The 56,777-nt window shown below is 60.3% G+C and carries 58 protein-coding genes, 1 pseudogene and 1 riboswitch (1 of these 60 running past the window's edge); of the genes and pseudogenes, 25 read left to right on the forward strand and 34 right to left on the reverse strand.

The window, feature by feature from the left end; genetic code table 11:
* The 7 genes and pseudogenes from VJ651_RS12375 to VJ651_RS12405 form a co-directional block, all read right to left on the reverse strand.
* On the reverse strand, positions 1-1,025 hold a 1,025-nt coding region (locus tag VJ651_RS12375), incomplete at its 3' end, for a thiamine pyrophosphate-binding protein (RefSeq protein WP_324107748.1).
* A 273-nt stretch (positions 1,026-1,298) separates the two neighbouring features.
* A complete protein-coding gene (locus tag VJ651_RS12380; protein ID WP_324107749.1) occupies positions 1,299-2,033 on the reverse strand; it encodes a diguanylate cyclase in 735 nt (244 codons plus the stop codon).
* 1 nt (position 2,034) lies between these two features.
* Positions 2,035-3,051: pseudogene (locus tag VJ651_RS12385) on the reverse strand (cytochrome-c peroxidase).
* A gap of 59 nt (positions 3,052-3,110) precedes the next feature.
* On the reverse strand, positions 3,111-4,343 hold the full coding sequence (locus VJ651_RS12390) for a multifunctional CCA addition/repair protein (protein ID WP_324107822.1): 1,233 nt from the start codon (positions 4,341-4,343) through the stop codon (positions 3,111-3,113).
* A 10-nt stretch (positions 4,344-4,353) separates the two neighbouring features.
* Complete coding sequence (locus VJ651_RS12395; protein ID WP_324107750.1) at positions 4,354-5,067, reverse strand: glutathione S-transferase family protein; 714 nt, start codon at positions 5,065-5,067, stop codon at positions 4,354-4,356.
* A 145-nt stretch (positions 5,068-5,212) separates the two neighbouring features.
* Positions 5,213-6,178, reverse strand: a complete 966-nt coding sequence (locus tag VJ651_RS12400) for a complex I NDUFA9 subunit family protein (RefSeq protein WP_324107751.1) — start codon at positions 6,176-6,178, stop codon at positions 5,213-5,215.
* Between the two features lie 109 nt (positions 6,179-6,287).
* The gene (locus tag VJ651_RS12405; RefSeq protein ID WP_324107752.1) at positions 6,288-8,237 is read right to left on the reverse strand and encodes a lytic transglycosylase domain-containing protein; all 1,950 of its coding nucleotides are present in this window, start codon (positions 8,235-8,237) and stop codon (positions 6,288-6,290) included.
* A gap of 74 nt (positions 8,238-8,311) precedes the next feature.
* Here VJ651_RS12405 and VJ651_RS12410 point away from each other — a divergent pair, with 74 nt between their 5' ends.
* Entirely contained in the window at positions 8,312-8,854 is a 543-nt protein-coding gene (locus VJ651_RS12410; RefSeq protein ID WP_324107753.1) for a 5-formyltetrahydrofolate cyclo-ligase, read from the forward strand.
* A 30-nt stretch (positions 8,855-8,884) separates the two neighbouring features.
* Here VJ651_RS12410 and VJ651_RS12415 read toward each other — a convergent pair whose 3' ends face one another.
* The 6 genes from VJ651_RS12415 to metK all read right to left on the reverse strand — a co-directional run bounded on the left by VJ651_RS12415 (position 8,885) and on the right by metK (position 15,714).
* Complete coding sequence (locus tag VJ651_RS12415) at positions 8,885-10,375, reverse strand: methyl-accepting chemotaxis protein (protein WP_324107754.1); 1,491 nt, start codon at positions 10,373-10,375, stop codon at positions 8,885-8,887.
* A 337-nt stretch (positions 10,376-10,712) separates the two neighbouring features.
* A complete protein-coding gene (gene metF / locus VJ651_RS12420; protein WP_324107755.1) occupies positions 10,713-11,567 on the reverse strand; it encodes a methylenetetrahydrofolate reductase [NAD(P)H] in 855 nt (284 codons plus the stop codon).
* A 1-nt stretch (position 11,568) separates the two neighbouring features.
* Positions 11,569-11,907 (reverse strand): phage holin family protein, encoded by a 339-nt coding sequence (locus VJ651_RS12425; protein WP_324107756.1) that lies wholly within the window; start codon positions 11,905-11,907, stop codon positions 11,569-11,571.
* 125 nt (positions 11,908-12,032) lie between these two features.
* Positions 12,033-13,451, reverse strand: a complete 1,419-nt coding sequence (gene ahcY, locus VJ651_RS12430) for an adenosylhomocysteinase (RefSeq protein ID WP_136413446.1) — start codon at positions 13,449-13,451, stop codon at positions 12,033-12,035.
* A gap of 33 nt (positions 13,452-13,484) precedes the next feature.
* Positions 13,485-13,561, reverse strand: a riboswitch (S-adenosyl-L-homocysteine riboswitch).
* Between the two features lie 14 nt (positions 13,562-13,575).
* The gene (locus tag VJ651_RS12435) at positions 13,576-14,502 is read right to left on the reverse strand and encodes a M14 family zinc carboxypeptidase (protein WP_324107757.1); all 927 of its coding nucleotides are present in this window, start codon (positions 14,500-14,502) and stop codon (positions 13,576-13,578) included.
* A 42-nt stretch (positions 14,503-14,544) separates the two neighbouring features.
* Positions 14,545-15,714 (reverse strand): methionine adenosyltransferase, encoded by a 1,170-nt coding sequence (metK, locus tag VJ651_RS12440; protein ID WP_324107758.1) that lies wholly within the window; start codon positions 15,712-15,714, stop codon positions 14,545-14,547.
* 197 nt (positions 15,715-15,911) lie between these two features.
* Between metK and VJ651_RS12445 the strand changes: the two genes are divergently transcribed.
* From VJ651_RS12445 to dapF, 3 genes are read left to right on the forward strand one after another with little or no spacing between them, the layout of a single operon-like run.
* Positions 15,912-16,766, forward strand: a complete 855-nt coding sequence (locus tag VJ651_RS12445) for a lysophospholipid acyltransferase family protein (RefSeq protein ID WP_324107759.1) — start codon at positions 15,912-15,914, stop codon at positions 16,764-16,766.
* Positions 16,763-17,629, forward strand: a complete 867-nt coding sequence (locus VJ651_RS12450; RefSeq protein ID WP_324107760.1) for a lipid A biosynthesis acyltransferase — start codon at positions 16,763-16,765, stop codon at positions 17,627-17,629. Before VJ651_RS12445 ends, VJ651_RS12450 begins: the two co-directional genes overlap by 4 nt.
* A 16-nt stretch (positions 17,630-17,645) precedes the next feature.
* Positions 17,646-18,497, forward strand: a complete 852-nt coding sequence (gene dapF, locus VJ651_RS12455; protein WP_324107761.1) for a diaminopimelate epimerase — start codon at positions 17,646-17,648, stop codon at positions 18,495-18,497.
* A 41-nt stretch (positions 18,498-18,538) separates the two neighbouring features.
* On the opposite strand, the gene VJ651_RS12460 is transcribed toward dapF, so the two are convergent.
* Entirely contained in the window at positions 18,539-20,050 is a 1,512-nt protein-coding gene (locus tag VJ651_RS12460; RefSeq protein ID WP_324107762.1) for a hypothetical protein, read from the reverse strand.
* Positions 20,051-20,383: 333 nt separating this feature from the next.
* Here VJ651_RS12460 and VJ651_RS12465 point away from each other — a divergent pair, with 333 nt between their 5' ends.
* The 6 genes from VJ651_RS12465 to VJ651_RS12490 all read left to right on the forward strand — a co-directional run bounded on the left by VJ651_RS12465 (position 20,384) and on the right by VJ651_RS12490 (position 26,142).
* Entirely contained in the window at positions 20,384-21,388 is a 1,005-nt protein-coding gene (locus tag VJ651_RS12465) for a porin (RefSeq protein WP_324107763.1), read from the forward strand.
* Between the two features lie 148 nt (positions 21,389-21,536).
* Positions 21,537-22,205 carry a DUF484 family protein gene (locus VJ651_RS12470; RefSeq protein ID WP_324107764.1) on the forward strand — a complete coding sequence of 223 codons (669 nt, stop codon included), beginning with the start codon at positions 21,537-21,539 and terminating at the stop codon, positions 22,203-22,205.
* A 17-nt stretch (positions 22,206-22,222) separates the two neighbouring features.
* The gene (gene xerC / locus VJ651_RS12475) at positions 22,223-23,185 is read left to right on the forward strand and encodes a tyrosine recombinase XerC (RefSeq protein WP_324107765.1); all 963 of its coding nucleotides are present in this window, start codon (positions 22,223-22,225) and stop codon (positions 23,183-23,185) included.
* A gap of 89 nt (positions 23,186-23,274) precedes the next feature.
* Positions 23,275-24,477 (forward strand): class I SAM-dependent rRNA methyltransferase, encoded by a 1,203-nt coding sequence (locus tag VJ651_RS12480; protein ID WP_324107766.1) that lies wholly within the window; start codon positions 23,275-23,277, stop codon positions 24,475-24,477.
* A 92-nt stretch (positions 24,478-24,569) separates the two neighbouring features.
* The gene (locus VJ651_RS12485; RefSeq protein WP_414691342.1) at positions 24,570-25,085 is read left to right on the forward strand and encodes a Fur family transcriptional regulator; all 516 of its coding nucleotides are present in this window, start codon (positions 24,570-24,572) and stop codon (positions 25,083-25,085) included.
* A 16-nt stretch (positions 25,086-25,101) separates the two neighbouring features.
* A complete protein-coding gene (locus VJ651_RS12490) occupies positions 25,102-26,142 on the forward strand; it encodes a GTP-binding protein (protein WP_324107767.1) in 1,041 nt (346 codons plus the stop codon).
* A gap of 19 nt (positions 26,143-26,161) precedes the next feature.
* Here VJ651_RS12490 and VJ651_RS12495 read toward each other — a convergent pair whose 3' ends face one another.
* Entirely contained in the window at positions 26,162-26,725 is a 564-nt protein-coding gene (locus tag VJ651_RS12495; RefSeq protein ID WP_324107768.1) for a hypothetical protein, read from the reverse strand.
* A gap of 58 nt (positions 26,726-26,783) precedes the next feature.
* On the opposite strand from VJ651_RS12495, the gene dksA reads away from it, so the two are divergent.
* From dksA to VJ651_RS12520, 5 genes are all read left to right on the forward strand, one after another.
* On the forward strand, positions 26,784-27,272 hold the full coding sequence (dksA, locus tag VJ651_RS12500) for an RNA polymerase-binding protein DksA (RefSeq protein WP_247869483.1): 489 nt from the start codon (positions 26,784-26,786) through the stop codon (positions 27,270-27,272).
* A gap of 453 nt (positions 27,273-27,725) precedes the next feature.
* Complete coding sequence (locus VJ651_RS12505; RefSeq protein ID WP_324107769.1) at positions 27,726-29,168, forward strand: hypothetical protein; 1,443 nt, start codon at positions 27,726-27,728, stop codon at positions 29,166-29,168.
* 194 nt (positions 29,169-29,362) lie between these two features.
* The gene (hslV, locus tag VJ651_RS12510) at positions 29,363-29,899 is read left to right on the forward strand and encodes an ATP-dependent protease subunit HslV (protein ID WP_136413480.1); all 537 of its coding nucleotides are present in this window, start codon (positions 29,363-29,365) and stop codon (positions 29,897-29,899) included.
* 27 nt (positions 29,900-29,926) lie between these two features.
* Positions 29,927-31,270 (forward strand): ATP-dependent protease ATPase subunit HslU, encoded by a 1,344-nt coding sequence (gene hslU / locus VJ651_RS12515; protein ID WP_324107770.1) that lies wholly within the window; start codon positions 29,927-29,929, stop codon positions 31,268-31,270.
* Between the two features lie 45 nt (positions 31,271-31,315).
* Positions 31,316-31,513 (forward strand): hypothetical protein, encoded by a 198-nt coding sequence (locus VJ651_RS12520; protein WP_324107771.1) that lies wholly within the window; start codon positions 31,316-31,318, stop codon positions 31,511-31,513.
* A gap of 27 nt (positions 31,514-31,540) precedes the next feature.
* On the opposite strand, the gene VJ651_RS12525 is transcribed toward VJ651_RS12520, so the two are convergent.
* From VJ651_RS12525 to gspG, 12 genes are all read right to left on the reverse strand, one after another.
* Positions 31,541-32,377 (reverse strand): type II secretion system protein N, encoded by an 837-nt coding sequence (locus VJ651_RS12525; RefSeq protein WP_324107772.1) that lies wholly within the window; start codon positions 32,375-32,377, stop codon positions 31,541-31,543.
* A 23-nt stretch (positions 32,378-32,400) separates the two neighbouring features.
* Positions 32,401-33,621, reverse strand: a complete 1,221-nt coding sequence (gspF, locus tag VJ651_RS12530; protein WP_324107773.1) for a type II secretion system inner membrane protein GspF — start codon at positions 33,619-33,621, stop codon at positions 32,401-32,403.
* 3 nt (positions 33,622-33,624) lie between these two features.
* Positions 33,625-35,064, reverse strand: coding sequence for a type II secretion system ATPase GspE (gene gspE, locus VJ651_RS12535; RefSeq protein WP_324107774.1), 1,440 nt, complete (start codon positions 35,062-35,064; stop codon positions 33,625-33,627).
* Entirely contained in the window at positions 35,061-37,205 is a 2,145-nt protein-coding gene (gene gspD, locus VJ651_RS12540) for a type II secretion system secretin GspD (RefSeq protein WP_324107775.1), read from the reverse strand. The genes gspE and gspD overlap by 4 nt, the downstream gene beginning before the upstream one ends.
* 65 nt (positions 37,206-37,270) lie before the next feature.
* A complete protein-coding gene (locus VJ651_RS12545) occupies positions 37,271-38,044 on the reverse strand; it encodes a type II secretion system protein N (protein ID WP_324107776.1) in 774 nt (257 codons plus the stop codon).
* A gap of 28 nt (positions 38,045-38,072) precedes the next feature.
* Positions 38,073-38,609, reverse strand: a complete 537-nt coding sequence (gspM, locus tag VJ651_RS12550) for a type II secretion system protein GspM (protein ID WP_324107777.1) — start codon at positions 38,607-38,609, stop codon at positions 38,073-38,075.
* On the reverse strand, positions 38,606-39,856 hold the full coding sequence (gene gspL / locus VJ651_RS12555) for a type II secretion system protein GspL (RefSeq protein WP_324107778.1): 1,251 nt from the start codon (positions 39,854-39,856) through the stop codon (positions 38,606-38,608). The genes gspM and gspL overlap by 4 nt, the downstream gene beginning before the upstream one ends.
* Positions 39,857-39,871: 15 nt before the next feature.
* Positions 39,872-40,837, reverse strand: coding sequence for a type II secretion system minor pseudopilin GspK (gene gspK / locus VJ651_RS12560; RefSeq protein WP_324107824.1), 966 nt, complete (start codon positions 40,835-40,837; stop codon positions 39,872-39,874).
* A complete protein-coding gene (locus VJ651_RS12565; RefSeq protein WP_324107779.1) occupies positions 40,834-41,490 on the reverse strand; it encodes a PulJ/GspJ family protein in 657 nt (218 codons plus the stop codon). Before VJ651_RS12565 ends, gspK begins: the two co-directional genes overlap by 4 nt.
* Before the next feature lie 2 nt (positions 41,491-41,492).
* Positions 41,493-41,870, reverse strand: coding sequence for a type II secretion system minor pseudopilin GspI (gene gspI, locus VJ651_RS12570; protein WP_324107780.1), 378 nt, complete (start codon positions 41,868-41,870; stop codon positions 41,493-41,495).
* Positions 41,871-41,874: 4 nt separating this feature from the next.
* Positions 41,875-42,336, reverse strand: coding sequence for a type II secretion system minor pseudopilin GspH (gspH, locus tag VJ651_RS12575; protein ID WP_324107781.1), 462 nt, complete (start codon positions 42,334-42,336; stop codon positions 41,875-41,877).
* 38 nt (positions 42,337-42,374) lie between these two features.
* Entirely contained in the window at positions 42,375-42,839 is a 465-nt protein-coding gene (gspG, locus tag VJ651_RS12580) for a type II secretion system major pseudopilin GspG (protein WP_324107782.1), read from the reverse strand.
* Positions 42,840-43,213: 374 nt separating this feature from the next.
* Between gspG and VJ651_RS12585 the strand changes: the two genes are divergently transcribed.
* The 3 genes from VJ651_RS12585 to VJ651_RS12595 are packed head-to-tail and all read left to right on the forward strand — an operon-like array spanning position 43,214 to position 44,601.
* Positions 43,214-43,795: a DJ-1/PfpI family protein gene (locus VJ651_RS12585; RefSeq protein ID WP_324107825.1), complete on the forward strand. Its 582-nt coding sequence runs from the start codon at positions 43,214-43,216 to the stop codon at positions 43,793-43,795.
* A 41-nt stretch (positions 43,796-43,836) separates the two neighbouring features.
* Positions 43,837-44,211, forward strand: a complete 375-nt coding sequence (locus tag VJ651_RS12590) for a ribbon-helix-helix domain-containing protein (RefSeq protein ID WP_324107783.1) — start codon at positions 43,837-43,839, stop codon at positions 44,209-44,211.
* Between the two features lie 27 nt (positions 44,212-44,238).
* Positions 44,239-44,601: a cupin domain-containing protein gene (locus VJ651_RS12595; RefSeq protein WP_324107784.1), complete on the forward strand. Its 363-nt coding sequence runs from the start codon at positions 44,239-44,241 to the stop codon at positions 44,599-44,601.
* A gap of 3 nt (positions 44,602-44,604) precedes the next feature.
* Here the strand turns inward: VJ651_RS12595 and VJ651_RS12600 are convergent, their stop codons facing one another.
* The 5 genes from VJ651_RS12600 to VJ651_RS12620 form a co-directional block, all read right to left on the reverse strand.
* Entirely contained in the window at positions 44,605-45,606 is a 1,002-nt protein-coding gene (locus tag VJ651_RS12600; protein WP_324107826.1) for an NAD(P)H-dependent glycerol-3-phosphate dehydrogenase, read from the reverse strand.
* A 42-nt stretch (positions 45,607-45,648) separates the two neighbouring features.
* The gene (locus VJ651_RS12605) at positions 45,649-46,095 is read right to left on the reverse strand and encodes an SH3 domain-containing protein (RefSeq protein WP_324107785.1); all 447 of its coding nucleotides are present in this window, start codon (positions 46,093-46,095) and stop codon (positions 45,649-45,651) included.
* Between the two features lie 36 nt (positions 46,096-46,131).
* Positions 46,132-46,632 carry a protein-export chaperone SecB gene (gene secB, locus VJ651_RS12610; protein ID WP_136413516.1) on the reverse strand — a complete coding sequence of 167 codons (501 nt, stop codon included), beginning with the start codon at positions 46,630-46,632 and terminating at the stop codon, positions 46,132-46,134.
* A gap of 75 nt (positions 46,633-46,707) precedes the next feature.
* Complete coding sequence (grxC, locus tag VJ651_RS12615) at positions 46,708-46,971, reverse strand: glutaredoxin 3 (protein ID WP_136413518.1); 264 nt, start codon at positions 46,969-46,971, stop codon at positions 46,708-46,710.
* Between the two features lie 24 nt (positions 46,972-46,995).
* Positions 46,996-47,397, reverse strand: coding sequence for a rhodanese-like domain-containing protein (locus VJ651_RS12620; protein ID WP_324107786.1), 402 nt, complete (start codon positions 47,395-47,397; stop codon positions 46,996-46,998).
* Positions 47,398-47,518: 121 nt separating this feature from the next.
* On the opposite strand from VJ651_RS12620, the gene gpmA reads away from it, so the two are divergent.
* From gpmA to VJ651_RS12645, 5 genes are all read left to right on the forward strand, one after another.
* The gene (gpmA, locus tag VJ651_RS12625) at positions 47,519-48,265 is read left to right on the forward strand and encodes a 2,3-diphosphoglycerate-dependent phosphoglycerate mutase (RefSeq protein WP_324107787.1); all 747 of its coding nucleotides are present in this window, start codon (positions 47,519-47,521) and stop codon (positions 48,263-48,265) included.
* 48 nt (positions 48,266-48,313) lie between these two features.
* Positions 48,314-49,708 carry a murein hydrolase activator EnvC family protein gene (locus tag VJ651_RS12630; RefSeq protein ID WP_414691343.1) on the forward strand — a complete coding sequence of 465 codons (1,395 nt, stop codon included), beginning with the start codon at positions 48,314-48,316 and terminating at the stop codon, positions 49,706-49,708.
* A gap of 48 nt (positions 49,709-49,756) precedes the next feature.
* Positions 49,757-51,232, forward strand: a complete 1,476-nt coding sequence (locus VJ651_RS12635) for a S41 family peptidase (RefSeq protein WP_324107788.1) — start codon at positions 49,757-49,759, stop codon at positions 51,230-51,232.
* A 148-nt stretch (positions 51,233-51,380) separates the two neighbouring features.
* Positions 51,381-52,682, forward strand: a complete 1,302-nt coding sequence (locus VJ651_RS12640) for a divalent metal cation transporter (protein WP_324107789.1) — start codon at positions 51,381-51,383, stop codon at positions 52,680-52,682.
* 98 nt (positions 52,683-52,780) lie between these two features.
* On the forward strand, positions 52,781-53,542 hold the full coding sequence (locus tag VJ651_RS12645) for a molybdopterin-synthase adenylyltransferase MoeB (RefSeq protein ID WP_324107828.1): 762 nt from the start codon (positions 52,781-52,783) through the stop codon (positions 53,540-53,542).
* On the opposite strand, the gene VJ651_RS12650 is transcribed toward VJ651_RS12645, so the two are convergent.
* On the reverse strand, positions 53,529-53,927 hold the full coding sequence (locus VJ651_RS12650; protein ID WP_324107790.1) for a hypothetical protein: 399 nt from the start codon (positions 53,925-53,927) through the stop codon (positions 53,529-53,531). The genes VJ651_RS12645 and VJ651_RS12650 overlap by 14 nt on opposite strands.
* Before the next feature lie 187 nt (positions 53,928-54,114).
* Here VJ651_RS12650 and VJ651_RS12655 point away from each other — a divergent pair, with 187 nt between their 5' ends.
* Positions 54,115-55,005 (forward strand): DMT family transporter, encoded by an 891-nt coding sequence (locus VJ651_RS12655; RefSeq protein WP_324107791.1) that lies wholly within the window; start codon positions 54,115-54,117, stop codon positions 55,003-55,005.
* 3 nt (positions 55,006-55,008) lie between these two features.
* Entirely contained in the window at positions 55,009-56,205 is a 1,197-nt protein-coding gene (locus tag VJ651_RS12660; protein ID WP_324107792.1) for a YbfB/YjiJ family MFS transporter, read from the forward strand.
* A gap of 6 nt (positions 56,206-56,211) precedes the next feature.
* Here VJ651_RS12660 and pabB read toward each other — a convergent pair whose 3' ends face one another.
* Positions 56,212-56,777: the 3' portion of an aminodeoxychorismate synthase component I gene (gene pabB, locus VJ651_RS12665; protein ID WP_324107793.1), read on the reverse strand. The gene runs 1,285 nt beyond the window's last position; 566 of the gene's 1,851 nt are visible here — the last part of the coding sequence; its start codon lies off the right edge, out of view; it ends in the stop codon at positions 56,212-56,214.

A 56,777-nucleotide genomic window follows, 5' to 3' on the forward strand; every position in this document is an offset into this window, starting at 1 on the left:
GCGAGGTGGTCTTCCGATTCGTCGATGTGCACCATGCGCTCGTTCAGCAGGCTGTCGCTCCAGCCGCCGCTGTTCCATTCGCCCATGCTGGCGCCGACCGCGAGAATCAGGTCCACCGATTCGTCGCGCAATGCCGCCTCCGCCGATGCGTGGCCGCCGAATCCGAATACGCCGCGGAACAAGGGATGATGCGGACTGACCGACCCCTTGCCGTCCGGCGTGGTGACAAAGGTCGCGCCGATCAATGCGGCGAACTGCAGAATCGAGCCTGCCGCTTCGCCACACCATCCGCCGATCAGCAGAACGACTTTCTTTGCGTCGAGCACCATCCGGTACACGGTGTCCACCGCCTCTTCATCAACGAGCGATGAGGGCGCCAGCAGTTGGCGCAGGTCGTACGACGGTTGCGCCGGGATGCTCGGACTGCGGAACACGTCGACTGGCATGCTCAAGTGCACCGGCCCGCGCGGCGTGCGGGTTGCCCTCTGCAGCGCGGCGATCAATTTCGGTTCAAGCTGCTTCGGATGGGACACGAGCGAGTTGTAGCGTGTGCAGTGGCGGAACATGCCGAGTACGTTGACGCCGGTACAGCTGGATTCCTGCAGCGCATGCTTGCCGAATGCGGGCAAGGCCGGCTGGCCAGTGATCACCAGCATCGGGATATTGTTGTCGTAGGCGCCCGCGACTCCGGTAATCAGGTTGGTCGCGCCAGGACCGGAAGTGGAGCAGCAAACGCCGATATTGCCTGTCTCGCGTGCGTAGCCGTCAGCCATGAAGGCCGCACCGGCTTCGTGCCGCGCGAGGATGTGTTGAATGCCTCCCCGGCGGCGGCTTCTTGCGATGGCATTGTAAAGAGGTTCGATCGCGCCGCCTGGAACGCCGAAGATGTATTCGACGCCAATCTGCTCCAGGTAGGCCACCAACAAATCGGCAACTTCAATTTCCGCGGAGGGTTCGCAACTGCTTCGAGAGTCGTCCTGTTCCTCGTCATGAACATAGTATGTGTGCGAGATATTGGTGCGCATAATGGATGCTTGCTTTCGATCTGTTTAACGACTCCCTTGTTGTTCTTAGCGAGAAGCACAAAACCGCATCCCATTCCAAGGGCCAGTTATTAACCCCGGGCAATGTTACCGTAAATTGCCAGACAGAAGTAAGCTGAAGCGAAGAAAGTAGGTCTCGAATTGCTGACGCAAAACATGCGTCGTCAATCAGATAATGCGGCTTCGAATCGCAGTTTCAGAAACGAGAAGCGGATGACATCAACATTGCCGAAATGCAAGCATGGGGAGGTGCTGTCATGCATGGAATGTGGCGTCGCTGAAGCGATAGCAACTCTTGCCACACTGCTTGGCCCGGTACATCGCATGATCGGCCTCGCTCAGCAGCAGCTCCGGAGACTTTGTGTCGCCCTTGGTGCTGCTGATGCCGATGCTGGCGGAAATCCTGATTGCCTTCCCATCCAGTTCCGTCAGCGCGTGCAGCTCATGCAACACAGCCTCGGCGACACGGATCGCGCCGTCGGGAATAGATATTTCGTTCAGCATGATCACGAATTCGTCACCACCGAGGCGGCCCATCGCATCTTCCTTGCGCACATGCCGCTTGATGCGGGCCGCGACTTCCTGCAACACGCGGTCGCCGGCCGCGTGGCCGTAGGTATCGTTGATTTCCTTGAACCCATCGAGGTCGATGAACCTCAGAGCCACGATCCATTCGCGCCGCTCGGCGCGCTGCAAAGCCTGGCTCAACTCCGTCATGAGATGCCGACGATCGATGAGGCCGGTCAGCGTGTCGTAGGTCGCCAGCTCCACCAGTTGCGCGGACCGATGCTCCAGCTCCGCAGTGCGCTCTGCGACACGTTGTTCCAGCGTTTCATTGGCGACTTGCAAATGCCGGTTGACCTGCGCAATCACCTGGTAGCTGTGCATCAGGCGCCATGCTGCATAGGACAGCAGGATAAGCAGGAATCCCGACAAGGCGGACAAAATGATGAAGCCGAGGCAGATCAGCGGGGCGCGCGAATGTCTCATTTCATTTTTCGGCAAGCGCATGCGACGAGACCTGCCCGCTCAAGCTGTTGAGGAACTTGACGATCAGCGCCTTGTCTGCCTTCGGCGCCGATCGTCCGAGCTGATACTTGAACATGACATCGACTGCCTCTTCCAGGCTTGCCGCCGACGCGTTGTGAAAATACGGAGCCGTGCGTGCGACATTGCGCAGACTTGGTACCTTGAACACAAATTTGTCGCTGTCACGTCCGGTCACCAGGTAGCGTCCGAGGTCGGCGTCGCCCGGTTTGAGATACGGTCGCACCACGCCAAATACCTGGACCATGTTGCCGCCGACATTGATGCCTTGATGACATGCGATGCAGCCATAACTCTTGAACCGTGCATAGCCCTGCTTTTCTTCCGCGCTGATCGCATTCGCGTCGCCGCGCAGGTAGGCATCGAAACGCGACGGCGTCACCAGCGAGCGCTCGAACTCAGAGAGTGCGTCCAAGGCACTCTCACGGCTCAGTCCGCCGAGGTAGACATTCTTGAAATCGCGTACGAGTTTCGCATCAAGCGACAGCTTGGCAAGCACGCTTGTCCGGCTTGAATCGAACACCTTGGGATTGGCGATCACCAGATCGATCTGATGCTCGAGTGTTTCCGCCTTGCCGTTTTATAACTGGCGAAAATTGAATCCGCTGTTGAACACCGTCGACACATTGATCATGCCAATCCGGCCATCGACTCCGACCGGGCGCGCCCGCCCATCCGCACCGCCCTTGGCGAAATCATGGCAACTGGCGCAACTGACCTTGTTGTCGCGGGAAAAGCGCGTATCGAAAAACAGGCGCTTGCCAAGGGCTGCCTTGGCTACGTTGAAGTCGATCTTTTCAGGCAGGGACCGGATAGGTTCATCCGGCAGAAGCCGCATGCTCGCGCCAACGCTGTCCGTCACGCGGATGCCGCCGCACCCAGCAGCATCGCCACCAGGGCGAGCAATCGAAAAGTGAACATGGCGATCAACAATCTGCACATTCAAATGTGCATTTGCCATTCGTGAAGGATCACAAGAATCGCCGCAATGGAGTTGCGCAACAGAAACAAATTAGCGCATCAAGCGCGCGGCATTTCCTTGTTGATAATCTCGTTGACCGCCGCGACGCGTGCCGCATGGATTGCCTCGGGAATGTGCTGTGGCTGTTCGAGGTAACGTCGCGCGATTTCACCGGCGTTGACCGATTGCGCCGCGCCGAGTGCCGTCTCGAGATGCGCGGCCTGTGGGAACGCCCTGTCGGCAAAACCGGCGCGGCCGCGATGATCGCATTCGGAAGCAAGCAACATGTCAATGAAGCGCTGCGGCTTGCGGAAGGCGTCGCAGCGTTCCAGCAGAGTGACGATGGTATTGGGGCGCAATTCCAGCGCGCGTGCCACGTTGCCGTGCTCGCGCGCGGTCATCACCGCCAGGTCGCGGCAGTCGTTCGGAATCTTCAGTCGCTTGCACACCTGTTCGACCAGACGCACGCTGCGCGCTTCGTGACCGTGATGCTTGGGCCACTCCTCCTTCGGCGTCGTGCCCTTGCCCAGATCATGCACCAGCGCGGCCCACCGAATGGGAAGGCTGTACTGCCGCTGTGCGGCATAGTCGATCACCATCATCACATGCACGCCGGTGTCGATCTCCGGATGATGCTGCTCCGGCTGAGGTACGCCCCACAACGCGTCGAGTTCCGGCAGGATGCGCTCCAGCGCTCCGCAGCCCCGCAATACCTCGAACATGCGCGACGGTTTCGACTCCATCAAGCCGCGCGACAATTCCTGCCAGACGCGTTCGGGCACAAGCGCATCGACTTCGCCTGCGTCCACCATGCGGCGCATCAGCGCATTGGTTTCCGGCGCGAGCGAAAAATCGGTGAAGCGCGCCGCGAAGCGAGCCACGCGCAGAATGCGCACTGGGTCTTCCGCGAAGGCCTGCGACACATGACGGAACACGCGTGCCTGCAGATCCTTCCGTCCGCCGAACGGATCGACGATCACGCCATCCTCGCCTTGCGCCATGGCATTGATCGTCAAATCGCGCCGCACCAGGTCCTGCTCAAGCGTCACGTCGGGCTCGGCATGAAACAGAAAGCCCTTGTAGCCCGGCGCGGTCTTGCGCTCGGTGCGCGCCAGCGCATATTCTTCATGCGTCTTCGGATGCAGGAATACCGGAAAGTCCTTCCCGACCGGCGTGAAGCCGCGTGCGATCATCTCGTCGGGCGTCGCGCCGACCACCACATGATCGTGGTCCTGTACCGGCAGACCGAGCAATGCATCGCGCACCGCGCCGCCGACGACATAGGTCTTCATTGCCTTGCGATCAATCCGGATAGACGTCGTACTTTTCAATCCTCTCCGGCTCCGCGATCGCCTCGCGCATCCATTGCGATACCGCCGGATGTGCCACGACGCGGTCGACATAGGCCTGCAGTGCCGGGGCCAGCCACACGCCAAAGGTGCGGAAACGCATGACGACCGGCGCGTAATAGGCATCCGCAATCGAGAAGTCGCCGAACAGGAATTGATGCGGGCCGGAGCGGGCCAGGCAGTCTTCCCAGATTTCGCAGATGCGCGCGATGTCGGCTTGCGCTTGCGGCGTGCGCCCCTTGCCGGGGAAGCTCGCACGAATGTTCATCCACATCGCCGTACGCAGGGCAGTGAAGCCGGAATGCATTTCAGCGCACACCGAGCGCGCGATCGCACGTGCCGCCACGTCGCGCGGCCACAAGCTCTTGTCCGGAAACTGTTCCGCGAGATACTCGCAGATCGCCAATGAATCCCACACCGTCGTTTTGCCGGCAATCAGCACCGGAACGCGCCCGGCGGAGGAGTACTGCGCGATGCGCGACGAGGTGTCCGGGCGGTCAAGCGAAACGAGGATTTCCTCGAAGGGGATGCCGAACGCCGTCATGACCAGCCATGGACGCATCGACCAGGACGAGTAGTTCTTGTTGGCGATGACGAGTTTCAGGCTCGACTTCTTGGCTGCATCGAGAGTTTGGGAAAGGGTCGGGTCGAGTTCGGTGTTTTGCATGCTTCCATCCTGTCGTTTCGGTATTGCTTCGCGTGAAATGGCGATCACCCCGCGTGCTGCGGCACACGGAAACATTCGAGGATAAAGCTTTTGCGTGACTTTGCCAAACCGGCAAAGTCACGTGCAAGTTGCCGACAGGGAAGTGTCAGGGCGCGACGTGCACCGAATCGACCGGACCGTGGGGCTGCAAGCCGCGCAGATAGTAAGGCGCCACGGCTTCCAGCGGCGTCGGCTCGATGTGGAGCTCTTCGGCCATCGGACCATGTGCGACATTATCGACTTTCATCGAATCGAGATTGTCGCGCGTGATCACCGGATCTCCGGGCAGGTGTTCCAGGATGAATGCCTGCAAGCGTGCCAGCGTATGCGGCATTCCGACGACCGGCCGCGGATGGCCGGAATAACTGCCGGCGACTTCCACCAGTTCGCGCAAGGTGTAGACTTTCGGCCCAGCCAATTCGTAGGTCTTGCCGATCGTCTGATCATCATAAAGCGAGGTGACGAAAGCCTGTGCCACATCTTCCACGAATACCGGCTGGAATTTCGCATCCGCGTTGGCAAGCAACATGACCGGCAACAGCTTTTGCAAGGATGCGAACATGTTGAGGAAATGGTCATGATCGCCGAACACCACCGACGGCCGGAATATCGTGGTCCGCACGGCAGGATTGGACATGGCCGCCGCTTCACCGTCGGCCTTGGAGCGCAGATACATCGACGGCGCATCGGGCGCTGCTCCCAGCGCACTCATGTGCAGATAGCGATGCACGCCCAGCTCGGCGCACGCGGCGACAATTCTCTTCGGCAGTTCGACATGGGCCTTCGCGAAATCCTGGCCATAGGATGCCCCGGACGATGCCGGTTTGCCGTGCAGGATGCCGACCAGGTTGATCACCGCATCCTGGCCGCGGATCAGATTGCGCAACTGCGCGTCGTCGTGCACGTTTGCTTCGACCACCAGTTCGACGTCCGGCAGCAGCAGCAGATGCTGCGCATGCGACTCGCGTCGCGTCGGCACCGTCACCCGGCAACCGGTATCCGCAAGTTTGGCGACGATGTGGCTGCCGATGAAACCGGTGCCCCCGATAATCAGAACGGATTGATATTCCATTGCCAGAGCCTTTCTTAGTAAGCGCATCTGACAATGCACATAGCGCGGATCGCGCACCAGCGCAATGTCAGGTGCTTGGAGAATCAGCTCCGCTCTGTCGCTGCACGCGTCAAGGCAAGTCGCTTGCAGTAAATCCTTTCGGCGCCACCATTCCAAGACGCGCCTTCAACGACTGCGGTTTGCTCTCGAACAGCGCCGCATAGTAGGTCGCGTTCGACAACACTTTTTTCACATAATCGCGGGTTTCATTAAACGGAATCGACTCCGCGAAAATTGCTCCCTCCACCGCACGCGGGAGCGTCGATCGCCATGCGCGCGAACGTCCCGGTCCGGCGTTGTACGCAGCCGTTGCCAAAGGCTGCGAATCGTCCAGATCGTGCAGTACCATGTTCAGGTAATTCGTGCCCAGAACGATGTTGGTATTGATGTCTGTTACTTGCCCATGAGCATAATCGCTCATACCGATCTTGCGCGCAACGAAGCGCGCGGTGGCTGGCATGATCTGCATCAAGCCGGACGCACCAACTTGTGATTTCGCATTCAAAATGAAGCGCGATTCCTGCCGAATCAGGCCATATACCCACGCCATGTCCAGGCCGAGCCGCTGTGTCGCCGAGAGCATCACATCGCGGAACGGCGATGGAAAACGCTGGGTGAAGTCGAATTCCGACCGGGTGCGGTCCGAGGTGTTGACCATGCGGTCGAGGACGTTTTTCTGCCGTGCGAATTCCGCCGCGGCCAGGTGCTGGCGCTCGTTCATCTTGCGTAATTCCCAGTTCCACTCGCGGTAGCCTTCAAAGCGCATGTTCATGTCGAAAAACTTGAGCGCGCGGCGAAAGCCCTCGTTGTTCGCCATCGGCGCTATTTCCTCCGCGGTCACGGGCTGCGCGCGCGGCGGAATCGCAATCTTCTGGTCCAGTTCCTCCAGCGCGAGCTGGCCATAGAAATTGGTTTGGTCCGTGATGGACCGGAACAGTTGCTGCGCCTCGTCCTTGTTGCCCTCGGCGAGCTGCGCACGCCCCAGCCAGTAAATCCAGGCCGGGTCCTTGCGCAAGGAAGCAGGCATGGATTCGATTGTCGCCTTCACGAGCTTCCATTCGCCTGCGCGCAAGGCGGTGCGCGCCTTCCACTGATAACCATCGAGCGACAAGGGCGCGCCGGCCGTGCGGTGCCAGTACACCACGGCATCCGGCGCAAGCTTGACCGAAGTCGGCAAGGCGATCTGCGCCCAGCTCTGCGCCAATTCACGCTCGCTCAGGCGCTCGGAAGCTGACACCAAGGCCTTGACCGCGTGCTCCGGATTGTTCCTTGCGCTGCGCCCCAATGCCACAATGAAAACTTCATGATTCACGCGGCCGCTGCCCGGTCCGCGCGCCAGCACCGCATCCGGCTTGTCGAGCGCCTGCATCAATATTTTTTCGTTGATATCCATCGCCGGTGCGATGCGCCGTATCGTCCCGCCGAAGCCCGATTCCGCCACCAATCGCACCTGCGCCCAGAAGTCATCCGCCGTGAATTGATTGGTCTGAACCAGCGTTGAAATCAGGGAAGCGCAGGCTTCGCCGTAGTTTTGCGGCGCCACCAGCAAGGCGCGCGCCTCGTCCGCAACGTTCTGCCCTTTCTCCGCTTTCGACAGCAAGGCGTAGCACTTCACCTGAGTGTCGTCGTTGACCATGAACTGCGGGTATTGTTCGTCGAACAGCGTCCAGTTGCGCGCACGCCCCAGTTCCAGCAGCCAATCGTTGCGCAGGCGATCGGCAATCGCGCTGCCTTCGTAACGGTTCAGGAAATCGCGGATCTCCTGCTCCGAGGCGCTGTTGATGCGCGGCCGCAGGCGGAAGTAATCGACATAGGAAGGAATGGCATAATTGCCAAGGCGGGAGGCAAGCTCCTGTGCACGGGCGGTATCACCGTTGCGCGACGCTTCGCGCAGGGCGGCAAACACATCGTCGTCGCTGGCAAGAACGGCAACGGGCTTCTTCGCCTCCGCAACCGGCACAACAAGAACCGCCGAAGCCGCGGCAAGCGCAATACCGGCAATCCATTTCATGGGAAACATCAAAAGGCCTTCTCTAACACTGACTTTACATTTTGTAGGATAGCATGTGAAGTCACGAATATCGCGACAAATCCATGCCTGAAAACACTGCACAAAAAGCCGACCTGCGGCGTGAGCTGCTTGCATGCAGACAAGCAATTGATCCGGAAGTTCGACGCGGCCGCGATGAGCGCATTGCCGGCCGCGTGCTCGCATGGTGGAAGCAGGAGCGCCCTTCTTGTCTGGGTGTCTACATGCCGATGCGCGCGGAGCCCGACCTGCGCGGCGCCTACGTTGAACTTGCCACTCTCGGGGTAACACTTGCCCTGCCGATTGTGACCAGACGGGAGGCGCCGCTGGCCTTCATCGCGTGGGCACCGGGCGATCCTCTGACGAAGGATGCTTTCGGCGTGCTGGTTCCCGCGTCGGGCGAAACGGTGCAGCCGGACGCCTTGTTGATTCCCTGCGTGGGTTTTGATGCGAACGGGTTTCGTCTCGGCTATGGAGGCGGCTTCTATGACCGCACACTGGCCGTGCAGCCGCGCCCTGCGGCCGTCGGCATTGCCTATGCCTGCATGCGAACGCGGTTCGACGTATCGCAGCATGACGTGCCGATGGACTTGATGATCACGGACTGAGTGACATCACCAGTCCGTCGCTGCCTGCGCTCAGGTCTTGTAGATGCCGCAGGCAATCAGCACATCGCCGGTGCGTTCCAGATAGGATGACTTGACCTTGATTTCATTGGTCACCGGATGGGCCCACTTGTATTCGATCCAGCCCTGCCCCTTGGACTTGGCCATGTTGGCCATTTCCTTGACGAACAGCTTGCCGTCGACATCCTTGCTGGCAGGTCCGAGCCCGACCGTGCGCGGATTATTGCCGTGCGCGACAAACACCGCTTCATCCACGCTGATCGCCATCAGATAAAGATCACGGTCGATGAATTGCCCCTTGCCGAGCTTGTTGATCTCGTCGATCAAGGCATTCTTGCCGTGCTTCCGGCCAAATTCGACGCCTCGCTTGACCATCTCGACGGCCTCGTCGGCGTTGCCGTGTTCGCGGTCGCCGAGATTGAAGCCGGAAACGGATCTCAGCAGGGATACGGCTTGCTCATTGAGCGAAGTCGCGGTCCTGGCCGCATCTTCGACCAGTTTCGCATTTTGTTGCGTCATGCCGTCGACTTGCGTGATCGCGTGATTGACGGAAGCGATGCCGGTGCTCTGCTCATTGCTCGCCGCGCTGATGTCCCTGATGATTTCGGCAACCTGCTTGACCGACAACACGATCTCATCCATGGTCTTGCCGGCATCGTCCACCAGCTTGCCGCCGGCCTCGACCTTTTCCACGGAATCGTTGATGAGCGTCTTGATTTCCTTCGCCGCACCGGCGGAGCGCTGCGCCAGCGCGCGCACCTCCGCCGCCACAACCGCGAAGCCGCGTCCCTGCTCGCCTGCACGCGCGGCCTCGACCGCGGCGTTCAAGGCAAGGATGTTGGTCTGGAACGCGATGCCGTCAATGACGCCAATGATGTCGACGATCTTGCGCGAGCTATCCTTGATCGATCCCATGGTTGTCACCACCTGATCGACCACGTCGCCGCCCCTGACCGCCTGCTCCGATGCCGACAGCACGAGGCGATTCGCCTGCTGCGCGTTGTCCGCATTCTGATGGACCGTGGAAGTCAGCTGTTCCATCGACGACGCCGTCTCCTGCAGAGAACTGGCCTGGGTTTCGGTGCGCTCCGACAGGGAAGTATTGTCGCGGTTGATCTGCGACGAAGTGCTGGTGACGGTCGTGGTGCCATTGCGCACATCGCTGACGATCTTGAAGAGCCGGTCGTTCATTTCCTTCAACGAATGCATCAGTTCGCCGATCTCGTCGCCGCCCGCCTCGTCGAACGTGCCAGTCAGGTCGCCGGATGCCATCTTCCTGGCACTCTCAAGCGCTACCTGCATTCGGCGCGTGAGACTGCGCACGATCCACCAGCCGCCCATGGCGCCGAGCACGACGGCAAGCACGCCGATGCCGATGATGGCGCTACGCACGCCTCCCTGGGTCGAGGCCGCGGCCAGAAGCGTGATCGCGGCTGTCGCCAACAGAACAAGACTGAAAACAAAAGCAAGGCGAACACTGAGCCTGATGTTTGCCGCGTTCATGGATGTCTCCCGTGACTGGATTTCTTGCGAGCAGAATTCTGTTTTTATTGAAATGACAACATCGCCGGAAACAGGAGCAGCGATGCATTCCAGTCCGCCTTGTTGAAAAAAGAAACTGTGAGTTACCTCACAGCAACGAGATAATGCCAGTTTATCGGCTTCGCCGCATGCTTTCTATACCTTTGCCGGCTACAAATCGATGATCAAGGATGTTCCGCAGGCGGGATCGCAACAAGTGACGGATCAAGAAGCTTGTCAAAACCGCTCTCGATCAGGAGGAAGTGCGGACCGGCAGTCCGGCCCGCATGAGGCATGACAATCGTGAGGAAAGGGAAATTCAACGCGCCCCGGACGTATCCAGACGGCGGCAGATTTCAGTCGTGGCGACAGCCTGGTTGAGCGTATAGAAATGCAGGCCCGGCGCACCGCCCGCCAGCAGCCGTTCGCACAAGGCAGTCACGACGTCCAGGCCGAATGCCTTGATCGACGCGCTGTCGTCCCCGAAACTGGCCAGCTTGAGACGAATCCAGCGCGGAATCTCGGCGCCGCACATGTCCGAGAACCGCATCAACTGCGAGTAATTCGTGATCGGCATGATTCCCGCAGTGATGGGCACATCGGCGCCTGCCTTGCGTGCTTCTTCGACAAAACGGAAATAGGCATCCGCATTGTAGAAATACTGGGTGATCGCCGCGTTGGCCCCGGCTTTCACCTTGCCCACGAAGTTTTGCACGTCATCCTGCGGTGATTTCGCCTGTGGATGCATTTCCGGATAAGCCGCCACTTCGATATGGAACCAGTCGCCGGTCTCGGCACGAATGAATTCGACCAGTTCATTCGCATAACGGAATTCCCCTGATGAATAGCCTACCGCGCCATAGCCGCTCGGCAGGTCGCCACGCAGCGCAACCAGCCGCCGGATGCCATGCGATTTGTACTCGTTCAGGATCTCGCGCAGACTGTCGCGCGAACTGCCGATGCAGGACAGATGCGGCGCCGCCTCATGGCCTTCACGCCGAATTTCGAGCACCGTCCCAAGTGTCCCTTTTTGCGTCGAACCGCCCGCGCCGAAGGTCACCGAAAAATACTTCGGCTTCAATTCCGCCAGTTTGAGGCGGGTGGCACGCAGTTTCTCCACGCCCTCGGGCGTCTTGGGCGGGAAAAACTCAATGCTGAAATTATTTGACTTCATCTTATTTAAGTATGAGTGATGACAGCGCCCACGAAATCAGGCTATACAAGATGGCTCCGCCGACCGCCGGCCAAAACCCGGCGACGTGGAATCCGCTGACGAAATTGGCGACGGCGAGGAACAGCAAACCGTTAATCACGAAGATGAACAGGCCCAGCGTCAGCACCGTCACCGGCAGGGTCAGCAGCACGAGGATCGGCCGGATCAGCACATTGACCAGCCCCAGCACCAGCGCGGCAATCAGCGCAGTGCTGAAATTGTCGACGCGGATGGACTGCATCAGGTACGGCAACGCAAACAACGCAGCCGCATTGATCAACCAGGTAATGAGTAAACGCATGGTCCGCCTCCGATCAGTTCACAGGATGTGATGTCAGACCGCAGGGCGCGCACACCCGGCGGCCACCTCTTGCCAGCCTTGCTTCGCAACGCGAAACTCCTCCGCGTCACGGAGGAGCTGTCGTTTTAGTAACGGTAATGATCAGCCTTGTACGGGCCTTCCTTTTTCACGCCGATATATGCTGCCTGCTCATCGGTCAGCTCGGTGAGCTGCGCATTCAGTTTCTTCAACTGCAGGCGAGCCACCTTTTCGTCCAGGTGCTTGGGCAAGGTGTAGACGCCGACCGGATAGGACTTGGTATTGGTGAACAGTTCGATCTGCGCAATCGTCTGGTTGGCGAAGGAAGAGCTCATCACGTAGGACGGATGGCCGGTCGCGCAACCGAGGTTGACCAGACGGCCTTCCGCCAGCAGGATGATGCGCTTGCCATCGGGGAAAATGACATGGTCGACTTGCGGCTTGATGTTTTCCCAGGTGTACTGGCGCAGCGCGGCGACTTCAATCTCGTTGTCGAAGTGGCCGATGTTGCACACGATGGCCTGGTCTTTCATCTTCTTCATGTGCGCGTGTGTAATCACATGGTAGTTGCCGGTGCACGTCACAAAAATGTCGCCATGTTCGGCCGCGTAGTCCATGGTGACGACGCGGTAGCCTTCCATCGCTGCCTGCAGCGCGCAGATCGGGTCGATTTCGGTGACCCATACTTGCGCGGACAAGGCGCGCATGGCCTGCGCCGAACCCTTGCCCACATCACCGTAGCCGGCGATGACGGCGACCTTGCCGGCGATCATGACGTCGGTGGCGCGCTTGATGCCATCGACCAGCGATTCGCGGCAGCCGTACAGGTTGTCGAACTTGGACTTGGTGACCGAGTCGTTGACATTGATTGCCGGGAAGGCCAGCTTGCCCTCCTTGTGCATCTGGTAGAGGCGATGCACGCCGGTGGTGGTTTCCTCGGTCACGCCCTTGATTTGCGCCAGGCGGGTCGAATACCAGGTCTTGTCGGTCGCCAGTTTTTTCTTGATCGAGTTGAACAGGCAGATCGCCTCGTCGGAATCCGGATTGGCCAGCACGCCGATGTCCTTTTCAGCGCGCGCGCCGAGATGCAGCAACAGAGTCGCATCGCCGCCATCGTCGAGAATCATGTTGGAATAGCCGCCATCCTGCCATTCGAAAATGCGGTGCGTGAAATCCCAGTATTCGTCCAGCGATTCGCCCTTGAAGGCGAATACCGGCGTGCCATTGGCGGCAATGGCGGCCGCCGCATGGTCTTGCGTGGAATAGATGTTGCAGGATGCCCAGCGCACTTGCGCGCCCAGTGCTTCCAGCGTCTGGATCAGCACGGCGGTCTGGATGGTCATGTGCAGAGAACCGGTGATGCGTGCGCCCTTGAGCGGTTGCGAGGCCGCAAACTCCTCGCGGATGGCCATCAGGCCGGGCATTTCGGTTTCGGCAATCTTGATCTCTTTGCGGCCCCAATCGGCCAGGCCGAGATCGGCGACAAAGTAGTCCTGGGAAGTGCTGGTAGAGATAACGGCGCTCATCACGCCCTCCTTTCCTTGAGAAAATAGAAAAAAGTAACGTGAGCGCCGTTGCGAATATCATCCAAGCCTGACACGGTCATGGGAGAACCGTGCTGCAACGCTCCTTGGAGCAGAAAATTATACCTTAATGCGCAGCCAGGGCCGCGTTTGCCGCGGTGCGCTGGACCGGTGATACGGCCGCTTTTTTCGGCTTTGGCGCAACGCTGCGTTCGATCCAGTCCAGCATGTCCAGCCAGATACGCCGCACTTCCGCCGGCGCAGGCATGGCCAGCGCATTCGGCAATTCGATCGTGATCACCGGCACGTTCTTGTGCAGGCCACCGTAATTGCCGAGCGAACCCGGGTACACGCCGACGCGATTGAAATACAGGCGCCCGAAGCGGCGCGGTGCTTTCGCCGGACCGTCGAGATCCAGCACGCCGAACGGGGCATGCACCGAAATAATCACATCCGGCTGAAAACGTTCCATTTCATCATTCAGCCAGCGGGTTTCCGGCTCGGACAGCGGTGACTGGCCGGGAAAACGGCGCGGGTCGCTACCGGTTACCCTGGTCCAGTAGCGCTGCGCATCCTTCTCCCATCCCGGCGTCGGGAAATTGCGGTTGAGGTCGACGCCATTGGCGTTGACGCGCTGCGGTTTTTTCGCAAGCAAACCGTCGGGATTCACAACCGGTGCAATATGCCAGTAAAACTCCTGGGCCGGTTGCGTTTGCATCCATTGCATCCACTGGAACACGATAGACGCGGCGGTCAATTCGTCGCCATGAATCCCGCCAAGCAGCAGCACCCGCATCGGCACGACATGCTTGCCGGACTTGGCAGCCGGAATCGACCGCATCAGGATGGGGAAACCTTTGCGCGACACCGAACCGGTCGGCACTAGCGCACTCCCCTGACAGGTGGCGACGGATACATCGGGCAGACGCGGCGTCAGCTGCTTGCACCAATCGCTTTGCGGCGAGGCATTGCTCGTGCCGGCGGGATTCGCAAGAACCGGCAGACAGACGACGGTGACGAGAACTGCAGTGGCGTGACGGAGAAACTTGATCATCAATAAAACCTTGTTGATTTTGCCACTGCAGGTCTGGCGCTTCTACAATCCCGCCGCGGCGCGCAGTGCAGCAGCCTTGTCGGTGCGCTCCCAGCTGAATTCTGGCTCCTCGCGGCCGAAATGACCATAAGCCGCCGTCTTCGCGTAGATCGGACGCAACAGATCCAGCATCTGGACGATGCCCTTCGGCCGCAAGTCGAACAATTCTTGCACCAGTTCCGCCAGTTTTTCGTCGCTGATCTTGCCGGTGCCGAAGGTGGTGACCATGACCGATGTCGGCCGCGCGATGCCGATCGCATACGACACCTGGATCTGGCAGCGCTTGGCCAGACCTGCGGCAACGATGTTCTTGGCGACATAGCGGCCGGCATAGGCGGCGGAGCGGTCAACCTTCGACGGGTCCTTGCCGGAGAATGCGCCGCCGCCGTGCGGGGCCGCGCCACCGTAGGTATCGACGATGATCTTGCGCCCGGTCAGACCGCAATCGCCCTGCGGACCGCCGATGACGAACCGGCCGGTCGGATTGACGAGATAGCGGGTGTTTTTCAGCCACTCCTGCGGCACGACCGGCTTGATGATTTCTTCGATCGCGGCTTCCTCGATCGCCTTGTGCGTCATCTCCGGACTGTGTTGCGTCGACAACACAACGGTATCGATGGCGACCGGCACGCCGTTGACGTACTTCAGCGTGACCTGGGACTTGGCATCCGGACGCAGCCAGGGCAGGCGGCCGTCCTTGCGCAGTTGCGACTGGCGTTCGACGATGCGATGCGAATAGTAGATGGCAGCCGGCATCAGTTCCGGCGTTTCATCACAGGCGTAACCGAACATCAGGCCCTGGTCGCCCGCGCCCTGGTCCAGATCGAGGCCCTTGCCTTCGTCCACACCCTGCGCGATATCGGGCGACTGCTTGTCGTAGCAGACCATCACCGCGCAGCTCTTGTAGTCGATGCCGAAATCGGCGTTATCGTAGCCGATGCGCTTGAGCGTTTCGCGTGCAACACCAATGTAATCGACGTTTGCCGCCGCGGTAATTTCGCCGGCAAGCACTACCAGGCCGGTATTGCACAGGGTTTCTGCCGCGACGCGCGCTTTCGGGTCTTGGGTGAGGATGGCGTCGAGGATCGAATCGGAAATCTGATCGGCGACTTTGTCCGGGTGGCCTTCGGAGACGGATTCCGAAGTAAAGAGGTACTCGTTTTCGTGTGCCATCGCAGGCTCCTTCTAGGATTATTGTTGACCATGTCGCGGCCAGCCAATGTGCCTGCGACGCTTTAGCGATATTTATAGGCCGCCTCGCAAGTTGTCTGTTAACTCGGCGGATTATCGTGGAGACATCGAAAGACGGGCCACGGTTGTGTTATTTTACGCGTCTGTAAAAAAATCGCCAAATATCTCGTCGTTTTTTGATGCTCGTCACTCTTTTTCGCCTGCTGTCAGTCCTCCCCTTGTCAGCATTGCATGCCATCGGCTCTGCGCTCGGCTGGTTGGTGTACCTGGCATCCCCTTCATATCGCCGTCGGCTGAAGGACAATATGGCGCGTGCGGGCTTCGGCAATCATTTGCCGTCGGCAATACGCGAAGCCGGCAAGAATATCCTGGAACTTCCCTTTATCTGGTGCGCGGAGCAGGATCGGGTCCTGAACACAGTTCAGGTCGACAACTGGGATGTTGTCCAGACGGCACTCGATGCGAAGCGCGGGATTGTTTTTCTCACGCCCCACCTCGGTTGTTTTGAAATCACCGCGCAATACGTGGCGACCAGGACACCGCTGACGGTGATGTATCGGCCGCCGCGCAAGCAAGCCTTGAAGCCGCTGATCGAAGGCGCCCGCGCTCGCGGCGACCTGCGGCTGGCGCCGGCCACGCTGTCGGGCGTGCGAACGCTGCTGAAAGTGCTTCGACAAGGCGGTCCGATCGGGATACTCCCCGACCAGGTGCCGCAAAACGGCGAAGGCGTTTGGGCCGATTTTTTCGGCAAGCCTGCATATACGATGACGCTGCCGGCCAAAATGCATCAGATGTCCGGCTCGCCCATCATCCTCACCTATGCCGAACGCCTTCCACGCGGCGCCGGCTTCCTGCTACGCTTCATCCCCTTCGACGAGCCGATGGGCGGCAGTGCCGAAGAGCAGGCACGCGCCATCAATATCGCGATGGAAAAGCTCATCGCGCGCTGTCCCGCCCAGTACTTCTGGAGCTATAACCGTTACAAGGTCCCGGAAGGCATCGCCGCTCCTCCCGGAAATACAGGAAATCTATGAAACTACTGCTGGGAATCATGTGGCTGCTGCATTGGCTGCCCCTGCCGCTGCTCGGCCGAATGGGTGAAGCAGTCGGATCATTGCTGTATGCGGTCGTGGGTTCGCGCCGCAAGATCGCGCTCACCAATCTGCGTTTGTGCCTGCCTCATCTTTCAGAAGACGAGCGGCGCGACATCGCGAAAAAGCACTTCCAGTCTTATGCGCGCAGCGTGCTTGAACGCGCCGTGCTGTGGTGGGCGCCGGAAGCGCGGCTGAGGCGACTCATCCAGGTGGAACCGGGCGTGCCGATGGATGTCATTCAATCCGGCCCGATCATCCTGCTTTGTCCGCATTTCGTTTGCCTGGATGTCGCCGGCGTTGCCGTGGCACTGGAAACATCCGCGTGCTCGATCTACACGCGGCAAAAGAACAAGGCGTTCGATGACGCGCTGCGCAAAGGGAGGTCGCGCTTTCATCCCGTCAGATTGTTTTCTCGCGGCGAAGGCGTCAAGCCTATCATCCGCGCCATGCGCGAACGCCTGCCGTTTTTCATGTTGCCGGATATGGATTTCGGCGCCAAGGACGCGGAATTCGTTCCCTTTTTCGGTATACAAGCAGCGACCCTGACGGCTCCGGCGCGCATTGCCGCCGCTACTGGCGCCAAGGTGATCCCGGTCATCGCCACCTTTCTTCCCAATTACCAGGGATGGAAAATCCGCTTCTATCCGCCGTGGGAAGACTTCCCCGGTGGCGACATCACGGCCGCCACGCGGCGCATGAATGCCTTCATCGAGGAGCGCGTGCTGGAAGCGCCGGCAGAGTATTTCTGGGCGCACAAACGGTTCAAGACCAGGCCGCCGGGCGAAACGAGCGTGTACGGTTAAGCACTATAATCTCAGCATGAAACTCAAATTCACCAAGATGCATGGTGCGGGAAATGATTTCGTCGTCATCGACGCAATCAACCAGCACATCGATCTCACGCCGGCACAATGGAGGCGGCTGGCCGACCGCCGCTTTGGCGTCGGTGCCGACCAGATGCTGGTAGTGGAAAAGCCGCAGGCAAGCGGTGTCGATTTCCGCTATCGCATCTACAACGCGGACGGCGGGGAAGTCGAACAATGCGGCAACGGGGCCCGCGCCTTCGTCAAGTTCGTCACCGACAAAGGTCTGACGAACAAGCGCGCGATCAAGGTTGAGACCATGGCCGGCGTCATCGAACCGACGCTCGAATCCGATGGCCGCATCACCGTTGATATGGGCGCGCCAATCCTGGAGCCGGAACGCGTACCTTTCGACGCCAAGGGTTTGCGGGGCAATGTGGAAGGCAACGACACGCTATGGCCGCTGGACATTAACGGCAAAACGACCTGGTTTTCGGTTGTTTCGATGGGCAATCCCCACGCCGTACAAGTGGTCGACAATGCGGACAGCGCTGCGGTCGAGCTCGACGGTCCGGCGATTGAACTCCATCCGCGCTTTCCGAAGCGGGTCAATGCGGGCTTCATGCAGATCGTCGATCGTCACCAGATCAAATTGCGCGTCTTCGAGCGCGGCGCAGGAGAGACGCTGGCCTGCGGAACCGGCGCCTGCGCAGCCGTCGTTGCAGGCATTCGCCGGGGTTTGCTGGATACGCCGGTGAAGGTGTCAACCCGCGGCGGCGATCTCTCCATCGCCTGGGAGGGCGAAGGCGCGCCGGTCAGGCTGACCGGGCCGGCGGTGAGCGTGTTCGAAGGCGAGATCGAGATCTGAAACAGCGGAATCCGGGACGGCATGCCGCTCCTGAAATCGATTCATCCGCGTTCCAGCATCTTCAATCGGTACAAGCGCTGCCGGTAATTGCCTTCCGGCCCGTCAGGGCCGCAGTCGACGTGCTCGAACACGCCGATCAGCCGGTCGAGTGTCTGGCGTTCGGCGGCGCTGCGCACCAGGATCAGCCTGCGTTTGCTGTGCGGATGATGCGCACGAACGTCGACAACCAGACACTGCCCCTGGTCCGCCGCTTTCAGGTCGATCAGTAATGCCTCCATTCTCGACAAGCCGAACAAGGCCGCCAGTTCGATGCGCGCTGCAAGCTGAGGATAGAGGTCGGTGATTTCTCGCGTCAGGCGCGGCAGGATGTCCTGCGCCCACGGAGCAGGCTCCGGCGGCGCCGCGATCCTGCCAATCAACTGCGCCGCTTCGGCGACGCCCTTTGCCTGCGCCTGCTGCATCCAGCGCAGTGCACGCACATCATTCAATTCATCTTCGCGGCGGTGACGCCATAACTGGGTCCCCAGCTCCAGTTGCGCAAGTCCGTGCCCTGCTTGCGCTGCTCGTTCAAGGTATCGCCGCGCATCCGTCAGATTGCGCTGCGAGCATTCCGCTTTCAGATAAATGCGCGACAGCGCAAACCAGGCATCGGCCTCTCCTTGTTCCGCTGCCGCCAGCAACCAGCGGATGCCTTTCTTGTAGTTTGCGGGGCCGGGAATCGCATCGACGCGCTTGCCGCCGGAATCCATGCGTGCCAGCCATAGTCCCAACGAAAGCTGTGCGCCGCTCTCTCCTGCGCGGGCGGCGAATTCAAGCAAGCGCGGAACGTCGGCTCCGAATTCACCTGCTTCGCACAATGCCCTCGCACAACGTCCCGCCAGGCTGACATCGACTTTCGATGCGTCGCCTGGTGCTGCAATCCGCTCCACCGCGGCAAGCGCCAGCGGGAGTGCCCAGCGCAGGAATTCGTCACGCTGGCCGCTCGCCCAGGCGTGTTCCGCCAAGGCATACTGGGCGTCGAGCACGCCACTGTTGGCTGCCCGCATTGCCCATTCCAGCATGGCCTTGTCATCCGCGGCGCGATGCTCATCGTCCGCGTGGCGATCAAGCGCCGGCGCGTCCATGTGGCCGTATGACTGCGCGAGCAGCCACTGCGCTTCAGCAATCCCCGCCTGGGCGGCCGCGTGCAAGGCACGCAAGGCCTTTTCCCGCATGGCCTCGCCGACCGCGCCATCGACCTGCCCCAGCACCAGTTTTGCCAATACAAGTCCGGCCTGCGCCACACCGGCGTCAAACGCCCTTTCGTACCAGACATACAGCTTGGACGGATGCGTTGCCTGACGGACTGTTTCGTACGGCACGTGGCGACCGATCAAAAGCCACGCGTCCTGCTCGTCTTGCTGTGCGGCACGATCCAGCCAATACAAGGCCGTTGCGAGACTCTTCGGCAAGCCCGCGCCGCCGAAAAGGTAGCGCCTTCCCAGATTCAATTGTGCCGACGCTTGACCCGCGCGTGCGGCGCGAATCATCAACAGCTCCTCGCGATTTGCCATGTACTGTTGCCAAATTGGAAACTCGATTGGCTTCAGTATTCCGCAGATAGATGTCCCGACGACTGAGCGAGGTCAAACCTTGACGATAAAACCAAAACTCAAAGTGATTGGCGACAATTAATGTGAATTGCTGGAAATTACCTAAATATCCTGAATTTTCCTGGCAAAAATGTGACAAAAAAACCACATCCGAAGCCGACTTTTCGTTTTTTGGTCAAACAGCCATCGAACATCCCACCAGTACGGGCAATTTGCGCGTGCCAGCGCTTACCGTTGGCATATCCGGCTAATGCGGATATTCAGCAAACTTTTTATTAATAAGGACAGAGCAAAATGAAAAAGTCACTCATCGCACTTGCTGTGCTTGGCGCACTTGCCAGCGCCGCTTCCGCTCAGACGTCCACGACCATCTACGGCCTTGTCGACGCCGGTATTGTGAATGAGCGCGGCGGCCCGGCGGGAACTGTGACGAAATTGACCAGTGGCGTGCAGAACGGTTCGCGGCTCGGATTCAAGGGCAATGAAGATCTGGGCGGCGGCTTGTCTGCGAAGTTCCTGCTGGAAGCGGGATTCAATGTCGATACAGGCACCTCGGGTCAGGGCGGGACCCTGTTCGGTCGTCAAGCCTATGTCGGTCTGGGCGGCAATTGGGGGAATCTGCTGTTCGGCCGTCAGTACACGCCTTTGCATACCGCACTGGATCAGGTCGATCCCTTCGGCACCGGCTTGGCAGGCAATATTGAAAACCTGATCCCTGGCGGTACCGGGCCGACCGGCGTCCGCATGAACAATACGCTCAAGTACACCACGCCGGAATGGAGCGGATTCGCGGGCGAACTCGCCTATGGATTCGGTGAAGTTGCAGGCAACAATAGGGCCAACCGTCAATGGGGTGCGGCCGTAGGCTATGTCAACGGACCGGCCGTCGTCAAGCTGGTCCACCATCGGACGGAGAACGCCACGGGCACCGACGATGCGCGTAATTCGATGATCGGCGGCAAGTGGGACTTTGGCGTCGCGGCTGCCCATATCGCGTTTCAGCGGGACCAGGGTTTTGGTACCGTCGACAATCGCGATTACATGGTGGGCGTAAGCGCACCGGTCGGCCCCGGGAAGGTTCTCGCATCCTATATACGTCGCGATGACCGATCCGCTCTGAATGCCGACGCGCATCAATGGGCGCTCGGCTATACGCACGCGGTTTCCAAGCGCACCAACTTCTACACTTCCTACGCCCGCATCACCAACAAGAACGGCGCGGCCTTTACCGTTGGCAATGCAACCGAGGCAGGTACCGGAGACAAGGCGTTCAATGTCGGCGTCCGCCATTTGTTCTAAGCACCCCCTGCACGTGCAACAGGCATCGTGAAACAGGGTCGCTCAGGCGGCCCTGTTTTATTTGCTTGTCGCACACATGGGCGCCGCATGCCTGGCGTTGTCGGTTAAAATCACCGCTGATCTTGCCCGTCATCACTAACCGACACCCATGAGCCAACATCTGGATTCCGCCGCCATCGCCGACTACCTGTCGGACAATCCGCATTTTTTCGAAGAGCACAGCGAACTGCTGGCAAGGGTGAAGCTGACCAGTCCGGTGGCTGGGCGCACGGTTTCGCTGCAAGAGCGGCAGATGGAAGTTCTGCGGGACAAAATCAAGTCGCTGGAGCTGCGCCTGTCGGAGTTGCTGCGCATTGCGCAGGAAAACGATGCGATCACACAAAAGTTTCTGGTATGGACGCGCTCGCTGCTGATGGCACGCAATGATGTGGACATGCCCCATACCTTGATCAATGGTTTGCAGACGATCTTTTCGGTGCCGCACGCCACCCTGCGTATCTGGGGTGTGGCTGAAGAATATTCCCATACCTGGTTTGCCGCGGAAGTATCCGAGGATGCGAAAATTTTCTGCAACGGACTGACCGCGCCCTACTGCGGCCCGAACCAGGATTTCGAAGCCGCATCATGGATCGACGATGCCGAATCCATTCAATCGATCGCGATGCTCCCCCTGCGCAACGACGCCGGAATGGAAGCCTTCGGCCTGCTGGTGCTCGGCTCGCCCGACCCGCATCGTTTCACTTCCGACATGGCCACCGACTTCCTGTCGAAGATCGGCGAAACCGCGAGCGCGGCAATGAATTGCCTGCTTGACTAGAGAGCGATCTCTTCAGCGTGAACGCCGCAATCAATCACGCCCGCATCGCAAGCTATCTCGATAATCTCGAGAAGCAGCGCAAGCTGTCGTCGCACACCATCAGCAATTACCGGCGCGACCTGGTGGAACTGGTCGCGCTGACCGACACGCTGCCCGGCAATCCGGCACTTTGCGCAATCTCGCATTTCCATATTCGCAAATTCGCCGCACAACTTCATGCGAAAGGCTTGAACGCGCGATCGATCGCGCGCAAGCTGTCCGCCTGGCGCGGATTCTATGAGTGGCTGGCGGAACACGACACCTTGCCCGCCAACCCGGTAGAGGGCATCAAGGCGCCGAAGCGCGATAAGCCGCTTCCGAAAGCACTCTCGGCTGACGATGCAGTGCGGGTGGTGGCCGAAAGCAGTCCTGGACGCGACGCCAATTCCCCCAGTCAGCTTTGCAATCACGCGATGTTCGAGCTGTTGTACTCAAGCGGTCTGCGCGTATCGGAGCTGGCGGCACTGGACCTGCGCTTCGTCAAGGAAGGCAACTATGAATCGGCCGGCTGGATCGATTTTGACGAACGCGAGGTGAGCGTCACCGGCAAGGGCAACAAGCAGCGCAAAGTACCCGTCGGCCAAGCGGCGCTACAGGCAATCACTGCCTGGCTGGCGGCACGCGACACTCTCGTCAAGATCGATCCGCATCCGCTTTTTCTGACCGAACGCGGCACGCGCATGTCGCCGCGCGTCATCCAGCTGCGGCTGAAAGCGCATGCGCAATCACTCGGCATTCCAGCCAATGTGCATCCGCATGTGCTGCGCCACTCCTTCGCCTCCCATGTGCTGCAATCTTCCGGCGACCTGCGCGCGGTGCAGGAAATGCTGGGCCACGCATCGATTGCCGCCACGCAGGTCTACACCTCGCTCGACTTCCAGCGTCTCGCGCAGGTGTATGATGCCGCCCATCCGCGAGCAAGAAAAAAAGACAAAATCTAATGCGCCGCGGAAGACACGGAACACGCGGAGAAATGACCGCGTGGAAATTTCTTGTCTTCCGTGGACACTCCCTATCCTGGAATGACCTCATGCTTACCATTACTCTCAAGCCCGGCAAGGAAAAAAGTCTGCTGCGCCGCCACCCCTGGATCTTTCCGACTGCGATCGACCGCGTCGAAGGCAAGCCGGAAGAAAAGAACAAGCCCGGCACTACAGCACTGGTGCAATCCTCCTCCGGCCAATTCCTGGCACGCGCCGCATTCAGTCCGAAATCGCAGATCCGCGCGCGCGTCTGGAGCTTCAACGAAAACGAACCGATCGATCATGCGCTGATCAAGCGCCGCATAAAAAAGGCACTCGCCTATCGCATGGCGAATGTGCGAGACACGGACGCGATACGCGTGATCTTCGGCGAAGCGGACGGCTTCCCCGGACTCGTGGTTGACTGGTACGGCGGCAAGCCGGGCTGGCTGGTTTGCCAGTTCCAGTCGGCTGGCGTCGAAGCGTGGAAGGTCGCGATCATGCAAGCATTGATCGCCGAAACCGGCTGCCCCAACGTCTACGAGCGTTCCGACGCGTCGGTACGCGAGCGCGAAGGCTTGCCGCTCGTGACCGGCACACTGGCTGGCAACGAACCGGACGCAGAAACCCTGGTGACCGAAAACGGGGTGCGCTACGCGGTCGATATCAAGACCGGCCATAAAACCGGTTTTTATATCGACCAGCGCGACAACCGCAAGCTGGTGATGGAACACGCTTCCGAACGCGATGTATTGAACTGTTTCTGCTACACCGGCGGCTTCTCGCTGGCGGCGCTGAAAGGCGGCGCAAAGAGCGTGATTTCGATCGACTCCTCCGGCGAAGCGCTTGCCGTCGGACAGCGCAACATGGCACTCAACGGTTTCGACACCGCCAAGGCGGAATGGTGGGATGCCGACGTGTTCAAGACGCTGCGCTCCCTGCGCGAACAGGGAAAATCCTTCGACATGATCGTGCTCGATCCGCCGAAGTTCGCCTCTTCGCCCGATCATGTCGATCGCGCTGCGCGCGCTTACAAGGACATCAACCTGCTTGGCTTCCAATTGCTGCGCGAGGGCGGATTTCTGTTTACCTACTCCTGCTCGGGTGCGATCAGCGCCGATCTTTTCCAGAAAATCGTGGCCGGCGCCGCCAACGACGCCAAGGTCGACGCACACATCCTCAAGCGCCTCTCCGCCGGGGTCGATCACCCGATGACCACCAGTTTTCCCGAGGGGGAATACCTGAAGGGCTTGATGTTGCACAAACCATGAGTGCATTTGAATTGCATCAACGTCAATTTTTGTGGGCGGATTGCGAAACTAAGTCATAATCTCGGGCTCTTGTTTTTCATTGCAACAAATCAATGAGCAGCAAAGCCAAGTCAGCCTCGCGCCCGCCGCGGGCGACCCGAAAGACCGATGTGACGAATGCGATGGCGCTCGCCGAAGCCCAGCTGCGAAGCGCGTCGGTGCGCGTGACTTCTGCGCGGGTAAGAGTGCTGACGGCGCTGCTGGATGCGCCGCGCGCCTTTACTCATCAGGACGTGCAGGACGCGCTGGCGGACATGGACCGCGTGACGCTCTACCGCGCGCTCGATTGCCTGACCGACGCCGGACTGGCGCACAAGATTGCGGGCGACGATCGCGTATTCCGCTACAGCGCCGGTGCCGAACATCGCAGCGTGCGGCAAGATGCCCATGTGCCGCATCATCAGCACGGACACTTCAAATGCACGCGCTGCGCCAAGGTATTCTGCCTGGACAGCATAGGCGAGGCGGGATTGCTGCGGGATGCGCTGCACGAAAGCCTTGGAAAAGGCTTCCAGAGCCACGATATTGAATTCACAATCAAGGGATGGTGCGCCGATTGCGCGCATTGAAATCGACGGACAGCACATGAACCTGGTACCTGCAACCATACTGACCGGCTTTCTCGGCGCCGGCAAAACCACATTGCTCAACCGCGTCCTGCGCGAGCCGCACGGCCACAGGATCGCGGTAATCGAAAACGAATTCGGACAGGAGAATATCGACAACGAAATCCTGGTCCAGGAAAGCAATGAGCAGATCGTCGAGATGAGCAACGGCTGCGTCTGCTGCACGGTGCGCGGCGACCTCATTCTCGCGCTTGGCGCGCTGGCGCAAAAGCGCGATGCGGGCGAATTGAGTTTCGACCATATCGTGATCGAAACCACCGGACTGGCCAATCCCGGTCCGGTTGCGCAAACCTTTTTCATGGACGATGAAGTTGCCGCGCACTACATGCTCGATGCCGTGATTACCGTGGTCGACGCCAAGCACGCGATGCAGCAACTCGATGAACACGAAGAAGCGCAAAGACAAGTCGGATTCGCGGACAAGCTGCTGCTGTCCAAGACCGACCTAGTCAGCAGTGATGAAGTCGATATGCTGATCTCGCGCCTGAAGCGCATCAATCCGCGCGCACCGATCGGCAAGGTCGATTTCGGCCAGATCCCGATCAGCGACGTCTTTGACCTGCGCGGCTTCAACCTGAACGACAAGCTGGAAATCGATCCCGACTTTCTCGCTGAAGACGAGCACGATCACGAACATCATGCGTGCGGCGATCATTGCGATCACGACCATGGGCATCATGATCATCATCATTCGCACCATTCGGACGAAATCGCCGCTTTTGTCTTCAAGAGCGATCGACCGTTCGATACCGCCAAGCTCGACGAATTTCTAGGCAATCTGGTGCAGGTCTTCGGCCCGCGAATGCTGCGCTACAAGGGCGTACTGTGGATGGATGGCGCGGATCGCAAGGTCGTGTTCCAGGGCGTCCATCAGATGATGGGCACCGATATTGGCGCAAAATGGCCCGAAAACGAAGCGCGCGGCAGCAAAATGGTGTTCATCGGGAAAAATCTTCCGGCAGAAACTTTTATTCGCGGTCTGGAACAGTGTTTGGTATAAACTAACGTTTGATGTAGGTTCAAGCAGCGGAGGTGGTCGTTTGGCAATATGCGTGGAAAAATGTCGCAAGCGGCGCCCGATACGATTCGAATCTCACTGAAACAGCGGGTGTGACGTTTTTCAGGCAGGAGGCGAACAGGTCGAGCGGTTCTTTTTCAGAGGAAAACATGAGCGCAACCGTTACAAGATCCGCCACAAAGGGCACAGCGGCCAAGAGCGTCAAGGGAGCAGCAAAAACTGCCGCATCGAAGAGCACGACGGATACCGCATCTGCCAAGAAGCCCTTGCTGAAAACGGCTGCACGCAAGCAAGCGACGACCACAACGACCACGCCCAAGCCGGGCTCGAAGACTTCCACTGCCGCGACAAAGCCAATTGCCAAACCAAGCAAAGCCACGGTAAAAAACAGTGTAAAATCCGCCGCCAAACCAGCGGCAAAAACCGCCGTCACGGGGACAGCGGCGAAAGAGACAATGACTGCGGCAACGCGCGCAGCCGTCAACAGCGTCGCCCCGAAAACGGCCAATGGAGCAACTGAATCGAAGCCTGCATCACGCATCCCGGCTTCGGCTCGGAGTTCCAAGGAGGCATCCGGTGCTTCTATGAGCGGTAACAATGAAAGCCCCGGATTCATGGATAAAATGGAAAAACCCGTAGTTTCGAAAGTACGCGAAGTGGCTACCAAAACAACGAAATCGACCCCCGCCGCGCCGGCTGACGGCACCTTGTTGACCGAAGAGGAAATCCTCAAGATGAGCGACAAGGACTATATGAACGAGGCCCAGTTGGCCTTCTTCAAGGCGCGCCTGCAGGCCCTGGAGCGGGAACTGCTGAAGAACGCCGGCGAAACGACCGAGCACTTGCGCGAAACCGTGCTGGTGCCCGATCCCGCCGACCGTGCAACCATCGAAGAGGAGCATGCGCTTGAATTGCGTACACGCGATCGTGAACGCAAACTGCTGAAGAAAGTACAACAGTCCATTGCCAGCATCGATGCTGGCGAATACGGCTGGTGTGAAGAGACCGGCGAGCCGATCGGCATCCCGCGCCTGCTGGCACGTCCGACTGCGACCTTGTCGCTGGAAGCGCAACAGCGCCGCGAACTCAAGCAAAAGCTGTACGGCGATTGATCGCCGGAGAACCCGCCAACGGGTTCGGCATTTTCACAACAAGCGTACGTTGCGTTGCAGCGTACGCTTGTTTGTTTTTCCGGCCTCTTCCGGCCTCTTCCGGCGGGCTGCACGCCGGCCCGGAAGAAGCGACATCCAAGGCGCGGCGTGCTGGCAATCCCGCTATCGCTGGATCTCTTGCTTGAGTTCTCTGCTTGTTGAGAAAGCGCCTATTCGCGATGCCATCACGGATGCATGAGTGCCGCCCGATCTGGGCGAATTGGCATCGTCGCGCGGCCTGCGACGCCGCGACGGCCCTCGTTCTCCGCGGACAGTGAAATACGCGGCGTTTGACAAACAATCACCCAACCGCTGTAATGACAAGTCCGCGCGCGATTTGTGTTACCTTTACTATGAAATTCTTCTGCACAAGTTATTGCAGGAGAATCAAACAATAATCAGCTCAGGGAAAACGTGGGGATTTTTTCGCTTTTTGGCAAGAAGGGCGGTCAGCAGGCCAAGCCTGCGGACAAGGATGCCTCTCGCGCAAAACGCCAGACAAACTCGCCTCGCACTGACAGCAGCAAGGCCGGCGCCCGCCCGCAATCGGCCAAGCGCGATGCGCAGGCAGCTCTCGCGACTGCGCAAAAGATCGACGCCATCGAATCGGAGATGTCGTCGGAATTCGTGAATGTGACGACGACGCAAACCGGCAAGACAATTCCCGGCCCCCAGACCATCGCGCCTCCGCCTCCCAAACCCCGCCCTGTAGCAGCGCCGCAACAAACACCGCAAGCCGAATCGAAAAAAAAGGAACCCTCGCCACCGCCACCAGCAGCCAGGCAGGCTGAGGATGACTTCGGCACCACCACCGAATTCCTGCTGGGCGGAGAGACCGCCGTCAGCAATGTCGCCTCGCCGACTTCCGAGGCCACCGCACTGCTCGAAGAGGCCGCGGTGCTCTACGCAAACGGTCAGAATGAAATGGTGGAGCAGATGCTGCGCGCCGCGACCGAAGCAGACAATCTCGGCAGCATGACGCGTACCGCATGGTGGATGCTGTTTGACCTGTACCAGACGCTCGGAAAGCAGCAGGAATTCGAACAACTATCCATCGCATACGCGAACAAGTTCGAAACCTCACCGCCGGCATGGACCGGCATCTGCCAGCAAGGCGTTCGCAACAATGCGGCGTCGAGTGCAGTCCCGATGGTGACTTTTTCCGGCAAACTCGATGACAACAGTGCAAAGTTGATTGAGCGCCTGCAAAAGCTGGCCGAAAGCCATCGTGTGCTGCGCCTTGAGTTCATGCGTATCTCCGAAGTTGCTCCGAGTGGATGTCGACTGTTGCTGGGTGAGCTGAAAAAGCTGCAGAAATCAGGGCATGAACTGATTCTGGTGGGCGCGCCGGAACTGGCTGCAAAGATCCGCGCCATCCTGGAAGTGGGACGGCGCGACGACAGCGAAGATTCCTGGCTGTTGCTGCTGGAAATTCTGCGCCTGCTGAACCGCGAGAGTGAATTCGAGGAGGCCAGCATCGATTACTGCGTCACCTTCGAAGTCTCCCCTCCGGCCTTCGTCGCGCCGAAAAACAAGGTAACCACCGCCGCAGCCGAAGCGCCAGCCAACGCCCAGACCCAGGAAGCCTTCATGATGCCGGCGCTGATCGAGGGAAAGATCGATAACCTGATCCTGGCGATCGCAGCCTATTCGGACGAGCACAGCCCGGCGATCGTCGACTGCTCGCAACTGGCGCGCGTCGATTTCAACGCCGCCGGCCGGATGCTGACCGGTCTCGCGCCCTTCTGCGGCAATGGCAAGCTTATCGAATTCCACCACGTCAACCACCTCGTTGCGGAATTGTTCGCCATGATCGGCCTCAAAGACGTGGTGCGCATCGTTCCGCGCAAGAACTGACATCCCATTCACGACCCGGTGCTTCTACGCCGGCTGAAGGTGTCTGCGGAAAGCGGCCACCATTGCCCCCTCGCGACGCACATCTGCCCATGGGGGCCGGCACTTGGCGATCCGTCGGCTACACTACTTGTAATCCAGCACACAGCCCTTATTTGCAGTGAGATTGCACATCAACATTCACTTCAGAGGCAAGCATGGAACAATTTCACGGCACGACCATCCTGTCCGTGCGTCGCGGCAATATTGTCGCCCTGGGCGGCGATGGCCAGGTAACGCTCGGCAATATCGTCATGAAAGGCACTGCGCGGAAGGTGCGCAAGCTGTATCAGGGCAAGGTATTGGCAGGATTTGCCGGTGGCACTGCCGATGCGTTCACGCTGATCGAGCGCTTTGAAGGCAAGCTCGAGAAGCACCAGGGCAATCTGATGCGTGCCTCGGTGGAGCTGGCCAAGGATTGGCGCACCGACCGCATCCTGCGCCGCCTGGAAGCGATGCTGCTGGTGGCGGACCGTGAATCGACGCTCATCATTACCGGCAATGGCGATGTGCTGGAGCCGGAAAGCGGTATCGGCGCGATCGGCTCTGGCGGCGCCTACGCGCAATCCGCAGCCAAGGCCCTGCAGGACAACACGGAACTGTCACCGGTCGAGATCGTGAAGAAAGCCCTGACGATTGCCGGCGAACTGTGCATCTACACCAATCTGTCGCACACCATCGAAACCCTCGACTGACGCGCAGCGACGCGTCCACATTTCATCATGAACATGACTCCCCAAGAGATAGTTTCCGAACTGGACAAGCACGTGGTCGGCCAGTCGCGTGCCAAGCGCGCGGTGGCGATCGCCTTGCGCAACCGTTGGCGCCGTCAGCAAGTGACGGAACCTCTGCGTCACGAAATCACGCCCAAGAATATCTTGATGATCGGCCCGACCGGCGTGGGCAAGACCGAGATCGCACGTCGCCTGGCGAAACTGGCCGACGCCCCCTTCATCAAGATCGAAGCCACCAAGTTTACCGAGGTCGGTTATGTCGGTCGGGATGTGGACACCATCATCCGCGATCTGATCGACATCGGCATCAAGCAAACACGCGAGTCGGAAATGCGCAAGGTGCGCACGCTTGCGGAAGATGCTGCGGAAGATCGTATCCTCGACGTCCTGCTGCCCCCGGCACGTGATTTCGGTTTCAGTGCTTCGCCCAACGCGAACGAAGGCGAACCGGCCGGCAACACGACGCGCCAGACTTTCCGCAAGCGCTTGCGCGAAGGCGCCCTCGACGACCGCGAGATCGAAATCGAAGTAGCCGATACCGGTCCGCACATGGAAATCATGGCGCCGCCCGGCATGGAAGAAATGACGGAGCAGATCAAGTCGATGTTTTCCGGGCTCGGCGCATCGCGCAAGAAGAAGCGCAAGGTAAAGATCAAGGAAGCGATGAAGCTCCTGATCGAGGAAGAGGCCGCCAAGCTGATCAACGATGACGAACTCAAGCAGAAGGCGATTGCGAACGTCGAGCAGAACGGCATCGTGTTCCTCGACGAGATCGACAAGATCGCGAGCCGCTCCGAAGTCGGCGGAGCCGACGTGTCCCGTGCGGGCGTTCAGCGCGATCTGCTGCCGCTGGTGGAAGGCACGACGGTCAATACCAAGTACGGCATGATCAAGACCGACCACATCCTGTTCATCGCCTCAGGCGCGTTTCATCTTGCCAAGCCTTCCGACCTGATTCCGGAGTTGCAGGGACGTTTTCCGATCCGCGTCGAACTGGAATCCTTGTCGATTGCGGACTTCGAGCGCATCCTGACCAGCACCGATGCCTGCCTCACGCGGCAGTATGAAGCATTGCTCGATACCGAAGGCGTGAAGATCGAATTCACCCAGGACGGCATCCAGCGCATGGCGGAAATCGCGTTTTCGGTGAATGAAAAAACCGAAAATATCGGCGCGCGGCGACTGTACACCGTGATGGAGAAGCTGCTGGAAGAAGTGTCGTTTACGGCCAGCGAATCCTCCGGCAAGACCATCTCGATCGACGCCGCGTATGTGGACGACAAACTCGGCGCGCTGTCCGACAACGAAGACTTGTCGCGCTACGTGTTGTAAGCGCAGTCAAGGCGGGCCCGACGGTCCGCCTTGCATCATTTCATCATGGCTAACAAGGCACTCTCGAAACGGCAGAAGATGATCATCCGGGTCGAGCCCTCGCAACGGGCGCTGAAGCCGCGCAATCCGATTGCGCTGGCGGCAAAACAACGCGTCGCCGGATCTCATCAAAAATCCGAGTCCGCAGGTAGGCAATTGCAGCAACGCCTGTTGAAGAAAGTGATCGGTGAGTCCGACGACTAGCGCAGGACTCGCGCTCGTCTGCCGCGATCAGCGGCTTTGCAAAGGCGTGTTCGGTCCGGCCGTACCCGGCGGAACCGGGTTCGTGAAGGGTGCGTAGGGCTGTGTCGCGGGCGCGGCCGGCGCAGCGTTTTGCGGGCCTGGCGCGGGAACCGGTGCGGGCGTGACGACTTGAGGTGTCGCCGGAATCGGTGTCATTGGCGCAGGCACGGGTGTCGGCGTGACGACCGGAGACGGCAGTCCAGCCGTTGGTGCAGGCATGGCAGCAGCCGAGCTTCCCGATCCGTTGGCAGTCGTTTGCGTCTGTGTTTGGGCCGAGGGAGGCGGACTCACGACCATGGTCGGTGGCGCGGTCGTTGCCGCCGGCGGCGTCATTTGCCCGGGCCGACCGGATACCGCCGGACTCTGGACCGGAGCCGGCGATGCCGGACTCCCCGATGGCGTCATCGCAATACCGCCCTGCCCTTTCGCATTCTCGGGCAACTCCACCCGTTTGGTGCTTCCTCCTTCGGATAGCAAGACATACCCGCGGTGCACCTCTTTTACCTTGACGCCCGGTACGACTTCGGCGTCGACCCGCACCGACTGTGCCGGCTTGCCGTCGGCGCTCAGGATCGCAATGCTGTCGTGCGGATTGCCGGAGAAGATCACGCCTCTCAGTTGATAGTTGCTGGCAACCGCAACCGGCCCTGAGCGCCCGCCAAACAATGCTGCGGCCGCATCCGGGTGTACATCCGCCGCGGCAACGCGCACCGGCGGCGCAACAGGGCGCACCGGCGGCTTGAACAACTGCATCGCCCAATAGGCGGCTGAGGCGCACAGGGCAATGAACATCAAGAAACTCGCAGCAAGCGGCAAGCGCTTCATCACATTCCTTTTTATTTGTTTTGTTATCGCACCAGTTGGTTGATTTCGATAATCGGCATCAACACCGCCAACACAATCAGCAAGACCACCACGCCCATTACCAGGATCAGCGCCGGTTCCAGCAAGCCGGCGATCGTCATCGCGCGCCGTTCCAGATCCTGTTCCTGCGCGTTCGATGCCCGCTCAAGCATCTGGGGCAATTCGCCGGTCACCTCGCCGGCACGAATCATGTGAATCAGCATCGGCGGGAAATGCTTGTGCGCTGATAGTGCGCGCGCCAGGCCCACGCCCTCGCGCACACTGTTGGTCGCTTCTTCCACCTGTTCGCGCATCGCGACGTTGGAGAGTGTATCGCGGCTGGTTTGCAGCGCTCGCAGTATGGGCACGCCGGAACCGGTCGTGATGGCCAGCGTGCTGGCGAAACGCGCGGTGTTCAGGCTGCGTTCGAACTTGCCATACAACGGTGCATTCAACAGCCAGCGATGCCAGCGATACTTGACGTCCGGATTCTTCAATGCCGTGCGCCATGCGAACAAACCGCCGACAAGAGCCAGCAGGACGATCCAGCCATAACTGCGCACGAAATCGGAAATCGCCAGCATGATGACGGTCAGGATCGGCAGCTTCTGCTTGGTGTTCGCAAAGACCGACACGATCTGCGGCACCACATAGGCAAGCAGGAAGATCACGATGGAAAATGCCACGACCGTCACGATGGCCGGATAGGTGAATGCAAGCCGCACCTTTTGCACCAGCGAATTGCGACGCTCGATATAGTCGGCCAGACGCGACAGCACATGCGACAACTGGCCGATCTGTTCGCCGGATGCGACCAGCGCGCGATAGATATCGGCGAAGTCGCGCGGATGTCGCGACAAGGCGTCGGACAAGGAGGCGCCGCCCATCACTTCGGAACGGATCGATGCCACCAGATCGCGCACGTAGGGTCGCTCGGCTTGTTCCAGCAAGGCGGTGAAGGCTTGTTCCAGCGGCAAACTGGCTTCGAGCAGGCTGGCGAGCTGGCGCGTAAAAAGGGCAAGCTCGGTGGTCGACAAGCGGTCGCCGAAAGCCCGGATCCTGGTCTGCCCCAGCTCATCGACCTGGGTGGCGATGGCATCGACCACGATGGGCACCAAGCCTTGCGAGCGCAGGTCCGAGCGCGCCGAGCGCGCACTGTCGGCATTGACCACGCCCTTCTTGGTGGCCCCTGCGGCATCGACGGCTTCGTAGCGGAATGCCGGCATCGTTTACTCTTTCGTTACGCGCAGCAATTCCGCCTGCGTGGTAGTGCCGTCGGCAAGCCAGCGCTCGCCGTCCTCACGCATGGTGCGCATGCCGTTTCTCTGCGCGGTGGCACGAATTTCCGCTTCCGATGTCTGGTCGTGGATCTGCGCGCGGATCTGATCGGTCGTCAACAGCAATTCATACACGCCGACACGGCCCTGGTAACCCGTGTGCCCGCACTTGTCGCAGCCGACCGCGTGCCACTCCTGTCCGTCATGCCGACGGCATACCGGGCACAGCTTGCGCACCAGACGCTGCGCAACGACGCCGAGCAACGACGACGAGAGCAGGAAAGGTTCGATGCCCATGTCGAGCAGACGCGTGACCGCCGCCGCCGAATCGTTCGTGTGCAGGGTCGCCAGCACGAGGTGACCGGTGAGCGATGCCTGCACAGCGATCTGTGCCGTTTCAAGATCGCGGATCTCGCCGATCATGATGATGTCCGGGTCTTGGCGCAGGATCGCGCGCAATGCCTTGGCAAAGGTCATGTCGATGCGCGCATTGACCTGGGTCTGGCCGACGCCCGGCAATTCGTATTCGATCGGATCTTCGACCGTCAGGATATTGGTGGTCGGCGTGTTCAGCCGCGACAGCGCCGCATACAAGGTCGTGGTCTTGCCGGAACCGGTCGGGCCCGTGACCAGCACGATGCCGTGCGGCTGGCTGATCAGTTCGTCGAATTGCTTCTGCACATCGGCGCTCATGCCGAGATGCCCCAGGTCGAGCCGGCCGCCTTCCTTGTCGAGCAGACGCAGCACCGCGCGCTCACCGTGACCGGTGGGCAGAGTCGATACGCGCACATCCACCGGCTTGCCGCCGATGCGCAATGTGATGCGGCCGTCCTGCGGCAGACGTTTTTCCGCGATGTCGAGTTGCGCCATGATCTTGATGCGCGAAATCAGCGATGCGTGGATGGCTTTCTTCGGCCGCACGATGTCGCGCAGCGCACCGTCGACGCGAAAGCGCACGACGGATATCTGCTCAAAGGGTTCGATGTGGATGTCCGATGCTTCTTCGCGCAAGGCCTGTGTGAGCAGTGCATTGATCATGCGGATCACCGGTGCATCGTCAGCCGATTCCAGCAGGTCTTCGATGGCCGGCATGTCCAGCATCAGCTTGGTCAGGTCGAGATCCGATTCCACTTCGTCGACCACTTGCGCGGCGTCGCTTCCGGAATTGGCATAGGCTTTCGCAATGGCCGCTTCCAGATCTTCGCGCGGCAAGGACTTGAGCTTGACGCGGCCGAAGCGGCGGCTGACTTCCGCGATGGCGGAAGGTACGGTTGCTTCCGACACCCACACCTCGACGGCATTGCCGGCCGTTTCGCTGCGACGCGCAAGCAGCGCGTGGTCGCGGGCGAATGCGTAAGGTAAAAGGCGGGCGTCGGTCATGGTATTGCTCATTGCTGTCTGCTTGGGTTCTGATCTGTTGGTGGTGGGGCCGCCGGCACGGGCGCTGTCGCTGGCGCAGCCGGCGGGGTCTCGCGCTCCGGTCGCGGCGGCAGGTTCAGCAGGGAACCGCCAACCGGGCGGCCATTCTGCATGGGCGGCAGTACCGGCACGTTGACATTCGGCAGCACCGCCGACGGCGCCTGTTGCGTATTCATCTGGATGTTGCGGATGAATTCATAACGATCGCCTGCAACATTGTTGCTCTGTTCGCTGGTCCGGATGACGGTCGGCCGCAGGAACACCATCAGGTTGGTCTTGTTCCCGCTGCGGGTGCGGTACTTGAACAGGTTGCCGACCACGGGGATATCACCCAGTCCGGGCACCTTTTCCTCGTTGTCCGATGCCCTGTCCTCGATCAGGCCGCCGAGCACGATGATTTCGCCATCGTCAACCAGCACGTTGGTTTCGATCGAACGCTTGTTGGTCACGATGTCCGACGCCTTGCTGGTGGTCTGAATATTCGATGTTTCCTGGTAAATCGCCATCTTGACTGTGCCGCCTTCGGAAACCTGCGGACGCACGCGCAAGGACAAGCCCACGTCGCGGCGCTCGATGGTCTGGAACGGATTCTGCGCACCGGAAGCCGCCGTGGTGAAGGTGCCGGTAATGAATGGCACGTTCTGGCCGACAATGATCCGCGCCTCTTCATTGTCGAGCGTAATCAGGTTCGGCATGGACAAGATGTTGGCGTTGCCTTCCGATTCCAGTGCGCGGGCCAATGCCCCCAGCGTGAGCGAACCGTTCACCTGCTTGAAGATGCCGACATTGATGCCGTTGCTGGGCGCAATCGGATTGCCGGTGGTTGCCTTTGAGACTGCCTGGGCGATGAGATTGTTCCCGCCCTGCCCGAATCCGCTGGCGATGCCGAGCCGGTAATTGCTGGTCGCGTCGCCGGTCAGTCCGGCCCACTGGATGCCGAATTCGGCAGCCTTGTCTGCGGTAACCTCGACAATCAGCGATTCGACATAGACTTGCGCGCGGCGTGCATCGAGCTGATCGATGACGGCACGCAGGTTGCGATACACCGACTCGTTGGCGGTAATGATCAGCGCATTGGTCGCCGGATCCGCCTGAATGAAGCCAGCCGGCCCGCCGGTTGGCAAGGCAGTCGGGGTCGGCGACGAAGGCGACAAAGAGCCTTGTCCGAGCTGCCCTTGCTGGCCTTGCTGCCCCATCGCAAATCCGGGCTGTTGCGCCTGTTGCTGCGGCTGCGGCGTTGTGGTGCCCGCCTGTTGCGTGCTGCTGTCGGAAGCAACCACTGCACGCAGCGTTTGCGCCAGCCGGACGGCGTCGGCGTTCCTGAGATACACCACGTGCACATTGCCCGGCTGCGCGGTCGGCTGATCCAGCTTGGCGATCAGCGATTTGGCAAGATTGGAACGGGCCACCGATGGCGCGCGCACGATCAGGGAATTGGTGCGCGAATCGGCCAGCACCGACATGGTGCCTGCGGCGCCGCCCGGAACCGGGCCGGCACTCTGCTCCACCAGCCGGTTGACCGTCGTCGCGAGGTCGGTGGCGATGGCATAGCGCACCGGAACGACATCCAGGTCACCGACGGCCGGCGTGTCGAGCGCGGCAATGATCCTGCCAAGCCGCTTCAGGTTGTCCGCATAATCGGTAATGACGATGCTGTTGTTGCCGGGATTGACGTTGATCGTGTTGTTCGGCGAAATCAGCGGGCGCAGCACCTGTACCAGGTTGTTTGCCGACTCGTAGTTGAGACGGAAGATCTGCGTGGCGATCTGGTCGCCCCGTACGTCGGTCGGCCGGGTCGGGCCGGCCTGCAGTTTCGCATCGGCTTCCGGCACCACCTTGGTGTAGCCGTCGATCTTGACCATGGCAAAGCCCTGCAGGCGCAGTACGGATGCGAGCAGCTCCATGGCCTGCGGCTTGGTGACCGGCTTTTCGGATACCAGGTTGATGGTGCCCTTGACGCGCGGATCGATGACGAAAGTGGTCCGGGTATAGTGGCCGATCGCCTTGATGACCGATTCGATGTCGGCGCCCACAAAATTCAGGGTCGCCTGGTTGGACGAGGGATCTTGTGCATAAACGGGCTGGAAGCTCGTCGTCATTGCGCACAACAACAAGGCGGTTGCTCCTACTTTGCGCCAACCCGCCGGCCTTTGTAATGTTTCTGCTGATTGATTTTTTTTCATTTGAACTCTAGCGCGATAACATCCTTGTCGCCTTCTCTTCGGCGTTGTCCCAGCAAATTCAAGAGATTTGCCAACCTTTCTTCCTGTCCTGCTTCCGCTTCTGCCTTTCCTGAAAACTGCAGACGTCCGTTCGACAACGTCCCATTGCCGCTCAACAACATCGGCCCTTGCAGTGTCTTCAACGCAAGTTGTGCCTGCCGGCCGCGCCAATCCATTATCAATTGGTAATCCCCAAGCGGTTTGATCGGTGACAGACGCGAAGCAATGTCGCTCATCCGCAAGGTCATCGTACCAACCACTTCCAGACCGCCTCCCTGCCTCGCGACCTGCAAGGGAGTCCATGACAATCGCATCTGGCCCGAGGGCCGAATCGTGTTCAGCGGCGCACCCAATCCCGCCAGTCGTTCCGCAGGCAAGGAAACACTTGCCGGGCTCACCTGCCATTGATACCAGCTTCCGGCGATGGCGACCGCTTGCGACAGTGCCGCCGGATTCTCCAGGTGCAGATCGACCTGCCCCAACAGCACCAGCGGCGACAAGCGCCATGCGAAGCGACCGGGCAACAGCGGCGTCACCGGATCGGCACCGCTCGGCGCACCGCCGATGAAGGCGGAGCCCCGCCATAGGGTGCCCTGCGCATCACCGAGCGTCAAGCGCCCGCCGGTCTGCCTCTCGAGAATCGCCGCCATCCATGCCGCCGGGCAAAACACGATCACGGTCAACAGGATGGTCGCGGCGCCCGCGAGCAACCATATCACGAGGCGGCGCACGGCATCTCCATCCGGTCATGAGTCCGCATCATTGCTCGCTTTTCTGCTGGCGCAGGGTGAAGCTGGCATTGACCATATCGGGCTGCGTCAGTGCTTCGACCTTGGCATCGACCACCGACACGCGGGCGGTACGCTGCATGTCCGCCAGCCAGTCGGTGATGCCGGCGAAGGACACGCTGCTCAATTGAAGCTTCGCCATTTCGCCCGTCACGGTAACACTCTGCGGCTTCAATCCCTTGCCAGCGAGAGCCGCCTCGATGCTCTCCCTGGTCATCGTCGTCACCGGACCGGCGTTCTTGCGCGACGCGTTCGACGATTCCCTTGCCAGTGCCTGCACCTCGGCGGCCTGCTGGCGCAAGGCCGGCAGTTTCTTCGCCATCTCGGCGCGGCCGCTGAGCGCAGGATCGATGAACAAGACGTAGATCAGGCCGAGCACGATGACGGCAATGGCCGCCAGCAGCATGTTCTGCTCGCGCTTGTTGCGTTCGCTCCAGAACATCGACAGCGACTGCTTCAGGCCGCTCAACTGAGTGGTGCTTGCGTTCCTTGCGTTCCTCACGTTCATTTTGCGCTCCTGACCAGCCAGGTGCCGGTGGCGGGCTCCGTGGCAGTTACATTGCGTGCGGCCAGCGCACCGCGCATTTGCTCCAGCGAAACACCCGCATCGGGCTTGAATTTGACGGTCAGGGCGCGGTCGTGATAGTCCAGCGAAGCCACGACGGACCCGCTCTTGCCGGCGCCGGACAAGGCTTCGCCAACTGCCGCAGACAGCGCGAGAAAATCGTCCGGAGCGATTTCGCCGGACTCACGTTGCGCGGATGCCATCTTCTGCCGCAGTTGCGCCAGCGGATCGACAATGACGGTGTCTTTCGGATAAGCGGACTTATAGGTCTGGATCATGCCGTTGCGCAGCACCTCGGCCTCGCGCTTCATGCGCACCCAGTCGACGTTCAGGCCGATGATATTGATCAGCAGCACAGCCGCCGCCAGCGCAAGCGGCCAGCGCCATGGGCGCCAGTCGAAACTGGGACCGCTTGCCGCACCCAATCCGCTCATCATGTCGATCGAGGTCTTGCTCGCGCCGGCGATCCAGCGCTGCCAGCTGTCGGCATGAATGGTGATGCGCTCCTGCAAGGGCGGTGCGACATGCAAGGACTCCTCGTAGTCGCGTACGCGGGCCTGCGGCACGTACAGGTCGATCGGCCCGTGCGGCACGACCGCATTCAAGGACTGCATCGCGTCGAATGCCGCCGACTCGGGTTGATCGGCAACGATCGACAGGCCGATGCCGTCCTGTTCGCCCATGCGCACGGCGATGTCGATATCGGTGCCGTGCTCGGACACGGCCGCGCTTGCCGCCTCATTTCTGCGCGGCAGGGACAACTGCGAAGGCACGGCGCTGATGCTGCGCGCGCCGAGTCCGGTCAAGGTCCTGTTCAATATCTCCAGCCATGAGCGCTGCACAACAGCGACCGTGCGCACGCCTTCATGCATCTCGCCGCCAACGACAATGCACTCGGCGGGATCGCTCATCAACTGGTCTTCCACCAGATTGGGCAGCGCCGCTTTCAGGCGCGCGCCGGACAGGGGCGGCATTTTCACGCGCAGCAAGGTCACATCGCTCGCCGCGAGCAGCAAGACCGTGCGTTGGGATTTGCCGGCCAGTTCGGATAATTCGGACAGCGCCGCCACCCCTTCCCGCTCGATCGCGCCGCTGTTGCCCGCCGACGCGAACTGGCAATACAGCGGCATGCCGGGTTGCTGGCTCTCGGCGGTGGCGTGCGATGGCAGCCGGATATACAGTGTGCTCAAGATATCTCTTTCTTCTTAGTTTTCTCGGATCCAGCGAATTTTCGGATTGCTGCGGTCGTCCGGGCGCTCGATCAAGGCCTGCATGTCCATCGTTGCGCGGCTCAGGCGTACCTTGCCATTCACGAGGAAATAGTTGGTATTGACCGATATCGTGCCCTGCTTGGCCGTCGCCTGCTTCGGCAAGAGACTGGTGAATTCACCGGTGGTCTTGAACCAGGCGCTTTCCCGGTTAACAACCAATGATGCGGCCTCCGAAAGCGACAGTGTAGCAATTCTCGCCGACAGGACCTCCGGCGCGGCAGTATTGACGTTGATCGTAGTCTTCATCGGCAAAACCACAATGAAATCCCTCAACTTTGCGAGTATCTCCGGGGTGAAGCCGGGCACGGCGAGCAAATCATCCACATACGATATCGTCAGCGGCTGCGATTGCGGAGTCGTACTGCCGGTTGCTGCGGCCGGGCGGCTGAGTGCTGACTGCATTAACTCCGCCGTAGCGCGGGCAAGCGCCGGGTTCTGTCCGACATTGGTCAGCAACTTCCCGAAGGCAGCCACCTCGTCCGCGTCAATCGGCCCGCTCGGTGGCGGGCACAGATTGGTGATGTTGAAGCGCGACTGCGCATCAACAATGCCACCGGAAAGCGCGGCATCGGGGACGTCGGTTTCCGCCCGTCCGTTCTCCACATATTGATCGAGCCGGGTCTCGGCAAGAGGAACCGCCCAGGGTTCGCCGAGATGATCAACCTCACTACGGATGCGCATGTCGCTCTTTTTGTCCTCGCGCAAGATCAGCTTGGTCCAGTCCAGTGCCCCGCGCAGTATCCACTGCTTCTGCAACTGCAGGCGCTGGTTTTCGATCGACCGCACCTGTACCTGCTGCTGCCAGAACAGGCTGGCGACGATGGTGATCGCCAGTGTGGTCAACAGCAAGGCAGTGATGACCGCCACGCCGCGCTGACGCAGGAGGGGGCGCATTCTCATGCCGGCCCCAGCAGAAAGATCTTGACCAGCCTGACGCCGCGGTTGCGCATGTGCAAAGCCACTTCGACGCCGCTCGGCACCGCCGCGTTGAAGGGCGTCGCTCCCTGCGCGGGTGTGGATGGCGGCGCGGGCGCGGGCGTGGGCGCGATGCTCGCATCGGTGGTCCATCCGGTGCTTTCCTTCCAGACCCGGATGGCCATATTGTCGATGTCAGAATTCAGGGCAACTGCCGGGCCGATTTCTCCGTTGCTGGTCGCCGCCTTCCATGCCGCATCCAGTTCGCTCAAATCCCGCGTGGCGAGCGATTCCCGGCGAATCAATACCCCGTTCTCGAGCCGATAGCTGACCACCTGGACGCGCGAGGGCTGATTTTCGGCAAATACGGTGCGCACCAGGCTCAGTCTTCCGGCCTGCGCATCGAGTATCTGCCGCCCCGCTCCGATCGTGCCCTGGTCCACAATGTTGCCGCAATCGCTCTGCATCTGCGCGAACGCGAGCTGCAACCCGCGCGTCTCTTCCAGTTCACTGGTCAGCGCTACACGCGCCCGGATGATGCTGTCGAGTCCGCGCCAACCAAGCACCGCAACGATGGCCAGCACACTGATGGCCACCAGCAATTCGATCAAGGTGAAACCGCGGCGTTTCCCGTTCATCATCATCCCTGCGACACCACTTGAGCGAGCTTGATGATGCGGCGATCCATGTTGTCGCCGTCGAACACGCTGACCTCGACACGTCGGAAAAACGGGTTCGGCGTGGCGAACACTTCCTCTTCGCAGGTCAGGCGCAGATCGCCTTGCGAGCAGTCGAAGCTGCGCTTGCCGAAAGCCGGATATTCATGCGCGAGACGAATTTGTGCCAGGCGGTTTTCGGCCGACCAGGTCGCCATCATCGATGCGCGCAAGCCATTGCTGTTCTGCGTCAGGCTGCCGACTGCACGCAGGCTCGCACCCAGCGCCGTGCCGACGATGACCAGCGCCACCAGCACTTCGAGCAGCGTGAATCCCGAGTTCCTGGAGAGGCGGCGACGCATGCGTTCACTCCACGACGAAATGGCCGATGCCGTCGGCGCGGACTGCGACGTTGGCATCACCCGCCGCCATGGTCAGCACGAACGGTTTGTCGACCGGTTCGCGGCCGAAGATGATGCGCAGCGGATTGTTTTCTGCGGCGACCGTCGGGCTGATCGACAAGGCGAGCGGCGCCCGCTTGAATTCACGTTCATGCAGCAAATCGTCTTGCGACAGCGGTTCCCACTTGTCGCCATCGCGGATCAGGAAACGGTAGCGTTCGGAATCCGCTTCGAATGCAATCGGGCGATTGCGCACGATCGCCTCATCGCGCGCGAGCTGCAACAGGAGCGCGATGCGTTGCGCTTCGTTCTGCAATGCCTGCCGCTCGCTCGGCATCGCGTTGAATGCGACCACACCCATCAGAATGCCGGCGATTACCAGCACCACCAGCAATTCAAGCAAGGTGAAGCCGCGCACCTGTTTCATGCGGGGCCCGCGCGCGGCGTACGAGAGAGAAGCGTTGACTATAGATCCCACGAACCAATATCTGCGTCGTTACCGGTGCCGCCCGGCTGTCCGTCGGCCCCGTAGGAGAAAACATCGACCTCGCCTTTGACTCCCGGGGACAGGTATTGATACGGATTTCCCCATGGATCCTTCGGCAATTTGTCGATATACCCTCCGCTCTTCCAGCCATTCGCTGCGGGGCCGCTGGTCGGCTTGGCGATCAAGGCCTGCAAGCCCTGCTCGGTGGTCGGATAACGCTGGTTGTCCAGTTTGTACAGCTTGAGTGCCTGCATCAGGGTTGCTATATCCTGCTTGGCGGCAGTGATGCGCGCGTCGTCGGCACGGCCCATCAGCTTGGGCACCACCAACGCCGCCAGAATACCCATGATGACAACCACCACCATGATTTCAATCAGGGTAAAGCCGCGGCTGACGGCCTTGGCAAGCTTGCGGCGTGGCGAAAAGGCAAGGTTATCAATCATGGAAGTTTCTTTTCGAGAATGACAAATGAACATTAGTATAAAGCCAAGGGAGTACATCGGCTTGCCCCAACGCAAGCTGCATACTTCCGAATAGTGAAAAGAGGTCAGACAGCAGCATGTGGAAAAAGTGCTGCAAAGCACAAAATTTGCGGGGTTTCTGCCTTTTGGGTGTTTGATTCCTGGACGTATTTTCCCGTTTCGCAGAAAGACAAAATTCTTTCCCGGAACCGGCGGCGACGTTGATTTGCAGGGCACAAGGCGCCATTTCAAGCTTGGGCGACGTATTGTCCGCGCACGTAGTAACGGGCGATTACCCGTTCCTCGGCGCCAAGGCGAACAATGACTCTCCCTACAACTTCAATGGAGACAAGATCATGGCTGCCAAAACCATCCTCATGCTGGTCGGCGATTTCGGTGAAGACTATGAAATCATGGTTCCGTTCCAGGCCTTGCGCGCCGTGGGGCATGAAGTCCACGCGGTGTGTCCGGACAAGAAGGCGGGCGATTTTGTCGTCACCGCGATCCACGATTTCGAGGGCCACCAGACCTATTCCGAAAAGCCGGGTCATCGCTTCACTCTGACACACGATTTCAATGCAGTGCAACCGGCTTCCTATGACGCGTTGCTGATTCCCGGCGGGCGTGCCCCTGAATATCTGCGGCTCAACGCGACGCTGCTGGAAACCGTGCGCCACTTCGCACAAGCGAAAAAACCGATTGCCGCGATCTGTCACGGCGCGCAGATCCTCGCGGCGGCTGGCGTTCTTGAAGGAAAACGCTGCTCGGCCTATCCCGCCTGTCGTCCGGAAGTCGAGCAGGCAGGCGGACATTATGCCGACATTGCAGTGGACGCAGCGGTAACCGACGGCAATATCGTCAGCGCGCCGGCCTGGCCCGCGCATCCGGCATGGATTGCGCAATTCCTCAAATTGCTCGGGACGGAGATTGTGCTATAACCGTAGCACACGACCGCAATACAACCATCGCAGGAGCGCCCATGTGTGAAATCTTCGTCAAGGCCGATCCACACCTCTACGAATGCCGTGCGCGCTCCATCCGACTGCACGGTGCAGTCACATCCATCCGTCTGGAAAATCTGTTCTGGCATGCGCTGGAAGAAATCGCGACGCGCGACGGCATGAGCGTCAATCAGCTGATCACCAAGCTGTACGACGAACTGGTCGAATACCGGGGTGAAATCGACAATTTCACCTCCTTCCTGCGCGTATGTTGCCTGCGCTACCTGTCGCTGATGGTCGACGGCGCGATCTCCACCGACAAGCGCATACCGCTTGCGGGTACCAAATTGATGACCGGCGGTGCGCCGACGATGAACAACGGAACAAACATGATGCTGATACAGTATCGATAAAACCCGCATCGAGCAAGGAGATTGCCAATGTCGCTACACCACGCCACATCCGGAGAAAAAATCGATATTCACCCGCTCGGCGACAAGCTGACGCAAACCGCGTCGACTGCGCTGCTGAGAACGGCAGACCTTGAAGTGATGCGCGTCGTGCTGGCAAAAGGAAGGTCCGTTCCCGAACATCATGTCTCTGGGGAAATCACGATTCAATGTATCGAGGGAACGGTGGAAGTGCAGGCGCATGACAAGTCGCAGGTCTTGACGGCCAGTGAAATGCTCTATCTTGAAGGCAACGTGCCGTATGCGTTGAATGCCCTGGAAAATACATCGGTGCTGATGACGATCCTGCGCAAGCCTGAGCCAACTGACTCAGATGCCGCCAAGTATGACTGAAGTTCAGGCGGATTCGATCCGAGGATCGCGCGACAACAAGCTTTCCACCAACTCGCGCGGCGAATCGCCGTCGAACAGGACCGCCGCCACTGCATTGGTAATCGGCATATCGACGCCATGAGCGCGCGCAAGCGAACGCACCGATTGCGCACAGCGCACACCTTCGGCAACATGCCCGAGTTCGGCCACGATCGCATCGAGCTTCTTGCCTTGTGCCAGACCAAGGCCAACCTGCCGATTGCGCGACAGGTCACCGGTGCAGGTCAGAATCAGATCACCCATGCCTGCCAGCCCCATGAAGGTCTCCGGACGTCCGCCAAGCGCGATGCCCAGGCGGGTAATTTCAGCCAGACCGCGCGTGATGAGTGCGGCACGCGCATTCATGCCCAGCCCCATGCCGTCAATGACGCCGGTGGCAATGGCAAGGATATTCTTTACTGCACCGCCCACCTCGACGCCGATCAGGTCATCGGTCGAGTAGACACGGATCGATCGGCCATGAATGGCGCGTACCACGCAGTCGCGCAGCTCCGGCGAATCGGAGGCAATGGTCAGCGCACACGGCAGGCCGCGCGCAACTTCCTGCGCGAACGACGGACCTGACAAGGCGCCGTGAGGAATGGCCGCACCGAGTTCTTCATGCACGATCTGGTGCGGCAGCAGTTGGGTCTTTTCTTCAAAGCCCTTGCACAGCCACACGATGTTGGGAATGCGATGGGATTGCAGCCGCTGCGCCAGCGGACGCAATCCGGCGACGGAAGACGCAACGATCAGCAAGCGTTCGCCGCCGGTATTGACATTCGCTACGGCCGATTCAAAATCGGACGTCACCTTGAGACTGGGCGGCAGTGCGAAGCCGGGGAAGTAAGCCGCATTCTCGCGCCTGGCTTCCGCCTCGCGCATGGCGTCTTCCTCCCGGCCCCACAGCACGACGTAATGGCGGTCCGACAGCATGATCGCGAGCGCAGTACCCCAGGCGCCCGCGCCGAGGATGGTGACATTCATCGGCTGACGCGTCTTGGAAGCGGGGTTGGCTGACATAGGCCCTTATTCGCCCCAGACTTCGGACGCGCGCACAAATCCGCCCTGCCCGCCACGATGGCGGACCTTGACCCAGCCGCCCGCTGCAGGTTCGACCAGCTCCAGCAATACGCCCTTGTCCGCGGTAAACACGATGGCGGAAGCGTCGGAGGCGGCCTCGCGCACGCGCGCATTTGCCGCGCTGACAATCACATTGCGACGCGTGCTCAACAGCCTGGAATCAACCCAGGCCAGATCGCCGGCGGCGTCACGCACCTTGGTCCATTCGCCATAGGTCAGCACTACTTCGACAGGCATGCCTCGCGGCGCGATGAACACCTTGCGGCCTTTCGTCGAGGGCGCGTCGTAGAGCACCGCAGGTGCGGCGCCAACGGACTTGAACTCCAGCGCTTGTGCAATGCCCGCCGCGGACAGCAGCAGCATGGACAAGACGAGCAATCGCGCAGATTTCATCAACACCCTCCCTGTTCTCGTGAAAACCGCAGCTTGTTACTGCTTGGTAGCTGCCGTGCCGTCAGGCATGACGAGACCGGAGCCGCCTTCTTTCTGCTGCTGTTCCGCCACGGCTTGCAGGCGCTGCTGGTAGAACGCTTCGAAATTGATCTCGGCCAAATGCACCGGCGGGAAACCGGCACGGGTGATCATGTCGGCGATGTTCGCGCGCAGGTACGGGTAGATGATGTTCGGGCAGCCGATGCCGAGCAGCGGATCGAGCTGTTCCGGCGGAATGTTGGCCGCTTCGAAAATGCCTGCCTGCTTGCCTTCAACCAGGAAAGCAACCTTGTCCTTGATCTTGGCGGTGACGGTAATCGTGACCGTCGATTCGAAAATCGTTTGAGCCAGCGCTTCGGCGCCGACGTCGACGGCGACCTCGATGTTCGGCGCTTCCTGTTCCAGGAAAATTGCCGGCGAATTGGGCTGCTCCAGCGACATGTCCTTCAGGTAGACGCGCTGGATCTGGAATACGGGTTGTTGGTTTTGGTCGGACATGGGCTACTTTCGTGAGTGTAATAATAAGGAAAAGGACGGCGCACATGCCGTCCCTTCGGTTCAAGCTGCCAAACGTTATGCGCCTTGCAGAAGCGGATCAAGCTTACCCGCGTGATCCAATGCGCTCAAGTCGTCGAAGCCGCCGACGTGTGTGTCGCCGATATAGATCTGCGGCACGGTACGCCGTCCTGTCTTCTGCATCATTTCTGCGCGCTGTTCCGGTTGCAGATCGACGCGGATCTTTTCGATGTTTTCGACGCCCTTGGACTTCAGAAGCCGCTCCGCCATGATGCAATACGGGCAGACGGCGGTACTGTACATTACAACGCGTGCGGTCATGATTGCTGCTCCATTCCTTCGCGATTACTTCGCGATCGGCAGGCCCTGCGCCTGCCAGCCGGCGACGCCGCCGTCCAGGCTGAACGCCTCTGCGAATCCGGCCTTCTTGAGCTCTGCCACAGCCTTGGCCGAGCGCGTGCCGGACTGGCAAACGACGATCACGGATTTTGATTTGAACTTGTCCAGTTCGCCGATCCGGTTCGACAGTTCCTTCAATGGAATGTTCTTTGCATCGCGCAAATGCCCGGCACTGAATTCTGCCGGCTCACGCACATCCACAATCACGGCCTTACCCTGATTGATGAGTTGCGTCGCCTGCAAAAGGGACACTCTGCTGCCGCGGCGCTGAAGGTTTGGCCAGAGCAAGGCACCACCGGAAATGAGGGCAATGCCGATCAGCCAAATGTTATCGAGGAAGAATTTCACAGTACTCCAATGGTCCTAAATGGTTTTAAGCAATCCCGACATTATAAAATAGAAGCCGAAACAGGATTTCCAATTCGCGGCATCATCTTATAAATTCCTTATTTCTTTTCATTACTGAACCATGTACAAAATCGTATTCATGCGTCACGGCGAGTCCACGTGGAACCTGGACAATCGTTTTACCGGCTGGACGGACGTCGATCTGACGGAAAAAGGCATCGCCGAGGCGCGCCAGGCCGGCAAGATCCTGAAGGAAGCCGGATTCACCTTCGACCTCGCCTACACTTCGGTGCTCAAACGCGCGATCCGCACGCTGTGGCTGACCATGGACGAGATGGACCTGATGTGGTTGCCCGTGGTGAACGACTGGCGCCTGAACGAGCGCCATTACGGCGCCCTGCAGGGTCTGAACAAGGCGGAGACCGCCGCCAAGTACGGCGACGATCAGGTTCTGATCTGGCGCCGCAGCTATGACACTCCGCCCAATCCGCTGGAACCGAACGATCCGCGCACCTCGTATAACGACCCGCGCTATGCCAACCTGAAAAAGGAACAGATTCCGCTCACCGAATGCCTGAAGGACACCGTGGCGCGCGTGATGCCGGCATGGGACGAGTCGATCGCTCCTGCCATCCGCGCCGGCAAGAAAATCCTCGTTTCCGCCCACGGCAACAGCCTGCGCGCGCTGATCAAGAGCCTGGACGGCATCAGCGACAAGGACATCGTCGGCCTGAACATTCCGAACGGCCAGCCGCTGGTGTATGAACTGGATGCCGATCTGAAGCCGATCAAGAGCTATTACCTGGGCGACCAGGCGGCCATTGAAGCGGCCATGAAGGCGGTCGCCAGCCAGGGCAAAGCCAAGTAAGCCCGCCATGCAGCCGATTCGTCACTCCGGACACAGATAGGAATCTTCTTGTTTGATCGCACGTCCTTCGGGAGAAGATGCCTCATTGCGCTCGGAGTGACCGCGCTGCTGCTCCACACCCCAAGCTTTGCGGTCAAGGTCAGCGAACGCACCCGTCAGAAGCACGAAGCCGAGGCCGAGCGCGCCGAGTTACAGAAGAAGCTCGACGCGCTCAAGCACGACATCTCCCGGACCGAAACAGCCAAGAGCCATGCAGCCGATGCGCTCGCGCACTCGGAGGAGGCGATTTCGCAGGCCAATCGCTCGCTGCATGAGCTGGACCAGGACCAGCACGAGATCGAATCCAAAATTTCGCGCTTGTCGGAAGAACAGGACCGGCTGGCCAAATCCATCGCCGACCAGCAGAAGCGCCTCGCGACATTGCTGCGCGAACAATACATGGCCGGCAACGAAGACCGGATCAAGCTGCTGCTGTCGGGCGACAATCCCAATCGCATCAACCGCGACCTGCAGTACATGGGCTACATCTCGCAGGCGCAGGCCAAGCTGATCGGCTCGTTGCGCACGAATCTCAAGGCGATCGAAGACAACAAGGCGGCGACCCAGGAAGCCAAGGGCGAGCTCGACCAGATCGCGCAGGAACAGCGCCAGCAAAAAGCCCGGCTGGAGCAGGAAAAGGCACACCACGCGACCCTGCTCGCGCAACTGTCGAACAAACTGGCCGCGCAGCGCAAGCAGGCCGGCAATATCGAGCGCGATGACCAAAGGCTGGCCGGGCTGGTCGACAAGCTGGCAAAATTGATCGAAGAGCAACGAAAGGCCGAAGCCGCCGCGCAGGAGCGGCGTCGCCAGGAGCAACTCGCCCGGGCGAAGGCAAGAACCGAGGCCGCGGCGGCGGCGAAGCTGAGTTCCGTCAAAACGCCGGGTCGTAATCCTGATGCAATTGACGATGACGCACCGCCAAAATTGTTGGGGCGAAATGAACTCACGCCGGATGGCGGCGTCCAACACGGAACTGTTGGCCGTGGGAACTGGCCTGCATTCGCGGGGCTGCGCGGGCAACTGCGGCTTCCGGTCAAGGGCGACGTGGTCGCCAAATACGGCGGCAAGCGCGGTGACGGCCCGAGCTGGAAAGGTTTGTTCATCCGCACGGCCGAAGGCGCCGATGTCAAGGCCGTTGCCGGTGGCCAGGTCGTTTTTGCCGATTGGCTGCGCGGCTTTGGCAATCTGATCATCGTCGACCATGGCGATCAGTACATGACCATCTACGGCAACAACCAGGCGGTGCTGAAACGCGTCGGCGACATTGTCAAAACGGGCGAAATCATTGCCAGCGCCGGCAATAGCGGCGGCAACGAACAATCGGGTTTATACTTTGAAATGCGGCATCAAGGCCGCGCAATCGATCCGCTAGCCTGGCTGTCAGGCACATTCGCAAAATGACGACGAGTGTGCCGGACAGCCAGGCTTGTGCAACTTTCAGGTGGAGACATGAGCAGCAAACTTAAGAACTTCGGCCTTATCGGTTTAGGCGTCATCGCGGGCATCGCCGGTTCGATGCAATTCGACGCGAGCGCGCAAAAGAACACCGCCCCGCTGCCCCTGGAAGAACTGCGCCAGCTAGCCGATGTATTCGGTCTGATCAAGACCGATTACGTGGAACCTGTCGAAGACAAGAAACTGCTGACAGAAGCGATTTCCGGCATGGTCGCGTCGCTCGATCCGCACTCCGCCTATCTCGACAAGAAGGCCTTCAAGGAATTGCGCGAAGGCACGCAGGGCAAGTTTGTCGGCCTCGGCATCGAAGTCGGCATGGAAGACGGCTATGTGAAAGTCATCTCGCCGATCGAGGATTCGCCCGCGTTCAAGGCCGGCCTGAAAGCCGGTGACCTCATTACCCGCCTGGACAACACGCCGGTCAAGGGTTTGACGCTGGATGAAGCGGTCAAGCGCATGCGCGGCGAACCGAACACCAGGATCACGCTGACCATCGCCCGCAAGGATGAAGACAAGCCGATCATCGTCACCATCGTGCGCCAGGAAATCCGCGTGCAAAGCGTGAAATCCAAGGTGATCGAACCCGGCTATGCCTGGCTGCGCGTCGCGCAGTTCCAGGAACCGACCGTGGACGACCTGTCCAAGAAGATCAGCGCAATCTATGCACAGGACCCGAACCTGAAGGGCCTGGTGCTCGACCTGCGCAACGATCCGGGCGGCGTGCTGCCGGGCGCGATCGGCGTCTCGGCCGCTTTCCTGCCGAAGGATGTGCCTGTCGTCTCCACCAACGGACAGTTGCCGGATTCGAAGCAGACTTTCTATGCGCGCCGCGAGTTTTACACCTCCTCGCGCATGGCCGCCAACGACCCGCTGGCGAAGCTGCCGGATGCCATCAAGAAAGTGCCGATGGTCGTGCTGGTCAACACCGGTTCCGCCTCCGCATCGGAAATCGTCGCCGGCGCCCTGCAGGACTACAAGCGCGCCACCATCATGGGCACGCAGACTTTCGGCAAGGGCTCGGTGCAGACCATCCGCCAGTTGACCGCCGACACGGCGGTCAAGCTGACCACGGCGCGCTACTACACGCCGAACGGCCGCTCGATCCAGGCCAAGGGCATTGTGCCTGATCTGCTGGTGGATGAATACGCCGACGGCGATGGGCTGAACGGCCTGCGTCTGCGCGAATCCGACCTGCAAAAGCACCTGCACAACGACAAGGACAAGGACGAAGCGGCGCGCAAGATCGATGAACTGGAAGAAGAACAGCGCATCGCCGCGCTCGAGAAAAAGCGCAAGCCGCTCGAGTTCGGCAGCAAGGACGACTTCCAGCTGGCGCAGGCGCTGAACCACCTGAAAGGCATGCCGGTGCAGCTGTCGAAGTCCGCGCAGATCGAAAGCAAGAAGGAAAACACCATCAATGAAAAGAAGAATGGTGACAAGAACGGAAACGGGCACGGCGAGAAGAAATAAGCCTTCCTTGCACTGACAAGAACTGACAAAAGGCCGCAGCGATGCGGCCTTTTGTCTTTTCCGGCAAGACGCATGTTTTGCGTGTTGTCATGCCTTCGCGCCCGACAAAGGGTAATTTACATAGAGGAAGTCCGCCGGAGACAGAAACATGCAAGACCCGACAGCGTTGCCTGCATCCCCACGCAGCTTGCCGGCGCAAAAACAATCCTGGGTAAAAAAGCTTGGTCCGGGACTGATCACCGGCGCCGCCGACGACGATCCCAGCGGGATCGCCACCTATTCGCAAGCCGGTGCGCAGTTCGGCTTGAACATGCTCTGGACGGTGTTCCTCACCTACCCTTTGATGGTGGGCATCCAGATCGTCAGCGCGAAGATCGGCCGCGTGAGCGGCAAGGGGCTAGCGAGCAATATGCGCATCCACTATCCTGCCTGGCTGGTCTATTCCATCGTCGGATTGCTGCTGGTTGCCAACACGATCAATATCGCCGCCGACGTATCTGCGATGGGCGAATCCCTCGCCCTGCTCACAGGCGGGCCGCCGCATCTCTATGCGGCAACGCTCGGCATCGTCTCGCTCTTGCTGCAGGTGTTCATTCCGTACAGCCGGTACGTCCGCTTTCTGAAATGGCTGACACTGGGCTTGCTGGCCTATGTGGCGACGGCGCTGGTCGTCGACGTGCCGTGGGGCAAAGCGGCCGCGGCGACGTTCCTGCCGCGCCTGTCGTGGACGCCGGAGTTCATTACCACCATCGTCGCGGTGTTTGGCACCACGATTAGTCCTTACCTGTTCTTCTGGCAGGCGTCGCAAGAAGTGGAGGAGCAACAGGCCAACCCGGCATCCTCTCCGCTGAAGGAGGCGCCCGATCAGGCAAAAGCGAATTTCAGACGCATACGGCTCGATACCATCATCGGCATGGGATTCTCGAACCTGGTCGCCTTCTTTATCATCTTGACGGCAGCGGTGACGCTGCATACGCACGGCATCACGGACATCCAGACATCGGCGCAGGCTGCAACGGCACTGCGGCCCATCGCCGGGCAATTTGCCTACCTGCTCTTCAGCATGGGAATCATCGGCACCGGGCTTCTGTCGGTCCCGGTCCTTGCGGGATCCGCCGCTTACGCCATGGCGGGCGCATTCAACTGGACGGACGGACTTGAACACACGCCCTCGACGGCGAAAAAATTCTACGGCATCATTGCCGTTGCGACGCTCGGCGGGATCGGCTTGTGCTTCACACCGGTCGATCCGATCAAGGCGCTGTATTGGAGCGCCGTCATCAACGGCGTGATCTCGGTGCCGATCATGGCCGTGATGATGCTGATGGCCGGGCATCGGGAAATCATGGGACGCTTCGTGATCGGCACCCGGCTGCGGATTGCCGGATGGCTGGCGACCGGCATGATGGCCGCCGCGGTGGGCGCCATGTTCTGGTCATTGAGGCACTAGGGAGTGTCCCGGCGGAGAAAAGCTGGTGCGGACTCTCCATGCACTTTAGAATGAGCCTGGTGAATGAGCCGCTCCGGCTCGGCAAGCAAAACCGCTCCATGGACGACAATCAACTTCTCCGCTATTCCCGCCATATCCTGCTCGACGAGATCGGCATCGAAGGCCAGGAAAAATTGCTGGCGGCACACGCGCTGGTCATCGGCGCAGGGGGCCTCGGCTCCCCCGCTGCGTACTACCTCGCTTCGGCCGGCATCGGCAAGATCACGCTGGTCGACAACGACACTGTCGACCTCACCAACCTGCAACGCCAGATCCTGCATACCACCGAGCGTGTCGGCCAGCCGAAGGCCGAATCCGGCAAGCAGACGCTGGCCCGGATCAATCCCGAGGTCGAGGTATGCGCCTTGAACGAGCGCGTGGAAGGCGAACGGCTGTCGGAACTGGTACGGCAGGCCACCGTCGTGCTGGATTGCAGCGACAACTTCGCCACCCGTCATGCGGTCAATCGTGCCTGCGTCGCGCACAAGGTGCCGCTGGTGTCGGGCGCGGCGATCCGTTTCGACGGTCAGGTTTCCGTCTACGATACACGCCATGAAGATGCGCCTTGCTATGCGTGCCTGTTTCCGCCGGAACAGCAGTTCGAAGAGGTGCTGTGTTCCACCATGGGCGTGTTTGCACCGCTGGTCGGCATCATCGGCGCCATGCAGGCGGCGGAGGCCCTGAAGCTGGTCGCCGAGGTGGGAGAATCCCTGGCCGGTCGCCTGCTGCTGCTGGATGCGCGTCATATGGAGTGGACCAGCATCAAGATTGCGCGCACGCCTGCCTGTCCGGTCTGCGGGAATACGGCTAATCCTGCATGATCAGCGCGCGCATCGAGCAAGTCGGGCCGACTTCCGCAGCGCGCACGATGCTGTTCGACGCAGCACTCTCCATCATGGAATTGCCGACAATTTCGCTCGCACCGGAGGTCTCTGTCACCGGCTCGTCGAAGAGCGCGCGATAGACGCTGTACACGGCAAAATGGCGTGCTTCCGCAGGCAAGGCTTGTGTCGCGTCGAAGGCGTCGCTCGCATTCCCGCTATCGCCCCCCGCGTGTGCCGCGGTACTGACGAGATCATCGGCCGCCGTTTCTTTTTTCATATCGTCGCTGCGGCACGCAGCCAGCGAAATCGCGACGACGATGCCCGCGGCGGTTGCAACCAAGTCCGCCTGTAACATGGCGCATCCGGATTTTCGATTGAACATGTCGCTCTCCCCTGCCATGATTATTGGCGATTCCCTGCGTCGCTCTTTGGCTTGTATCAACCGGCTTACAGGCTCGGACTCCACGCCGCGCCGCGATTTGATGCAAAGCGCCCTTCGGCACGGCGAAAGGGGCGGTGCTACAATCGAACGGCTGTTTTTTCCTCCCAGGCAATTCCCATCGTCATTCATGCCCGCAGCCGATCTCATCAAGCTGGTTTTCCTTGCCGCCATTTGGGGAGGTTCATTCATTTTTCTGCGCGTCGCGGCGCCGGAATTCGGCCCTGTCCTGACCGCCACGCTGCGCACCTCGCTGGCCGGTGCGGTCTTGATGGTGTTCGCTGCGCTGACCGGTGTCAGAATGGATTGGCGCAAGAACCTGAAGCCCTTCGTGGTAGTCGGACTGTTTGCCGGCGCAATTCCGTTTTCCTGCTTTTCGTTCGCCGCGCTGTACTTGCCCGCTGCGCACTCGGCGGTGCTGAATGCCACCGCACCGCTGTTCGGCGCGGTGTTTTCGGTGGCCTGGCTGGCCGAGCGCCTGACGCTGCTCAAGCTGGGCGGGCTGATGCTCGGCGTCGTCGGTGTCGCGATCCTGGTGGGCGCGGGCACCTTGCCGATCACTGCTGCGACATTGCTGGCCATCGGCGCGTGCCTGGTTGCGGCCGCCTGTTATGCATTGTCGAGCATCATCGTGAAAAAGACCGGTCGTCCCGGCGGCATTCATCCGATTGCGATGGCAACCGGCTCGCTTGCGCTGGGCGGATTGATCATGGCGCCGAGCATACCGTTTTCCCTGCCGCATGCCATGCCGTCGCCGCTGGCGATTGGCTGCATCATCGCCATCTCGCTGCTGTCGTCCGGCGTGGCGCAGGCCCTGTTCATTCCCTTGATCGTCAAGGTCGGCCCGACGCGCGCCATGAGCGTGTCCTTCCTGATCCCGCTGTTCAGCATGCTGTGGGGCTTCCTCTTCCTGCATGAATCGGTCGGACTGTCGACCCTGGTCGGCGGAATAATCGTCTTAATGTCGATGGGCATGGTCTTGTCGGCGTCGCGCCACGAACCAGTCAATCCGGAACGCTGAACCATGCGCAAACACGACTTCGCCATTCGCCATCCCCTGCTGACGGCCCTGGCCTTGTCGATGGGCGCGGCCATCTCGCTCGGCCTGACGCGCTTTTCCTACGCGCTGCTCCTGCCGCCGATGCGCGCCGATCTCGGCTGGTCGTATTTGCTGGCCGGCGCGATGAATACCGCCAATGCCTTCGGCTATTTCGTCGGTGCCTTGATCACGCCGATGCTGATGCGCCGCTGGGGAGCGCAAACTGCCCTGATCGGCGGCGCTGTGCTGGCCAGCGTGTTCATGGCCCTGTCCGGCTTCGTGACGGATGCCGACATGCTGTTGCTGCAGCGAGTGCTGGCCGGGATTGCCAGCGCATTCATCTTCATCGCCGGAGGCGTGCTGGCAGCGCGCCTGGCCGCATTGCATGTGGAGCGGGCCGGCTTTCTGATCGGTTTGTACTATGGCGGCACCGGGTTCGGCATCAGCTTGTCGGCCCTGCTCGTCCCTGCCGTCCTGAGCGCCGCCGCGGCAAGAGAGGCGGCGCATGCCTGGCAATGGGCGTGGCTGGCGCTGGGCGGCGTTTGCTTTCTGATGACCTTGCTGATGGCGCGGCCGGCTCACCACATCGAGGGCAAGCCGGCCGCAAGCGGCGGCCACGGCCATTTCCGCATTCGCTCGTTCGCCTTCGGGCTGGCCGGCTATTTCATGTTCGGCGTCGGCTATATCGGCTACATGACTTTCGTCATCGCACTGCTGAAGGAACAAGGCATGTCCGCACCGGCGATCACGGCCTTCTATGCGCTGCTGGGGCTAGCGGTGGTGGCCTCCTCGCGCATCTGGGCCCACATGCTGGACCGCTTCAAGGGCGGACAGTCACTGGCGATCCTGAACGCTCTGCTGGGCGTGGCAACCTTGCTGCCGGTACTGAGCAGCGCGCCGCTGGCCGTGTTCATCTCGGGAACGCTGTTCGGTGCGGTATTCCTGTCGGTGGTGGCGTCCACCACGGCGCTGGTGCGCCACAATCTGCCTTCCGAGGCATGGACGACCGGCATCAGCGGATTCACGACGGTGTTTGCGTTCGGACAGATCGCGGGACCGACCGTGGTCGGCTGGATCTCGGATACGGCGGGAGGTTTGCAGCGCGGCCTGGTGTTTTCCGCGGTCGCCTTGTTTGTCGGCGCCGCGCTGGCGACAAGGCAGCGTGCGCTGGCGCGCGGGTGAGCCAATTCAGGTTTCTGCAGCGTTCCACACGATCTGCGCCGGCAGTGCACCGCGCAGCGCATTGCAGACCGCGACTTCCTCCGCCCTGCGCAAATCCTCCACAGTCAGGCACCGCTCCTCGGCATTCCATGCCGGATCGGCGAGCAGGATCGAACGCATCACGCCGGGCAGCACTCCCGACGCCAGCGGCGGCGTGAGCCAGCGGCCGTCGATCTTGATGAACACATTGCTGCGCCCTCCTTCGGTCAGCTCGCCGCGCTCATTGCAAAACAGCATGTCGAATGCACCCTGCGCTTCGGCCGCACGCCATGCTGCGTCATACTTTTCTCGCACGGTGGTCTTGTGGCGCAGGAACAAGTCGTCGGACGCGGTTGCGCTGGCGGCGAGCAGGATCTTGACCGGGGTGGCCAGCGGCGCCAGCGGCCCGGTCTGAATCGCGCAGCTGCCATCCTGCTTCAATGCCAGCCGCATGCGGAATGCGTCGTCGGATGGCAGCGTGTCGCAGCACTGGCGCACCTTGTCCCGGATCGCTAGCCCGTCAAAGTTGAAACTGAAATACGCGGTCGACGCGC

This window comes from Noviherbaspirillum sp. (assembly GCF_035254865.1).
Classification (GTDB): domain Bacteria; phylum Pseudomonadota; class Gammaproteobacteria; order Burkholderiales; family Burkholderiaceae_D; genus Noviherbaspirillum.

Bases quoted from the DNA above. Each gene is read 5' to 3' on its own strand.
- VJ651_RS12605 (WP_324107785.1), bottom strand. From the start codon at position 46,095: ATGAAATCTGCGCGATTGCTCGTCTTGTCCATGCTGCTGCTGTCCGCG.
- VJ651_RS12520 (WP_324107771.1), top strand. From the start codon at position 31,316: ATGGCTAACAAGGCACTCTCGAAACGGCAGAAGATGATCATCCGGGTC.
- VJ651_RS12525 (WP_324107772.1), bottom strand. From the start codon at position 32,377: ATGAAGCGCTTGCCGCTTGCTGCGAGTTTCTTGATGTTCATTGCCCTG.
- VJ651_RS12415 (WP_324107754.1), bottom strand. From the start codon at position 10,375: ATGAACGCGGCAAACATCAGGCTCAGTGTTCGCCTTGCTTTTGTTTTC.
- VJ651_RS12490 (WP_324107767.1), top strand. From the start codon at position 25,102: ATGAACCTGGTACCTGCAACCATACTGACCGGCTTTCTCGGCGCCGGC.
- dapF (WP_324107761.1), top strand. From the start codon at position 17,646: ATGAAACTCAAATTCACCAAGATGCATGGTGCGGGAAATGATTTCGTC.
- VJ651_RS12585 (WP_324107825.1), top strand. From the start codon at position 43,214: ATGGCTGCCAAAACCATCCTCATGCTGGTCGGCGATTTCGGTGAAGAC.
- VJ651_RS12635 (WP_324107788.1), top strand. From the start codon at position 49,757: ATGAGCAGCAAACTTAAGAACTTCGGCCTTATCGGTTTAGGCGTCATC.
- VJ651_RS12470 (WP_324107764.1), top strand. From the start codon at position 21,537: ATGAGCCAACATCTGGATTCCGCCGCCATCGCCGACTACCTGTCGGAC.
- metF (WP_324107755.1), bottom strand. From the start codon at position 11,567: ATGAAGTCAAATAATTTCAGCATTGAGTTTTTCCCGCCCAAGACGCCC.
- gspE (WP_324107774.1), bottom strand. From the start codon at position 35,064: ATGAGCAATACCATGACCGACGCCCGCCTTTTACCTTACGCATTCGCC.
- VJ651_RS12425 (WP_324107756.1), bottom strand. From the start codon at position 11,907: ATGCGTTTACTCATTACCTGGTTGATCAATGCGGCTGCGTTGTTTGCG.
- VJ651_RS12600 (WP_324107826.1), bottom strand. From the start codon at position 45,606: ATGAATGTCACCATCCTCGGCGCGGGCGCCTGGGGTACTGCGCTCGCG.
- VJ651_RS12640 (WP_324107789.1), top strand. From the start codon at position 51,381: ATGCAAGACCCGACAGCGTTGCCTGCATCCCCACGCAGCTTGCCGGCG.
- VJ651_RS12480 (WP_324107766.1), top strand. From the start codon at position 23,275: ATGCTTACCATTACTCTCAAGCCCGGCAAGGAAAAAAGTCTGCTGCGC.
- gspM (WP_324107777.1), bottom strand. From the start codon at position 38,609: ATGAACGTGAGGAACGCAAGGAACGCAAGCACCACTCAGTTGAGCGGC.
- VJ651_RS12660 (WP_324107792.1), top strand. From the start codon at position 55,009: ATGCGCAAACACGACTTCGCCATTCGCCATCCCCTGCTGACGGCCCTG.
- ahcY (WP_136413446.1), bottom strand. From the start codon at position 13,451: ATGAGCGCCGTTATCTCTACCAGCACTTCCCAGGACTACTTTGTCGCC.
- gspH (WP_324107781.1), bottom strand. From the start codon at position 42,336: ATGAAACAGGTGCGCGGCTTCACCTTGCTTGAATTGCTGGTGGTGCTG.
- gpmA (WP_324107787.1), top strand. From the start codon at position 47,519: ATGTACAAAATCGTATTCATGCGTCACGGCGAGTCCACGTGGAACCTG.
- VJ651_RS12645 (WP_324107828.1), top strand. From the start codon at position 52,781: ATGGACGACAATCAACTTCTCCGCTATTCCCGCCATATCCTGCTCGAC.
- gspG (WP_324107782.1), bottom strand. From the start codon at position 42,839: ATGATTGATAACCTTGCCTTTTCGCCACGCCGCAAGCTTGCCAAGGCC.
- VJ651_RS12390 (WP_324107822.1), bottom strand. From the start codon at position 4,343: ATGAAGACCTATGTCGTCGGCGGCGCGGTGCGCGATGCATTGCTCGGT.
- VJ651_RS12565 (WP_324107779.1), bottom strand. From the start codon at position 41,490: ATGAACGGGAAACGCCGCGGTTTCACCTTGATCGAATTGCTGGTGGCC.
- VJ651_RS12410 (WP_324107753.1), top strand. From the start codon at position 8,312: ATGCCTGAAAACACTGCACAAAAAGCCGACCTGCGGCGTGAGCTGCTT.
- VJ651_RS12460 (WP_324107762.1), bottom strand. From the start codon at position 20,050: ATGGCAAATCGCGAGGAGCTGTTGATGATTCGCGCCGCACGCGCGGGT.
- gspF (WP_324107773.1), bottom strand. From the start codon at position 33,621: ATGCCGGCATTCCGCTACGAAGCCGTCGATGCCGCAGGGGCCACCAAG.
- gspI (WP_324107780.1), bottom strand. From the start codon at position 41,870: ATGCGTCGCCGCCTCTCCAGGAACTCGGGATTCACGCTGCTCGAAGTG.
- VJ651_RS12400 (WP_324107751.1), bottom strand. From the start codon at position 6,178: ATGGAATATCAATCCGTTCTGATTATCGGGGGCACCGGTTTCATCGGC.
- VJ651_RS12655 (WP_324107791.1), top strand. From the start codon at position 54,115: ATGCCCGCAGCCGATCTCATCAAGCTGGTTTTCCTTGCCGCCATTTGG.
- VJ651_RS12445 (WP_324107759.1), top strand. From the start codon at position 15,912: ATGCTCGTCACTCTTTTTCGCCTGCTGTCAGTCCTCCCCTTGTCAGCA.
- VJ651_RS12590 (WP_324107783.1), top strand. From the start codon at position 43,837: ATGTGTGAAATCTTCGTCAAGGCCGATCCACACCTCTACGAATGCCGT.
- VJ651_RS12650 (WP_324107790.1), bottom strand. From the start codon at position 53,927: ATGTTCAATCGAAAATCCGGATGCGCCATGTTACAGGCGGACTTGGTT.
- gspK (WP_324107824.1), bottom strand. From the start codon at position 40,837: ATGAGAATGCGCCCCCTCCTGCGTCAGCGCGGCGTGGCGGTCATCACT.
- metK (WP_324107758.1), bottom strand. From the start codon at position 15,714: ATGGCACACGAAAACGAGTACCTCTTTACTTCGGAATCCGTCTCCGAA.
- hslU (WP_324107770.1), top strand. From the start codon at position 29,927: ATGAACATGACTCCCCAAGAGATAGTTTCCGAACTGGACAAGCACGTG.
- VJ651_RS12450 (WP_324107760.1), top strand. From the start codon at position 16,763: ATGAAACTACTGCTGGGAATCATGTGGCTGCTGCATTGGCTGCCCCTG.
- hslV (WP_136413480.1), top strand. From the start codon at position 29,363: ATGGAACAATTTCACGGCACGACCATCCTGTCCGTGCGTCGCGGCAAT.
- VJ651_RS12395 (WP_324107750.1), bottom strand. From the start codon at position 5,067: ATGCAAAACACCGAACTCGACCCGACCCTTTCCCAAACTCTCGATGCA.
- secB (WP_136413516.1), bottom strand. From the start codon at position 46,632: ATGTCCGACCAAAACCAACAACCCGTATTCCAGATCCAGCGCGTCTAC.
- dksA (WP_247869483.1), top strand. From the start codon at position 26,784: ATGGAAAAACCCGTAGTTTCGAAAGTACGCGAAGTGGCTACCAAAACA.
- VJ651_RS12435 (WP_324107757.1), bottom strand. From the start codon at position 14,502: ATGATCAAGTTTCTCCGTCACGCCACTGCAGTTCTCGTCACCGTCGTC.
- grxC (WP_136413518.1), bottom strand. From the start codon at position 46,971: ATGACCGCACGCGTTGTAATGTACAGTACCGCCGTCTGCCCGTATTGC.
- VJ651_RS12595 (WP_324107784.1), top strand. From the start codon at position 44,239: ATGTCGCTACACCACGCCACATCCGGAGAAAAAATCGATATTCACCCG.
- VJ651_RS12485 (WP_414691342.1), top strand. From the start codon at position 24,570: ATGAGCAGCAAAGCCAAGTCAGCCTCGCGCCCGCCGCGGGCGACCCGA.
- VJ651_RS12465 (WP_324107763.1), top strand. From the start codon at position 20,384: ATGAAAAAGTCACTCATCGCACTTGCTGTGCTTGGCGCACTTGCCAGC.
- VJ651_RS12405 (WP_324107752.1), bottom strand. From the start codon at position 8,237: ATGTTTCCCATGAAATGGATTGCCGGTATTGCGCTTGCCGCGGCTTCG.
- VJ651_RS12380 (WP_324107749.1), bottom strand. From the start codon at position 2,033: ATGAGACATTCGCGCGCCCCGCTGATCTGCCTCGGCTTCATCATTTTG.